At 61.7% G+C, this 57,671-nt stretch carries 38 protein-coding genes and 1 pseudogene (1 of these 39 running past the window's edge); 28 read left to right on the top strand and 11 right to left on the bottom strand.

Going from position 1 to position 57,671, the window contains the following annotated elements; genetic code table 11:
- A pseudogene (gene nusA / locus ACFE70_RS06705) lies at positions 1 to 205 on the top strand (transcription termination factor NusA); its annotated part reaches 1,028 nt to the left of the window's first position; the annotation flags it as partial.
- A gap of 347 nt (positions 206 to 552) precedes the next feature.
- Positions 553 to 3,666 (top strand): translation initiation factor IF-2, encoded by a 3,114-nt coding sequence (infB, locus tag ACFE70_RS06700; protein WP_375416953.1) that lies wholly within the window; start codon positions 553 to 555, stop codon positions 3,664 to 3,666.
- Positions 3,667 to 3,892: 226 nt separating this feature from the next.
- Here the strand turns inward: infB and ACFE70_RS06695 are convergent, their stop codons facing one another.
- On the bottom strand, positions 3,893 to 4,336 hold the full coding sequence (locus tag ACFE70_RS06695) for a hypothetical protein (RefSeq protein ID WP_375416952.1): 444 nt from the start codon (positions 4,334 to 4,336) through the stop codon (positions 3,893 to 3,895).
- A 112-nt stretch (positions 4,337 to 4,448) separates the two neighbouring features.
- Positions 4,449 to 4,655, bottom strand: a complete 207-nt coding sequence (locus tag ACFE70_RS06690) for a hypothetical protein (RefSeq protein WP_375416951.1) — start codon at positions 4,653 to 4,655, stop codon at positions 4,449 to 4,451.
- A gap of 223 nt (positions 4,656 to 4,878) precedes the next feature.
- Between ACFE70_RS06690 and ACFE70_RS06685 the strand changes: the two genes are divergently transcribed.
- From ACFE70_RS06685 to ACFE70_RS06650, 8 genes are all read left to right on the top strand, one after another.
- Positions 4,879 to 5,670, top strand: a complete 792-nt coding sequence (locus ACFE70_RS06685) for an enoyl-CoA hydratase/isomerase family protein (protein WP_375416950.1) — start codon at positions 4,879 to 4,881, stop codon at positions 5,668 to 5,670.
- A 193-nt stretch (positions 5,671 to 5,863) separates the two neighbouring features.
- The gene (locus tag ACFE70_RS06680) at positions 5,864 to 7,372 is read left to right on the top strand and encodes a polysaccharide biosynthesis C-terminal domain-containing protein (protein ID WP_375416949.1); all 1,509 of its coding nucleotides are present in this window, start codon (positions 5,864 to 5,866) and stop codon (positions 7,370 to 7,372) included.
- 61 nt (positions 7,373 to 7,433) lie between these two features.
- A complete protein-coding gene (gene dut / locus ACFE70_RS06675) occupies positions 7,434 to 7,868 on the top strand; it encodes a dUTP diphosphatase (RefSeq protein ID WP_375416948.1) in 435 nt (144 codons plus the stop codon).
- A gap of 137 nt (positions 7,869 to 8,005) precedes the next feature.
- Positions 8,006 to 9,013, top strand: coding sequence for a threonine/serine dehydratase (locus ACFE70_RS06670; protein ID WP_375416947.1), 1,008 nt, complete (start codon positions 8,006 to 8,008; stop codon positions 9,011 to 9,013).
- A 66-nt stretch (positions 9,014 to 9,079) separates the two neighbouring features.
- Positions 9,080 to 10,093 carry a sugar phosphate nucleotidyltransferase gene (locus tag ACFE70_RS06665; RefSeq protein WP_375416946.1) on the top strand — a complete coding sequence of 338 codons (1,014 nt, stop codon included), beginning with the start codon at positions 9,080 to 9,082 and terminating at the stop codon, positions 10,091 to 10,093.
- 190 nt (positions 10,094 to 10,283) lie between these two features.
- Entirely contained in the window at positions 10,284 to 12,056 is a 1,773-nt protein-coding gene (locus ACFE70_RS06660) for a tetratricopeptide repeat protein (RefSeq protein WP_375416945.1), read from the top strand.
- Positions 12,049 to 12,849 (top strand): DUF4292 domain-containing protein, encoded by an 801-nt coding sequence (locus ACFE70_RS06655; RefSeq protein WP_375416944.1) that lies wholly within the window; start codon positions 12,049 to 12,051, stop codon positions 12,847 to 12,849. The genes ACFE70_RS06660 and ACFE70_RS06655 overlap by 8 nt, the downstream gene beginning before the upstream one ends.
- Before the next feature lie 237 nt (positions 12,850 to 13,086).
- Positions 13,087 to 14,433 carry a murein hydrolase activator EnvC family protein gene (locus ACFE70_RS06650; protein WP_375416943.1) on the top strand — a complete coding sequence of 449 codons (1,347 nt, stop codon included), beginning with the start codon at positions 13,087 to 13,089 and terminating at the stop codon, positions 14,431 to 14,433.
- Positions 14,434 to 14,693: 260 nt separating this feature from the next.
- Here ACFE70_RS06650 and ACFE70_RS06645 read toward each other — a convergent pair whose 3' ends face one another.
- On the bottom strand, positions 14,694 to 15,677 hold the full coding sequence (locus ACFE70_RS06645) for a LytTR family transcriptional regulator DNA-binding domain-containing protein (protein ID WP_375416942.1): 984 nt from the start codon (positions 15,675 to 15,677) through the stop codon (positions 14,694 to 14,696).
- 339 nt (positions 15,678 to 16,016) lie between these two features.
- Here ACFE70_RS06645 and ACFE70_RS06640 point away from each other — a divergent pair, with 339 nt between their 5' ends.
- From ACFE70_RS06640 to ACFE70_RS06600, 9 genes are all read left to right on the top strand, one after another.
- Positions 16,017 to 16,265 (top strand): twin-arginine translocase TatA/TatE family subunit, encoded by a 249-nt coding sequence (locus ACFE70_RS06640; protein WP_375416941.1) that lies wholly within the window; start codon positions 16,017 to 16,019, stop codon positions 16,263 to 16,265.
- A 64-nt stretch (positions 16,266 to 16,329) separates the two neighbouring features.
- Positions 16,330 to 16,755, top strand: coding sequence for a twin-arginine translocase TatA/TatE family subunit (gene tatA / locus ACFE70_RS06635; RefSeq protein ID WP_375416940.1), 426 nt, complete (start codon positions 16,330 to 16,332; stop codon positions 16,753 to 16,755).
- Between the two features lie 131 nt (positions 16,756 to 16,886).
- Positions 16,887 to 18,317 carry an Asp-tRNA(Asn)/Glu-tRNA(Gln) amidotransferase subunit GatA gene (gatA, locus tag ACFE70_RS06630; protein WP_375416939.1) on the top strand — a complete coding sequence of 477 codons (1,431 nt, stop codon included), beginning with the start codon at positions 16,887 to 16,889 and terminating at the stop codon, positions 18,315 to 18,317.
- A 336-nt stretch (positions 18,318 to 18,653) separates the two neighbouring features.
- The gene (locus tag ACFE70_RS06625) at positions 18,654 to 20,909 is read left to right on the top strand and encodes a LysM peptidoglycan-binding domain-containing protein (protein ID WP_375416938.1); all 2,256 of its coding nucleotides are present in this window, start codon (positions 18,654 to 18,656) and stop codon (positions 20,907 to 20,909) included.
- A 76-nt stretch (positions 20,910 to 20,985) separates the two neighbouring features.
- Positions 20,986 to 23,259 carry an NADP-dependent malic enzyme gene (locus tag ACFE70_RS06620; protein WP_375416937.1) on the top strand — a complete coding sequence of 758 codons (2,274 nt, stop codon included), beginning with the start codon at positions 20,986 to 20,988 and terminating at the stop codon, positions 23,257 to 23,259.
- Between the two features lie 286 nt (positions 23,260 to 23,545).
- Entirely contained in the window at positions 23,546 to 24,151 is a 606-nt protein-coding gene (ruvA, locus tag ACFE70_RS06615) for a Holliday junction branch migration protein RuvA (protein ID WP_375416936.1), read from the top strand.
- A gap of 312 nt (positions 24,152 to 24,463) precedes the next feature.
- Entirely contained in the window at positions 24,464 to 31,909 is a 7,446-nt protein-coding gene (sprA, locus tag ACFE70_RS06610) for a cell surface protein SprA (protein WP_375416935.1), read from the top strand.
- Positions 31,910 to 31,998: 89 nt separating this feature from the next.
- A complete protein-coding gene (gene gcvH / locus ACFE70_RS06605; protein WP_375417023.1) occupies positions 31,999 to 32,379 on the top strand; it encodes a glycine cleavage system protein GcvH in 381 nt (126 codons plus the stop codon).
- A gap of 31 nt (positions 32,380 to 32,410) precedes the next feature.
- Positions 32,411 to 34,189, top strand: a complete 1,779-nt coding sequence (locus ACFE70_RS06600; RefSeq protein WP_375416934.1) for a M28 family peptidase — start codon at positions 32,411 to 32,413, stop codon at positions 34,187 to 34,189.
- Positions 34,190 to 34,351: 162 nt separating this feature from the next.
- On the opposite strand, the gene ACFE70_RS06595 is transcribed toward ACFE70_RS06600, so the two are convergent.
- On the bottom strand, positions 34,352 to 34,888 hold the full coding sequence (locus ACFE70_RS06595) for a hypothetical protein (protein ID WP_375416933.1): 537 nt from the start codon (positions 34,886 to 34,888) through the stop codon (positions 34,352 to 34,354).
- A 327-nt stretch (positions 34,889 to 35,215) separates the two neighbouring features.
- Complete coding sequence (locus ACFE70_RS06590; RefSeq protein WP_375416932.1) at positions 35,216 to 36,121, bottom strand: YicC/YloC family endoribonuclease; 906 nt, start codon at positions 36,119 to 36,121, stop codon at positions 35,216 to 35,218.
- Between the two features lie 260 nt (positions 36,122 to 36,381).
- On the opposite strand from ACFE70_RS06590, the gene ACFE70_RS06585 reads away from it, so the two are divergent.
- The 3 genes from ACFE70_RS06585 to ACFE70_RS06575 all read left to right on the top strand — a co-directional run bounded on the left by ACFE70_RS06585 (position 36,382) and on the right by ACFE70_RS06575 (position 42,516).
- On the top strand, positions 36,382 to 39,231 hold the full coding sequence (locus ACFE70_RS06585; protein ID WP_375416931.1) for a TonB-dependent receptor domain-containing protein: 2,850 nt from the start codon (positions 36,382 to 36,384) through the stop codon (positions 39,229 to 39,231).
- A 173-nt stretch (positions 39,232 to 39,404) separates the two neighbouring features.
- Positions 39,405 to 41,135 carry a T9SS type A sorting domain-containing protein gene (locus ACFE70_RS06580; RefSeq protein WP_375416930.1) on the top strand — a complete coding sequence of 577 codons (1,731 nt, stop codon included), beginning with the start codon at positions 39,405 to 39,407 and terminating at the stop codon, positions 41,133 to 41,135.
- Positions 41,136 to 41,292: 157 nt separating this feature from the next.
- A complete protein-coding gene (locus ACFE70_RS06575; RefSeq protein ID WP_375416929.1) occupies positions 41,293 to 42,516 on the top strand; it encodes a glycosyltransferase in 1,224 nt (407 codons plus the stop codon).
- Between the two features lie 176 nt (positions 42,517 to 42,692).
- On the opposite strand, the gene ACFE70_RS06570 is transcribed toward ACFE70_RS06575, so the two are convergent.
- The 3 genes from ACFE70_RS06570 to ACFE70_RS06560 all read right to left on the bottom strand — a co-directional run bounded on the left by ACFE70_RS06570 (position 42,693) and on the right by ACFE70_RS06560 (position 48,036).
- A complete protein-coding gene (locus tag ACFE70_RS06570) occupies positions 42,693 to 46,481 on the bottom strand; it encodes a LamG-like jellyroll fold domain-containing protein (RefSeq protein WP_375416928.1) in 3,789 nt (1,262 codons plus the stop codon).
- Positions 46,482 to 46,744: 263 nt separating this feature from the next.
- On the bottom strand, positions 46,745 to 47,371 hold the full coding sequence (locus ACFE70_RS06565; RefSeq protein WP_375416927.1) for a hypothetical protein: 627 nt from the start codon (positions 47,369 to 47,371) through the stop codon (positions 46,745 to 46,747).
- A 23-nt stretch (positions 47,372 to 47,394) separates the two neighbouring features.
- Entirely contained in the window at positions 47,395 to 48,036 is a 642-nt protein-coding gene (locus tag ACFE70_RS06560) for a hypothetical protein (RefSeq protein WP_375416926.1), read from the bottom strand.
- A gap of 962 nt (positions 48,037 to 48,998) precedes the next feature.
- Here ACFE70_RS06560 and ACFE70_RS06555 point away from each other — a divergent pair.
- From ACFE70_RS06555 to ACFE70_RS06540, 4 genes are all read left to right on the top strand, one after another.
- Positions 48,999 to 49,577 carry a hypothetical protein gene (locus tag ACFE70_RS06555; RefSeq protein WP_375416925.1) on the top strand — a complete coding sequence of 193 codons (579 nt, stop codon included), beginning with the start codon at positions 48,999 to 49,001 and terminating at the stop codon, positions 49,575 to 49,577.
- A gap of 111 nt (positions 49,578 to 49,688) precedes the next feature.
- Entirely contained in the window at positions 49,689 to 50,480 is a 792-nt protein-coding gene (locus tag ACFE70_RS06550; RefSeq protein ID WP_375416924.1) for an alpha/beta fold hydrolase, read from the top strand.
- Between the two features lie 199 nt (positions 50,481 to 50,679).
- Positions 50,680 to 51,390, top strand: a complete 711-nt coding sequence (locus tag ACFE70_RS06545; RefSeq protein ID WP_375416923.1) for an SAM-dependent methyltransferase — start codon at positions 50,680 to 50,682, stop codon at positions 51,388 to 51,390.
- Positions 51,391 to 51,509: 119 nt separating this feature from the next.
- A complete protein-coding gene (locus ACFE70_RS06540) occupies positions 51,510 to 51,776 on the top strand; it encodes a hypothetical protein (protein ID WP_375416922.1) in 267 nt (88 codons plus the stop codon).
- Positions 51,777 to 51,793: 17 nt separating this feature from the next.
- On the opposite strand, the gene feoB is transcribed toward ACFE70_RS06540, so the two are convergent.
- Together feoB and ACFE70_RS06530 are read right to left on the bottom strand one after the other, a co-directional pair.
- Positions 51,794 to 53,998: a ferrous iron transport protein B gene (gene feoB / locus ACFE70_RS06535; RefSeq protein ID WP_375417022.1), complete on the bottom strand. Its 2,205-nt coding sequence runs from the start codon at positions 53,996 to 53,998 to the stop codon at positions 51,794 to 51,796.
- Positions 53,999 to 54,141: 143 nt separating this feature from the next.
- Positions 54,142 to 54,420 carry a ferrous iron transport protein A gene (locus tag ACFE70_RS06530; RefSeq protein WP_375416921.1) on the bottom strand — a complete coding sequence of 93 codons (279 nt, stop codon included), beginning with the start codon at positions 54,418 to 54,420 and terminating at the stop codon, positions 54,142 to 54,144.
- A 212-nt stretch (positions 54,421 to 54,632) separates the two neighbouring features.
- Here ACFE70_RS06530 and ACFE70_RS06525 point away from each other — a divergent pair, with 212 nt between their 5' ends.
- A complete protein-coding gene (locus ACFE70_RS06525) occupies positions 54,633 to 55,529 on the top strand; it encodes a carboxypeptidase-like regulatory domain-containing protein (protein ID WP_375416920.1) in 897 nt (298 codons plus the stop codon).
- A 129-nt stretch (positions 55,530 to 55,658) separates the two neighbouring features.
- Here the strand turns inward: ACFE70_RS06525 and ACFE70_RS06520 are convergent, their stop codons facing one another.
- Complete coding sequence (locus ACFE70_RS06520; protein WP_375416919.1) at positions 55,659 to 56,303, bottom strand: OmpA family protein; 645 nt, start codon at positions 56,301 to 56,303, stop codon at positions 55,659 to 55,661.
- 279 nt (positions 56,304 to 56,582) lie between these two features.
- Between ACFE70_RS06520 and ACFE70_RS06515 the strand changes: the two genes are divergently transcribed.
- A complete protein-coding gene (locus ACFE70_RS06515; protein WP_375416918.1) occupies positions 56,583 to 57,476 on the top strand; it encodes a carboxypeptidase-like regulatory domain-containing protein in 894 nt (297 codons plus the stop codon).
- Positions 57,477 to 57,671 lie beyond the last annotated feature (195 nt).

Here is a 57,671-nt window from a genome sequence, read left to right as displayed (position 1 = left end):
CCGCGAAGCCATCGACTACGAGGAGGACATCGCCCTGGACGAGTTCCAGGATGAGATTGAGCCCTGGATTATTGCCGAGCTAAAGAAGATTGGCCTCGACACGGGCCGGGCAGTGCTGGCCGTGAAGAAAGACGACATTGTGCGCCGCACGGAGTTGGAAGAAGAGACGGTAGATGACCTCTACCGCGTCATTCGCAACGAGTTTGCCGACGACGACGACCTGCCCGACGCGGCGGCCCCTACCCCCCCGACTGCGGCTGATGCCACCGACCCGGCGCCTAACGAAGCCGGTGGAGCTGACGCCGCTTCCAGTGCTGACGCAGTTGCCGAAGCCGATGCTCCGACTGAGGCGGTGCCTACCCTGGCACCGGAAGACACTGCCGCCGACGCGGGCTCTGAAGCTCCCGCCGCCTCCGCCCAATGAGCGGGCGCGGACGGGCGCTTCGGGGGCAATGGTATTAAATCTGGCCTATAAGCTGGATTTAACTCCGGCGGGCCAAATTTTATGTAATACCTTTGTACTTAGAACGTATCGTTCGCGAAAAAGAAAGAATGGCGGAAGCAACCCCGAAACGGCTACAACAGGCGGCCAAAGACCTGAACATCGGCATGGACCGGGTGGTAGAAGCCCTGGCCAAGAAAGGAATTCAGGTTGACAATAAGCCCACGACCAAGCTCACGGGTGACCAAGTCGGCCTGCTGGAGAAAGAATTTGCCTCTTCCGCCCTCGACAAGCAGGAAGCCCAGAAGCTGAGCGACGCCAAGCGGCAAAGCGAATTGCTGGCTGCCCCGCGCCCGGCCAACGGTAACGGCGCCGTGTCCAATAGTGCTGTCAAGGCCCCCATAGCGCCGGCTCGCCCGGCCACGCCGGTTGCGACTCCTACCGCCGCACCCGTCGTTGCTCAAGCCCCAGCGGCGGCACCGGTAGCTGCGTCACCGGTTGCACCAGCGCCAGTCCCTACCCCCTCGCCCACTGCGGAAACCGACCGGTCCGCCGCGCCCGGCCTGAAAGTGCTGGGACGCCTGGAGTTGGATGCCAAAGGTCGTCCCGTGCCGGCTCGTGCTGCCGCGCCAGCCCCAGCTGCCGCTGAGGCACTGAAAGCCGCGCCAGCCGCTCCTGCTCCGGCGCCTACCCCTGCTCCGAGAGTTGAAGCGTCTGCGCCGGTCGTAGCGAAGCAGGAAGAGAAACCTGTTGCCGCTCCGGTCCCGGTCGTAGCTGCGGCTCCGGCTGCTCCCGCACCGCAAGCGGTTGCCCCGGCACCCGTAGCCGCATCGGCCCCAACTCCGGCGGCTCCAGTAGCTGTCGCTCCGGCGACGCCCGTTGCTGTGGCGCCCGCCGCCCTGGTGGCAGAAGCTCCTGCGGCACCCGTCGTCGATGAGAGCACAATAACAGCCAAGGCTGACCAGCTCAAGGGCCTCACGGTGCTGGGCAAGATTCAGCTGCCGGTGGACGCTTCGCGGCGCGGTCCCGGTGGGCGCGGCCCGCGGCCAGTGGCCTCGTCCGATGTCAGCAAGCGTGGTATCAACCCCGCCGATAAGAAGAAGCGGGTTCGTTTGCCGGGACCTCCCGGCGCAGGTGGCGGCACGGGCGGCGGTAGTGGCTATCAGGGCAACCGCCCGGCGGGTACACCCGGTCAACAAGGGCAGAACCGACCCGGTGGGCCTGGGCAGCGGCCCGGCGGTCCCGGCCAGGGACGGCCCGGCGCGCCGGGTCAGAATGTGCCCCGGCCGGCGCAGCCCGGTGCTTCGCCCGAGCAGAACGACAAGCAGATTCAGGAGCAAATCAAGGCCACGCTGGCCAAGCTCAGCGGCGGCAAAGGGCAGCAGGCAGCCAACCGCGCCAAGTATCGCCGCGACAAGCGCGGTATGGCAGCCGAGGAGCGCGAAGCCATGCGCGCTCAGAACGAGCTGGACGCCAAAATTCTGAAGCTTACCGAGTTCATCTCGGCCAACGACCTGGCTTCGCTGATGGACGTGAACGTGAACGAGGTAATCAAGGTGTGCTTGACGATGGGCATGTTTGTGTCCATCAACCAGCGCCTCGATGCCGAGGCCATCACGGTAATTGCCGACGAGTTTGGCTACGATGTTGAATTTCTCTCTGCTGAGGAAGAGGAAATTGACGTGGATGCCGACGATGTAGCAGAGGACTTGAAGCCCCGCGCGCCCATCGTGACCATTATGGGCCACGTTGACCACGGCAAAACCTCACTCCTCGACTACATCCGCGAGGCGAGCGTAGCCAAGGGCGAGGCTGGCGGCATCACGCAGCACATTGGTGCTTACGAAGTAAAAACCAAGTCGGGCGCGCCGATTACGTTTCTTGACACGCCGGGCCACGAAGCGTTTACCGCCATGCGGGCGCGTGGTGCCAAAGTCACCGATATTGCCATCATCGTGGTGGCGGCCGACGACTCGGTGATGCCGCAGACCAAGGAAGCCATTAACCACGCGCAGGCGGCCGGTGTACCGATTATCATCGCCCTCAACAAGATTGACAAGCCGGCCGCCAACGCCGAGAAAATCCGCGAGGAGCTGTCGCAAATCAACATTCTGGTCGAGGAGTGGGGCGGCAAGTATCAGAGTCAGGAGGTATCCGCCAAGTCTGGTATTGGCATCGAGGAGTTGCTGGAAAAGGTGCTGCTCGAAGCCGAACTCTTGGAACTGAAGGCTAACCCCGACCGCAACGCCATCGGCACCGTAATTGAAGCTTCGCTGGATAAAGGCCGCGGCTACGTGACGACGGTGCTCGTGCAGACGGGCACGCTGGAAGTAGGTGACATTGTGCTGGCCGGCCCGCACTACGGCCGCGTCCGCGCCATGACTGACTACCGCGGCAAGAAGATGAAGGTGGCTGGCCCGGCCACGCCCGTGCAGGTGCTTGGCCTCACCGGTGCCCCGCAGGCCGGCGACCGGATTCAGGTGATGGAAACCGAGCGCGAAGCCCGCGAAACGGCCACGCAGCGCCAGCAGCTGGCCCGCGAGCAGACCATCCGCACCAAGAAGCACATCACGCTCGATGAAATAGGTCGGCGTCTGGCCATCGGCTCTTTCAAGGAACTCAACATCCTGGTGAAAGGCGACGTGGACGGCTCGGTGGAAGCGCTGTCCGACTCCCTGCTCAAGCTGAGCACGCCGGAAGTGAAGGTGAACATCCTCAGCAAGGGGGTAGGCGCCATCTCTGAATCGGACGTGCTGCTGGCTTCGGCCTCGGACGCCATCATCATCGGCTTCCAGGTGCGGCCCTCGCAGAGTGCGCGCAAACTGGCTGAGCAAGAGCAGATTGACATCCGCCTCTACAGCATCATCTACAACGCCATCAATGAGGTGAAGGATGCGATGGAGGGAATGCTCGCCCCGACGGTGCAGGAAGTCGTCACGGCCAATGCCGAGGTGCGGCAGGTGTTCAACATCACTAAAGTCGGCTCTATCGCCGGCTGTATGGTAACCGAAGGTGTGTTCACGCGCAAAACTAAGGTGCGCGTAGTGCGCAACGGCATTGTGCAGCACACCGGCGAGATTCAGGACCTCAAGCGCTACAAGGACGACGTATCCGAAGTGCGCCAAGGCTACGAGTGCGGTATCTCCATCAAGAACTTCAACGAGTTGCAGGAAGGCGACAACATTGAGGGCTTCGAGGAGAAGGAAGTAAAGCGCACGCTGTAAATCCGTTGTCTGAACCACGGATTTATCGGATTAAAAGGATTAATCGGATTTCGGGGACGATTCGGTCATTGACTTACTTCTTCAGATAAGAACCAAAGAAGGCCACTCTCGCGAGTGGCCTTTTGCTTTTTTAGAGAGGGTAGGAATTTGAAATTAAGCTTGCGGAATCGTCCCCGAAATCCGATTAATCCTTTTAATCCGATAAATCCGTGGTTCAGACAACGGATTAGAAAAACAAAAACTTCTTACGCTTTTTATCAATTAGCCGCTGGCCTCTGGGGTTGATGCCGCCGGCCATATGAGTCTGACCGCGCTTCTGCTTTTTGGCGGTAGGGCGCTTGTCCTTAAATTTTCGGACCTTAAAGCCACCTCCCCGGCCCTCATACTGACGGGCCTGGCTGGCATCGCGGCTCAGGCTGGTGTTGCCGGTGCCACCAGCGCGGGCCTCCAGAATTTCAAGCTGCTGGTCGCGGCGGGCTTCGTCGGGGCTCATGCGCTGGCGGCGCTCATCGCGAGCTTTGGCGGCGGGGCTTTGGCGGGGGTTGGCAGCGGCAGGGGGGGTAGGGACTGCGGCGGGAGCTGGAAAGTCGGGAGCGCCGGCGGGAGTTTGCGCGTAGGCAACGGGCAAGAATGCCGTGAGGAGCACAGCAACAGCAATCAAACGCGTCATAAGCAAGACAGAATACGGCCACGCGGCCACTGGCAGATTACTTGCCAAAACTGTTTGGCGCCCCGCGAAGTTCAGCGGCAAGGCTACGCGGTAGAAGCAGCCAGGGCAGCAATCAGCGGGCCGGACGCCGCGAGCGGCGCCCGGCAAACGTGGCCCGGCGGCGGGCGTTACGTCCGGGGCTCTCGCCGACGAAAACCTGCCGCAAGCGGCCTGCCGCTTTCACGGCTAGCAGGGCGAGCAGGGTGAAGCTGAAGGCCAGGGCCAGGTTAGGCGCATTTTCCTCCTTAAGAAATTCTAGAAAAGTAGCGTAAAGAAGCATAAGCACAAGTAGTTGAGTGAAAGGTCCTAACCGGACAGCTTTGCAGGGAATGGAGGCCAGGGCAGGCCGTAAAAATGCGCTGCCAGATTGCGCTTCGCTGCTTATTTCGACCAACCCAACTCCGCTATCGTCTAATTGGCTATGGCTAGCGACCAGTCGGCTGACAGCGGCGCGGGCTTCTATCTTTGGCCCGGCGCCAACCTGACGTTCTTTTCTCTGCCTTATGACCTTGTCCTTTGAAAACCTGCTCTATGACCTCGACACCGAAAGCGGCGTCCTGACCTTGACCCTGAACCGCGCCAGCAAGCTCAACGCCTTGAACGCGGCCACTATGGAAGAGCTGGGCCAGGCCATGCAGCAGGCCTTGGCTGATGCGCAAGTGCGCGGCGTACTGCTGACGGGCAGCGGCGAAAAGGCGTTCGTGGCCGGCGCCGACATTGCCGAACTGGCCGCGCTGGATGGGGCCGGCGCGCAGCGCGCAGCGGAGCGGGGGCAGGAAGTGTTTGCCATGATTGAGCAGAGTCCCAAGCCGGTGGTAGCGGCCGTGAACGGCTTTGCCCTGGGCGGCGGCTGCGAGCTGGCGATGGCCTGCCACGTGCGCGTGGCCGCCGACAACGCCCGCTTTGGGATGCCCGAAGTGACATTGGGCCTGCTGCCTGGCTTCGGCGGCACCCAGCGCCTGACGCAGCTGGTGGGCAAGGCCAAAGCCCTGGAATTGATGCTTACCGCCGACCAGGTGAAAGCCGACGAAGCTCTGCGCCTGGGTTTGGTCAATCACACGGTGCCCGCCGCCGAGCTGCTCGACTTCAGCCGGCAGTTGCTGGGCCGGATGCTGAGCCGCGCGCCGCTGGCCCTGGGCTTGGTCATTAAGTGTGTAAACGCGGTGTTTGCGCCGGCTGAAAACGGCTACACCACCGAGGCGCAGGCATTTGGCCATGCCTTCGAGACGGAGGACTTCCGGGAGGGCACGCAGGCCTTTCTGGAGAAGCGGCCGGCGAAGTTTGTGGGGAAGTAAAGCGATTTAATACTCTGTCTTGGCGCGGAGCTTTGCCCCGCGCCGACTACTAGCAGGCCGCTGACCGACAGAACAAGCAGAACAATGTATTAGTAACGACACGCAAGCCTGCCCGAATGGCGTGGCCCGGCTAAAGGCCGATGACTAAACGGCACGGGGCCGGAACCCCGCGCCAAGGATGCGACACTAACTTATGAGCATTGCTAAAAAACTCGCCTCGCAAACGGCTATCTACGGCGTAAGCAGCATCGTGGGGCGCGTGCTGAGCTACCTGCTGGTGCCGGTGTATACCGGGGCCTTCGCGGCGGCCGAGTACGGCGTCGTGACAGGCTTGTATGCTTACGTCTCGTTTCTGAACGTGGTGTTTACCTATGGTATGGAAACTACGTTTTTCCGTTTCGCTAATCGGCCGGACACTGACCGGCGCGAGCTGTACGACCGGGTTTTGAGCTTGCTGCTGGTGAGCACGGCCAGCCTCACGCTGGCGCTGATGCTGCTGGCGCGGCCACTGCTGGGACTGCTCAATATTCCGCTTGGCCACGAGCGGTACGCGGAGTGGGTGGCCCTGATTCTGGGGCTGGATGCGCTCTCGGCCATCCCATTTGCGCGGCTGCGGCTAGAAAACAAAGCGCGCAGGTTTGCCAGCATCAAGCTGGCGGGCATCGTGCTGAACGTGGCCTTGAACCTGTTCTTTATCGTGTTCTGCCCGGCGGTGGCGAGCGGCAAGTACCTGACCTCGCTGCAGCCGCTAGTGGTGCAGACGTACGACCCCACGGTGGGCGTCGGCTACGTGTTTCTGTCGAACCTGGCAGCCAGCGCCCTCACGCTGCTGCTGCTCTGGCGCGAACTGCTGGATTTCAAATTTCGGCTAAACCTGGGCTTGCTAAAGCCGCTGCTCGCTTACGCCTACCCCCTGCTGCTGATGGGCCTGGCGGGCATGGTGAACGAGACGCTGGACCGCATTCTGCTGCCCAAGTGGCTGCCTAAGGGCTTCTACCCCGGTCAGAGCAGCCTGACGGCGGTAGGCATTTATGGGGCCTGCTACAAGCTGAGCATCTTCATGACCTTGGTTATTCAGGCGTTCCGCTACGCGGCCGAGCCTTTTTTCTTCGCTCAGAGCGCCGAAAAGAACTCGCCGGCCACGTTCGCGCTGGTGCTGAAGTGGTTTACACTCTGCTGCGCCGTTATTTTCGTAAGCATTAGCTTGAATGTAGAAGATTTTGGGAGACTATTTTTACAGCGTGATGAGTATTTGCAGGGCTTGATGGTGGTACCGATTTTACTACTGGCGAACTTGTTTCTGGGCGTGTACTATAACTTGTCGGTCTGGTTTAAGCTGACGGATAAAACCTACTACGGCACCTACATCGGAGCGGCCGGGGCGGTGCTGACTATCGCGCTCAACTTCCTGCTGATTCCGGTGCTGGGCTACATGGGCAGCGCCATTGCCACGCTGGCCTGCTATTTCCTGATGGCCGTGCTGTGCTGGCGGCTGGGCGAGCGGCACTTTCCAGTGCCCTACCCGGCCCGGCGATTGGGGCTGTGGCTGCTGGTTGCCACCGGCTTGGTAGCGCTGGGCTGGCTAGTACCCGTGGCTGGCTGGTGGGCGCGCCACGCCTGGCACGCGGGCCTGACTGCCAGCTTTTTGCTGGCCTTGTGGGTGGTGGAACGGCCGCGAGTTGTGAGGCCAGTAGCCGCCTGATAATGCCCCTATCGCCCTTCCCACCTGCCTATCTTTGGTCGCCCAATCAGTTCCGGCTTTCATGCGTATTCCCGTTCTCAACCACTCTGGTCATCCGCTGCCGGCCTACCAAACGGCCCACGCCGCCGGCCTCGATCTGCGCGCCCATCTGCCCGAAGCGCCCGTGACGCTGGCGCCGCTGGCGCGCGCCCTCATTCCCACGGGCCTGAGCCTGGAGATTCCGGTCGGCTACGAGGCGCAGGTGAGACCTCGCAGCGGGCTGGCCGTCAGGCACGGCATTGGCCTGGTCAATAGCCCCGGCACCATCGACGCCGACTACCGCGGCGAGGTGCAGGTGCTGCTGGTGAATCTATCCAACGAGCCCTTCGTGGTGCGCGACGGCGAGCGAATTGCGCAGCTTGTCGTCGCCAAACACGAGGTAGTAGAATGGCAGCCCGCCGAAACCCTCAACCCGACCGAGCGCGGCAGCGGCGGCTACGGCAGCACCGGCGTTTGATTTATTGAGCGAAAAGAACGTCATGCAGAGCGCAGCGAAGCATCTTGCTCGCTAACTAATCAAAATGACTGAGCAACGATTATGTTATTTCCCCACGCGAAATGCTTCGCTCTGCTCTGCATGACCGCCTCTCTCCCATGTCTACCCAACCTAACCTCGTAACCTTTACTGACATCGAGCAGGCCCAGGCCCGGCTGCGGGGCGTGGTGTTGCGCACGCCGCTGCTACCCTTCGGCGGGCCCGAAGCCGATGGCGCCCAGCTTTATCTGAAGCCCGAAAACCTGCAGGCTGTGGGCTCCTTCAAGATTCGGGGCGCCAGCAACCGGCTTTTGAGCTTGACGAGTGAGGAGCGGCAGCGCGGCGTCATTGCCTATTCCAGCGGCAACCACGCGCAGGGTGTGGCCCGCGCCGCGCAGCAGCTTGGCATCCAGGCCGTGATTGTGATGCCGACCAACTCGCCCGAGGTGAAAGTAGCCGGCACGCGCAGCTATGGGGCCGAAGTAGTGCTGTATGACCCGGCCGTGGAACGGCGCGAGGACGTGGCCGCCCGCCTCATGCAACGCTCGCCCTACGTGCTGGTGCCGCCCTTCAACGACTTTCACGTCATCGCCGGGCAGGGCACCGTGGGGCTGGAAATCTTACAGGATTTGCCCGCCGTAGACCTGGTGCTGGTGCCGGTGGGCGGCGGCGGCCTCATCAGCGGGCTGGCCGTGGCGCTGAAAACCCTGCGGCCGGAAGTGAAGATTATCGGCGTGGAGCCCGAGCTGGCCGCTGATGCGCAGGCCTCGCTGCGCAGCGGGCAAATCGTCGGCTGGCCCGCCGCCGACACCAACCGGACCCTGGCCGACGGTGTACGCACGCTGGAAGTCGGCGACCTAACCTTTGCCCATTTGCAGCGTTACGTCGACGATATTATCACAGTGAGCGAAGCTGAAATTCGCCGGGCGACCCGGTGCCTGCTCACCGAATCACGGCTGCTGGTAGAGCCCACCGCCGCTTTGCCCCTGGCCGCCTACCTCTACCACCGCGCCGAGCTGCCCGCCGCCCGCCAAACGGTGGCCGTCGTGACCGGCGGCAATATCGACCCGGCCGTGCTGCTGAGTCTGTTGCAAGAAGTCCCCGCTGCCGCGCCGGCTCTGGCCTGAATGCTACATCCTACAAGCTGACTTTTCCCAAATTCCTACCCCCCTCTTTTCCAACAACCCTCCTACATGAAAATCATCGTCCCGATGGCTGGCATGGGCAAGCGGATGCGCCCCCACACCCTCACCGTTCCCAAGCCCCTGATTCCGATTGCCGGCAAGCCCATCGTGCAACGGCTGGTCGAGGACATCGCCAAAGTCTGCGGCGATGACGTGGAGGAAGTGGCCTTCATCATCGGGCGCAGCTTCGGCGCGGCCGTCGAGAAAAGCCTGGTTGCCATCGCCGAGTCGGTCGGCGCGCGCGGCACCATCACCTATCAGGACGAGCCGCTGGGCACGGCCCACGCCATTTTGTGCGCCAAAGAATCGTTGAGCGGGCCGCTGGTGGTGGCCTTCGCTGACACGCTTTTTAAAGCTGACTTTCAGCTCGATAGCAGCGTGGCCGGCACCATCTGGGTGCAGAAAGTGGAAGACCCGCGCCCGTTCGGCGTCGTCAGTCTCAACGAGCAGGGCCAGATTACCGGCTTCGTGGAAAAGCCGGAGCAGTTCGTATCCGATTTGGCCATCATCGGCATCTACTACTTCCAGGACGGCGAGTACCTGCGCCGCGAGCTGCAATACCTGCTCGACAACGACATCAAGGACAAGGGCGAGTTTCAGCTTACTAATGCGCTGGAGAACATGAAAAATCAGGGCACCGTGTTCGTGCCCGGCCAAGTGACCGAGTGGCTGGACTGCGGCAACAAGGACGCCACAGTGTTCACCAATCAGCGCTATTTGGAGTATTTAAAGGAGCGCGGTGAGAAGCTGGTCGCCGAGTCGGCCATCATCACCAACTCGGTGCTGATTGAGCCGGTGTACGTGGGCGAAGGCGCCATCATCACCAACTCCGTGGTGGGGCCGCACGTGAGCCTGGGCGCCCACGCCAACGTGCGCGACGCCCGCCTGAGTAACTCCATCGTGCAGGAATCGGCCACGGTGCTCGACGTAAACGTGACCAACTCGATGGTCGGCAACCACGCCAGCGTGAGCGGCAACCCGCGCGATTTGAGCCTCGGCGACTACAACCAGCTGCGAGTCTGAGGCCGGTGAGTTAGGCCCGAAAATCACCAAAAGAGGGGGTAGGGAAAGTAGGCTCCGCACAGCGAGGTCTGCTTTCCCTACCCCCTCTTTTGGTGACAAAGCTCACTAAATGGAATGCCGGCTTAACTTTACACGTTAGGCCTGCATTTCTATATCTTATCCAGCGGGCCGCCTTCGGGGCCTTCTTGCCATGCGCCGTTTGCTCTTCACGTTGCTGATTTTGGGAGGGCTGACGACGTGCGCTTCGGCCCAGACGCCGGCCAAGCTCAGCCGCAAGGAGCGGCGCGAGCTGGCTCAGCGGCTGGCCACGCCGGGGCCGCTGGCCGGCGCCGCGCTCTCGGAGCGCGACCGTGAGCAGAGCGAGGCGCTGTTTGTAGAAGGCGTGAAATACGTGTTGCTCGAAGACTACCCCAAGGCGCTGGAAAAGCTGCTGCGGGCCTACCAGTTTGCGCCCACCAACGCCGCCATCAACTACAAGCTGGCCGAGGCCAACATGCTCAGCGGCAACCTGCGCGATGCCACCGGCTACGCCGAGGCCGCCGTGCGCCTTGACCCCAAAAACACGTACTACTACCTCTTGCTGGCCCAGGTGCAGGCCTCCCAGAAGCAATATGACGCCGCCACGCGCACCTACGCCACGCTGGTGCGCGAGGTGCCCGGCGCGGGCTCCTACTTGTTTAATCTGGCCGATTTGTACTTGGCCCAGAACAAGCTATCTGAGGCTTTGAGCACGCTGAATCAGGCTGAAAAGCAGTTCGGGGCCGTCGATGAAATTGCCTTCAAAAAGCAGCAGATTTATCTGCGCCAAAACAACCTGACGGCGGCCGTGCAGGAAGGCGAAAAGCTGATTCAGGCCAACCCCAGCGAGCCCCGCTACGTGCTGGCCCAGGCGGAATTGTACGCCAACAACAACCGCCTGCCCGACGCCATCCGGGTGGCCGAGCAGGCCCTGAAGCTCGACCCCGACAACCCCCAGGCCCACCTGATTCTGGCTGAAGCCTACCGCCAGCAGGGTCAGGCGCCGGCCAGCGCGCAGCAGCTCAGGCTGGCGTTCGCCAGTCCGGCGCTGGGCATTGATGAGCAGGTGCGCATCCTGGTCGGCTACCTCAAGCAGCTGCCCAGCGCCAGCCCGGCCGTGAACGAGACGGCCCGTGCGCTGGCCGCTACCACCATCAGCGCCCACCCCAAGGAAGCTAAGGCCTACGCCGTGGCCGGCGACGTGGAAGCCCTGACCGGCCGCCGCCGCGAAGCCCGTAACCTCTACCTCAAGGCGTTGCGCTTCGACAACTCGAAGTTTCAAATCTGGCAGCAGGTCGTACTCATCGACGCCGAGCTGAATCAGGCCGACTCGCTGCTGGCCCACACCGACCGGGCGCTGGAGCTGTTTCCGAATCAGGCCACGCTCTGGTTTTATAACGGGGTGGCGCAGGGGCAGCGCCGCCAGCCCGCCCGCGCCGTGAAGGCGCTGGAATACGGCCGCAAGCTGGCCACCGACAACGCCGAGCTGCGCACGCAGTTTGATGCGCAGCTCGGCGATGCCTACCACAGCCTCAAAGACTACGAGAAGTCGGATGCCGCCTACGAGGCCGCGCTGCTGGCCGACCCCGAAAATGCCCAGGCGGCTAACAATTACAGTTACTTTCTATCGTTACGCGGCCAGAAGCTGGACCGGGCCAAGCAGTTGATAGAAAAGCTGCTGAAGCGGTTTCCCGGCAATGACACCTACCTCGACACCTACGCCTGGGTACTGTATAAGCAGAAAGACTACGCCGGCGCCCGCCAAGCCCTGGAGCAGGCCCTGAAAACCACCACCGACGCCACCGTCATCGAACACTACGGCGACGTGCTCTGGCAGCTGCAACAGCCCGACCTGGCGCTAACGCAATGGCAGCGCGCCCGTAAAGCCGGGACCGGCTCCGAATTCTTGGAGCGCAAGCTGAAAGACCGCAAACTCTATGAATAGACTGATGAGCCGGCCGCTAGCCCTGGCCCTACCCCTGCTGGTGGGAGCAATGCTAAGCGGCTGCCACCGCAAGCTGGCCGCCACCAAACCAGCCACGACGGCTACCAGCGTGGCGGTGCGGCCCGTGGAGCCGGCCGTGCAAGCCAAAAACACTACTTTCCGCTACCTCAAGGCCAAGGGCAAGCTGCAAATCGATTTCAAGGGCCGCAAACAAGGAGCCAACATGAGCCTGCGCATCCGCCGCGACAGTGCCATCTGGCTGTCGGGCTCGCTGGTGGGGGTCGAGGGCGTGCGGGCGCTGCTCACCCCCGATTCGGTGCGGGTAGTGATGCCCTTGCAGCGTGAGTATTTCGCCGGCGGCTACCGCTACCTGAGCCAGCTGCTGGGCGTGCCCGTCACGTTTGGGCAGTTGCAGGCCCTGCTGCTCGGCGACTACTTTCCGGCGCCGGCCGGCACCGCGCCCACCGTGGTCAACGAGGCGGGCCGGCAGCGCGTGAGCTACCCCCAGACCACCTTATTGCTCGAACAGCTTATCGCCCTGAGCACCGGCCGCTTGCAGCAGCTCAAGGTAACGGATAGCAGCAAGCCTCGCGGCCTGACGGTCGATTATTCGGATTTCCGGCCCGTCGAGCCCAGCAACCTGCCCTTCGCCCACGCAACCTTCGTGCAGGCCCGGCAGGGCGCCGATGGCACCACCACGCTTTCTATCAACTACTCGAAGGTTGATTTAGACCGCGAAAGGCTTAATTTTCCGTTTTCAATTCCTGCCAAATACAAATCGGTGCGGCTGTAAGTCGGCATTTGCTTGTTGAGGCAGTTGGTCAGAACCGGGGGGGGTAGGGATTTCAGCCGAAAGTGCTTCCCGCCAGAATCCCTACCCCCTGCCGCCCGCCAAACCGCTTCCGCTTCGCGGGCGGTCAGCGCGGCGGGCGCGGCCTGGCCCGGAATAGCCTTCATAACTCAGTAAATCGTGGTTGGAATCAGGTTTTGGGGAAAGCGGAGTTGGCAACAACCAACGGGCGGCTGGCTCTTGCTGCTGTTTTTGGTGTGTCTGCTGGCGGCGCTGCCCGCCACCGCGCAGCGCGCTACCCGAAACCAGCGGCCCAAGAGCAAGGCTCAGCTGGAGCGGGAGCGCCGCCGCAACCTGCGCCAGATTCAGGAAACCAGCCGGGTGCTGACCCAAACTACCCAGAAAAAGCAGGCCTCGCTGGGCGAGCTGAACGTGATTAAGGAAAAGCTGACAGTTAAGAAAACCGTCATCCAAACCATCAACACCCAGCTGCAAGGCCTGGAAACCGGCGTGCGCCAGACTGTACGGCAGGTGCAGCAAACCCAGCAGACCCTGGCCGAGCTGCGCGCCGAATACGCCCGCCTGCTCTACGGCGCCTCGAAAACGGCCAACGGCTTCAACCGGCTCATGTTTCTGTTTGCGGCCGACTCGTTTAACGAGTTTGCCCGGCGCCTGCGCTACGTGCGCCAGTACACGGAAGAGCGGCAGGCCCAGGCCCAGCGCATCATCGGCGCTCAGCAGCAGCTCAACCAGCAGCTCAGCGGCCTGACGCGCCAGCAGCAGCGCAAGCAAACCCTGCTGGGCTCGCAGCTGGCCGAAAACCAGAACCTGCTCAGCCTCAAGACCCAGCAGGACGAGATGGTGCAGCAGCTCAGCCAGCGCGAGCAGGACCTGCGCCAGCAGCTGCAAGACCGCCAGCAGGCCGTGCGCCGCCTCGACAACCTGATTGCCGAGCGCGTGCGCGAGGAAATTGCCCGCGCCGCCCGGGCCGCCCGCCTCGCCGCCCGCCGCCGCGAGCAGGAACTGGCCGCCCGGCGCGCCGCTCGCGCCCCTACCCCCTCCGCCGGCCGCAACCGCCCGGCCGGCGGCGCCGACGCGCCCGAAACGGCGGCCGAAGCCGCCGCCGACCGCCGCGCCTCGCGCGTGGCCCTGACGCCCGAAACCTCGCTGCTCTCCTCCTCATTTGCTGGTAACCGCGGGCGCCTGCCCTGGCCCGTAGGGCGGGGCTTCATCAGCCAGCGGTTTGGGCGGCATCCGCACCCGGTGCTGCGGCACGTGGTGGTCGAAAACCGCGGCGTCGATATCCAAACTTACGCTGGTGAGGCCGTGCGGGCCTGCTTTAGCGGCACGGTGCTCACCGTGGCCAGCATCGCGGGCATGAACAACATCGTCATGATTCAGCACGGCGACTACTTCACCGTCTACGCCAAGCTGCGCTCGGTGAGCGTGCGCCAGGGCCAGCACGTGGACGCGCGTGATGCTATCGGCACGGTGGCCATCAACAGCGAGGGCGCGGCCGAGGTCCAGTTTCAGGTCTGGCACAACTCCTCAAACCTGAACCCCGAAAGCTGGCTGGGCCGGCGCTAGGGTTGGCTTGGCGCCGCGCCGGGGGGGTAGGCATAAAAAAACCGGCACTAGAAGCGCCGGTCTTTCTGAGCTATGAAAACAAACTTAGCCACCCCCTACAGCAAGCGGCGTATGCCGGGGCCTTGGCAGCTCCGGCTAGCGGCCCTTAATAGGCGATAACCAGGACAAATTTGAGCGTTGGCAAGGCAACCTGAAGCATTGCCTGGGCCAATTAAATCGGTTTCTCGATGAACAGCGTGCTTTGCCCCGCCAACGGCCAATTACACATGATTAAGGCGGCCCAGCAGCGCCGGCTTGTAGGAGCTGCCGATGGGCACGGACTGGGAGAGGCGGCTATTTTCCTGCGCTGAGTCGAGGAGCAGCAGGTCATTTTCGATGACCATGATGCGGTCGAGGCGCACGATGTACTTGCGGTGGACGCGGGCAAAGTCACGGGCCGGCAGCTTAGCTTCCAGCTCCTTCATGGTGGCATACACCGTGAACCGCTCGTGGGTAGTGTGCACGTTCACGTAGTCGCCCAGCGCCTCCACGTAGTGAATATCGGCCGTGAGCACGCGCACCAGCCGCTGTTCCTGCTTCACAAAAATCTCGTTGCGCCAGCCCCCCACCATCGCCGACTGGGCCGCCGAGTTAGCCAGCCGCAGGATCTTGTCGATTTTTTCCTTTTCCTCAGCCAGCTGCTGCCGGGCGCGGCCCAGCTCCAGGTGGGCCGCCACCTGCCGCCCCAGAATGCGCAGGGCCTCACGCTGCCCGTCGCTGAGCTGGTGGGGCGTCGTGTCGAGGGCGCAGAGCGTGCCCAGCGGCAGGCCCTCGGGCGTGAGCAGCGCGACTCCGGCGTAGAAGCGCAGGAAAGGGTCACCGGTGACGAAGGGACTCGCCCGGAAGTCCGCGTCCTGAAGCATGTCCGAAATTTCAAACACATCCTCGGCCCGCATAGCGTACTGGCAGAACAAAGTGATGTGGGACAGCTCGGTTGCGTCGAGCCCAAACCGGGCCTTGAGAAACTGCCGGTCGACACCGATGATAGACACCGCTGCCATAGACGTGCCGCAGATGAATGCCGCCAGCTGAGTTAGCTCGTCGAGGTGCTTTTCGGGGAGCGTATCGAGCAGCGGATAGTTGCCCAGCGCCTCCAAGCGGTCGGCCTCATTTACTTGGCGCAGGGCACTGAGCAGTGGCCGCCGGCCCGGAGTGGGCGTTGGGTCCGGAGGACCTGGCGGGGACATCAGCGAGCTGGAAGGCATAGAGGCGAATAAATTAAACCGGGCTGAGCGCCGATACAGCTGGGTAGTAGGGCGGATAAACTACTCAGTATGTAGTGCTAACAAAGCTAGCCCGCGATGGCCGCCACTTTGGTCCGTTCGTCGGCCAACAGTCCGTGCGCGGGGTTAAACGAGCTAAATTGCCCCTTCGGCGCGCATTTTTAATGTTCGGGCGCTGTTGCCAGCCGGCAGGCACTGACAGGCTCCGGCTGGGACAGGGGGGGTAGGAAACCGGCTTTTCGGTACCTTTACAATCCCAAAGCCGCGGCGCCCACGTATAACCGTTTTTCCATCCTTAACCGGGTTCCGGCCCACCCTTCCATGCTAGACTCCTTGTTTCTGATTGGCTCGTTCGGCACCTCCGAGATGCTGCTGATTGCCTTTGCACTGATTTTGCTCTTCGGCGCTAAAAAAATCCCTGAGCTGTTCCGGGGCATGGGTCAGGGCGTGCGCGAGTTCAAAGATGCCACCAAGCCCACCGACGAGCCCCGCTACCACGACCAGACGACGACTACGCCGCCGGCCCCTACCCCCCTCAACCCCAACGACCCGCTGCAACCCCGGCGCTAGACTAACTTACGGAACTAGCTCTCAGCTGCTTCTGAAAACGGATACTAACTTATCGATTTCTATTATGAACAGTCCTCTCTTATTTCTCGGTGACTTGGGCGGCGGTGAGATTATGCTCATCATGGTCGTCATTCTGATTTTCTTCGGCGCCAACAAGATTCCAGAGCTGGCGCGCGGTCTGGGCAAAGGCATCCGCGAGTTCAAGGACGCGAGCAGTGAAATTCGCAGCGAGTTTGAAAAAGTGGGGCAAACACCACCCCCATCTCAACAAGCCTACCAGCAGCCGGCCGCCTACGCTACGCCGCCCGCCTATGAGGCAACCCTGACCGACAACCCGCTGCCCGTGCAGCACCACGACACGCCTCTGCCCGGCAACCCGACAGTAATCGGTACGCCGCTCGCCGATGGCAGCTCAACTGCCGCCCCGGCCTACGGCACGCCCGATACGGCCCGGCCGCGCCTCGACCAAACTCATTCTTCGGAAGCCTAAGCCAGCAAGTTGCCGGTTTTTGGTTGTCAGTTGTTAGTTTGGGGCCAGCATAATTTAAACTGGTAATGCCAAGCCGACGACAACCAACTGACAGCGAACAACCAGCAACTGACAACTAACTCCTGATTCTTTTGCGTCGTTTTCATTCTCTTTCGGAAGTGCAGAGCAAGCTGGCGGTGGGCAATCTGTCCTGCCGCCAGCTCGTTGATTATTACCTCGATAACATCGAGCGGCAGGCTCATCTGAACGCCTTTCTGGAAGTGTGGGCTGATGAGGCCCGCGCCCAGGCCGCCGCCGTCGATGCCAAGCTCGCAGCCGGCACGGCTGGCCCTCTGGCCGGCATGGTGCTGGGGCTGAAGGACGTGCTGGCCTACGCTGGCCACCGGCTGCAAAGCAGCTCGCGGATGCTCGACGGGTTTCGCTCGCTCTTCACCGGCACGGCCGTGCAGCGCCTGCTCGACGCCGACGCCATTCTGATTGGCCGCCAGAACTGTGATGAGTTTGCGATGGGCGGCTCAAACGAAACCTCGTTTTTCGGCCCCGCCCGCAATGCCCAGGACCCGGAGCGGGTGCCGGGCGGCTCGTCGGGTGGCTCAGCGGTGGCGGTGCAGGCTGATATGTGCCTGGCCTCAATTGGCTCCGACACCGGCGGCTCGGTGCGGCAGCCGGCGGCTTTTTGCGGCGTGATTGGCTTTAAGCCCACGTATTCGCGTGTCTCGCGCTACGGGCTGGTGGCGTTTGCCTCGTCGTTCGACCAGATTGGGCCCCTCACCCGCTCGGTGGAAGACGCGGCGCGGCTGCTGGAAGTTATGGCCGGACCCGATGGCCTGGACAGCACCGCCAGCCAGCGCGAAGTACCCGCCTACAGCCAGCAGCTCGCGCCCGCCCCGCACTACCGCATCGGCTACATCGCCGACGCTGTGAACCGGCCGGGCTTGCAGCCGGAAATCAAAGCTGCCCTGGATGAGACGCTGAACACCTTACGCGCTCAAGGCCACGTAGTCGAGCCAGTCGATTTTCCCTACCTCGACTACATGATTCCGACTTATTACATCCTCACCACCGCCGAGGCCAGCTCCAACCTGGGCCGCTTCGACGGGGTGAAGTACGGCTACCGCGCCCCGGATGCCACGGACCTGGAATCGCTCTACAAGAAGAGCCGCGCCCAAGGCTTTGGCGCCGAGGTGCAGCGGCGTATCCTGCTGGGCACCTTCGTGTTGAGTGCCGACTACTACGACGCGTATTACACCAAGGCCCAGCAGGTCCGGCGCCTCATTAAGGACAAAACTGACGAGCTGCTGCGGCAGTATGACTTCCTGCTGCTGCCCACCACCCCTACGACAGCTTTCAGGCTGGCCGAAAAGCAGGACCCGTTGAGCATGTACCTAGCCGATATTTTCACCGTGCAGGCCTCGCTGGCGGGCGTGCCGGCCATCTCGGTGCCGGCCGGCGAGGATGCGGCGGGTTTGCCCATCGGTTTGCAGGTTATGGCTGGTGCCTTCCGTGAGGCCGATTTGCTGGCTTTCTCGACCTTGCTCACGGCGGAAACAGTGACGGCTTAAAAGCTACCTGCCTATTTAACTAACCAACCTGCGATTAGCAGCGCCAAGGCGTAAAAAGTTTGAACCTCTGCGAGACGACAGCCATCGGTGAACCGATGCTGCTGCTTCGCGGAGGTTTTGCTGTTTTCCTACCCCCTCTTTTACTGGTAAGTCAACTAGCGCCAGTCGGTCCTTTGCGTCAGCTATAAACATCAGAATTTTGCTCCGAAGAAAACAAAATTTCGGCTGCGACGACACGTTGCGGGACTGTGAGGGAGTAGGGAATCCTCGCGCCTATTCTAATAGATGAAGCAGGAAGATGCGGCGCGTTCGTTATCTGTCACTTAACTTGCTGGCATGAAGCACTGGCATCTTCCTTCGCGCGCGTTTTCGCGCCGCCTGCGGCGGGCTCTGCCCGCCTTGCTGGCCCCGTTTGCCCTACCCGCGCTGGCTCAGCAGGTGCCGGCCGGTGGCGATATCCGCAACCCCAACGTCATCCGCGAAGACACAATCCGGCAGGTGCAGCTGCTCTTGCCGGACTCGCTGACGGCGGTACCGGTGGCGCCGGAGGTCGATTCGGTGCGGCTGGTCTGGTTGCGCACCCCACCCACGCAGCGCGACCTGATTGGCGACCGGATGAGCTGCTTCGAAACGGCCGTGCCGCACCAGTTCAACAATGCCGTGCTGGCTTATGTGAACCTGTTTACCCAGCGCCAGCGCGGCTACACCCAGCGCGTGCTGGAGCGGGAGCAGTTTTACTTCCCGATTTTCGAGAAGTATCTGGCCCAGTATAATTTACCAACTGATTTGAAGTACCTAGCGGTGGTGGAATCGGCCCTGATTCCGACCGCCAAGTCGCCGGTGGGCGCCACCGGTTTATGGCAGTTTATGGGACCGACGGCCGGTGATTTGCGGTTGAAGAAAGATGAGTGGGTGGACGAGCGAATGCACCCGGAAAAAGCCACAGAGGCCGCCTGCAAGCACCTGAAATACCTCTACGGCATGTTTCACGACTGGGAGTTGGTGCTGGCCGCCTACAACTGGGGCGGCGGCAGCATGAAGCGGGTGATGCGGCGCACCGGCAAGACCACGTTCTGGGACCTCTACCCCCACCTGCCGGCCGAGACGCGCAACTACGTGCCCACGTTCACGGCCATCATGTACACGATGAAGTATGCCGAGCAGCACCAGCTGCGCGCCCCGGAGCTGCGCTACCAGGTGGCCGAAGCGCTCGACACGCTTACTATTAACGGCCAGCCGATTGATTTGCGCCGCCTGAGCCGCGCGCTGGGCTACGCCGATTCAATGGCCTTGCAGCGCTTCAACCCCGAGCTGCGGCGCGGCGCGCTGCCGGCCGGCTACCGCAGCTACGTGCTGCGCTACCCCAGCGCCGCCCGCCCCAATCTTGGCGACGCCGACCGGGCCACGCTGCTGGAGTATTGCCGCCCCGCCGCCGAGCTGCCGCTGGCCCTGGCGCCCCTACCCCCCCGCATTGAGGGCGTCGAGCCATTCCCGACCCGCGACCTGCTGGCCGCGGCCAGTGGCCCGCGGGCTCGCACTGAGGAAGCCCGGCCCCGCTCCCGCCGCGTGCGCCACATGGTGCGCCGGGGCGAAACCGTGGCCAGGCTGGCCGAGCGGTTTGAGGTGAGTCCGGCCCAGCTGCGCCGCTGGAACGAGTTGAAGAAAGGTCAGGCCCTGCGGCCGGGCCGGCAACTGGTCGTGTTCATGCCCCTACCCCCCGCCTTGCCCGCCACCGAGGTAATAGCTGCCGCGCCGGCGGTAGCGCCCACGCCGATAGTGCTGCCAACCGTGCGGCCAGTGGTGGATGAAGCTACCCAGCGCCTAGCCGCCGCGAATGCCCGCTACACCCGCGAAGCCGCCGAAGCAGCAGCCCGCGAGAAAGCCCAGGCTCAGCAGCTGGCCCGCCTCCAAAAAGCTGAGGCCGCCCGCCTGGCTGCCCGCGCCACCGCCGAGCGGCAGCACCTGGCCATTGCCCGCACCGTGGCCGCCGCGCAGACCGTGGCTGAAGCCAAAGCCGCCCGCCAGAAGCAGCGTGAAGCAGAGGCAATAACAGCAGTTGAGGATTCGACCCAAGAAACTTCAACCGAGGAAACCCTGGCGGTGGCCACGTCAGCGCCGGAATCGGCGCCCGCAGCCGCCAGCCAGCCGGCGGTGCGCAAGCAGTCAATTTCCCTACCCCCCCCCGCGAAAGCAAGCCCTCCCGAGGAGATTGTCGCGGCTCGCCTCTACATCGTGCGGCGCGGCGACAACCTCACGCGCCTGGCCCACGAGCGCGGCCTGAGCGTGGCGCAGGTGGTAGCTTGGAATAACCTGAAATCAGGCAGTGTGGAGGCGGGGCAGCGGCTGGTTTTCGTGGCGCCAGCGGCGGAAAACACCGCGCCGGCCCGCGGCGCCCGCAGCCACCCGACCGTCAGCCGGATGAACGCGGCGAAAGCGGACCTGGAAACCCGCTTCCATCAGGTGCAGCCCGGCGACACGCTCTACAACATCTCGCGGCGCTTCGGCATCTCGGTGCAGCAGCTGCGCAAGCTCAACCGCCTGACCAGCGACGAGGTGAAGCTGGGCCAGAAGCTGGTGGTGCAGGCGGGATAGGCGGCGGGTAGCAGGCAGCGAAACTGGACGAAGCGGGCAAATCAACGCTACTTTCGTTTTCGCTTTCGCTCTGCTCATGCTTAAAATCAACAAACAGGACGCCCTCAACTACCACTCGCAGGAGCCGGCCGGCAAGATTGAGGTTGTGCCGACCAAGCCCGTCAGCACCCAGCTGGATTTGGCGCTGGCTTACTCCCCTGGTGTGGCCGAGCCCTGCCTCGAAATCGCGGCCAACCCCGACGACGTGTACAAGTACACCGCCAAGGGCAACTTGGTGGCCGTCATCAGCAACGGCACGGCGGTGCTGGGGCTGGGCAACATCGGGCCGGCTGCCTCCAAGCCGGTGATGGAAGGCAAGGGCGTGCTGTTCAAGAAGTTCGCGGGTATCGATGTGTTCGATATTGAAATCGACTGCCAGGACCCGGACGAGTTTATCCGCATCGTCAAGAGTTTGGAGCCCACGTTTGGCGGCATCAACCTGGAAGACATCAAGGCGCCGGAGTGCTTCCGGATTGAGACGGCCCTGCGCGAGCAGATGAACATTCCGCTCATGCACGACGACCAGCACGGCACGGCCATCATCACATCGGCGGCGCTGCTCAACAGCCTGGAGATTGTCGGCAAGCGCATCGAGGAAATTAAGCTGGTGGTCAGCGGCGCGGGCGCAGCGGCGGTGTCGTGTTTGCGGTTGTACCTGGCCCTGGGGCTGAAGCGCGAAAACGTAGTCGTCTTTGATAAAGACGGCATTATCAACGCCAGACGCACCGATTTGGCCGACATTCAGCTGCAATTCGCCACGAGCCGCAACGTCACGACGCTGGCCGAGGCAATGGCCGGCGCCGATGTGTTTCTGGGCCTCTCGGCGGCCAACGTGCTGCCGGCCGAGCTGCTGCTACTAATGGCCGCCAACCCCATCGTGTTCGCGCTGGCCAATCCCGACCCGGAAATCGGCTACGAGCTGGCCATGAGCACCCGGCCGGACCTGATTATGGCTACCGGCCGCTCCGACCACCCCAATCAGGTCAACAACGTGCTGGGCTTTCCCTACATCTTCCGCGGCGCGCTGGATGTGCGGGCCACCGAGATAAACGAGGCCATGAAGCTGGCCGCCGTACGGGCCCTGGCCGAGCTGAGCCGCGAGCCGGTGCCCGACATGGTGAACAAAGCCTACGGCGACAATACGCTCAGCTTCGGCCGCACCTACTTGATTCCCAAGCCTCTGGACCCGCGCCTGATAACCAGCATCTCACCGGCCGTGGCGCGGGCCGCAATGGAATCGGGCGTGGCCCGCCTGCCCATCGAAGACTGGGCCGCATACGAGGACCAGCTCCGCGCCCGCCTCGGCGTCAATCAGAAGCTGATGAACCGCATCACGTCGGCGGCCCGCAACAACCCTAAGCGCGTCGTTTTCGCCGAAGCCGACAACTACAAAACCCTCAAGGCGGCCCAGATTGTGCGCGATGAGGGCATCTGCACGCCTATTCTGCTGGGCCCGCCCGAAAAGCTTCAGGCCATTGCCAGGGCCAACAGCCTGGACTTGGAAGGCTGCGAAATCATTGATATTCTGAACGATGACGCCCGCCGGACCCGCTACGCCGAGCTGCTGTTTCAGAAGCGGCAGCGCCGGGGCATCACGCTTTATGAGGGCCGGCGCCTGTTGCGCGAGCGCAACTATTTCGCGGCCATGATGGTCGAAACCGGCGAGGCCGACGCCTGCATCACCGGCCTCACCAAAGACTACGGGCAGAGCATCGTGCCGGCGTTGCGGGTGCTGGGCGTGGAAGAGGGGGTAGGGCGCGTGGCCGGCATGTACATCATTCAGCACCGCCGCGGCCCCTATTTCTTCGCTGACACCACGGTCAATATCAACCCCACGGCCGAGGAAATGGCGGAAATTATCGGCCTCACGGCCCGCGCGGTGCGTTTTTTCGATGCCGAGCCGCGCATCGCCGTCATCTCCTATTCCAACTTCGGCTCCAATCAGGGTGAGCTACCCGCCAAAACTCGCCGCGCCACCGAGCTGGCCAAGGCTCGCTACCCCGACCTGCTGCTCGACGGCGAGATGCAAGCCAACGTAGCCCTGAACCCGCAGCTTTTGCAGGAGCAATACGGCTTCTCGCCCCTGGCCGAAAAAGGCGCTAATACGCTGATTTTTCCCAATGTCGAGTCGGGCAACATTGCCTACAAGGTGCTCCAGGAAATCGGTGGCGCCGAGGTCATCGGGCCGGTGCTGATGGGCCTGCGCAAGCCGGTACACATCCTGCAACTAGGCGCCTCAGTGCGCGATATCGTGAATATGACGGCCATTGCCGTGGTCGATGCGCAGGTGAAAGCGAAGGCTGGCCAGTAGCTGGCACTAGCTGGCGTGGGGCTCTGCCCGGTGCCGACTTGTAGTGGGCCTCTGGCCCCCAGAACGACTCGCAGCCGCACGATATCGAAGCAACCTCGGCGGCACTACTGGCGCGGCCTAGCCGGAGGCCGGGTACCAGCCGGCACGAGGCAGAGCCCCGCGCCAGTTCGTGCAAACAGCCCCCCTTGCCGGCGTCCAACTTTTTTAGCCCAGAAGCCAGTAGTTTTGGGAGATAATCCGGGCTCAGCCGTGTTGGCCCGAAACACCCAAGCTCTTCCGCGCCCGCATGATTGCTTACCTCGACGGTACTCTCGCTTATAAAGACCCCGCCCAAGCCATTATCGACATTGCGGGCGTGGGCTACGAAGTCAAAATTTCACTCACCACGTTCGGCAAGCTGCCGGCCGAGGGCCAGAAAGCCAAGGTCTATACCTACCAGCACATCAAGGAAGACGCCAACACGCTCTACGGCTTCCTCGACCCCAGTGAAAAGGCCCTGTTCATGCTGCTGATTGGCGTGTCGGGCATCGGGCCGGGCACAGGCATCGTGATGGTGAGCAGCATGGGCGTAGGCGAAATCCGCGAGGCCATTGTCAATGAGAATGTGCGCGCCATCCAGAGCATCAAGGGCGTCGGGCCCAAGACGGCCCAGCGTGTGATTCTGGAGTTGCGCGACAAGCTGCGCAAAGATGAGCTGCTGGCCAAGGCCGGCGTCGATACCGTGCCCCTAGCTCGGCAGCACAATACCCGCCGCACCGAGGCGTTACAGGCGCTGGTAACGCTGGGCTTCGCCCGCGCCGCCGCCGAGAAAACCCTGGACCAAATATCGCAAAAGCACGGTGGTGAGCTGAGCGTGGAAGAATTGATTAAATTTGCTTTGAAGTCTAATTAGGTAGGTTTTAATTTTTAAGGGGTGAAGGGTTGACCTGACCGCTCAAAGAGGCCGCCACGCCGGGCATAGCGCGGCTTCCAGGCACTTTGGCAGCTGGCGAGGGGGTAGGGAACGCCGCTGGTTGGGTGGCTTCCTGGGCCAGGCGGCGCCGGCTCTGCCCGGCAGGGCAGCCTTTCAACCCCGCAGTCAGCCCTTAAAATGCAACCCTTCCCTACCCCCCTCCTATCCTGTTAGCCTGCGGTTTTTTATTCACGCCGCCTCCTTTTCTTCTGCTTGAAACCCGGTACTAAGCTTCTCCCCGCGTCGGTTCTCATGGTCGCGTCGCTGCTGACGTGGTGGGCGCAGGCGGGCGCGCACGGCTTGGCCGCCCACCGCCCGCGCTTCCAAACCGCGCCCGCGCAGGGCCGGCCCGCCCGGCCCGGCCAGCGGCCAGCCCCTACCCCCGCCGTGGGCTCGCAACCCGGCGACACCGGCCGCTACCGCCCCAGCCGCCGGCCCCGCGTGCGCGCCCAGGACCGGCCGGGCTCGCCGTTTGGGCCGCAGCGCCGCCGCTCGCCGCTGGTCTTGCCCCTGCCCGCCAACGTCAAGCTCCAGGTCACGCCCGATGACAGCCTCAAGACCTTCGACGTGCGCGAAAAGGTGGGCGCCGACATCGACTACCGCGACCCCAGCCAGCTCACGTTTGAGGAGTACGCCCGGTTTCAGCAGCGGCAGGCCATCAGCGACTACTTCCGCGAGAAGGCCAAGGGCGGCGTGGTGGGGGCGCCGGCCGCGCCCGGCTCGCCGCAGGCCCAGCGCCTGATTCCCAAAATCTACCTCGGGCCCATTGCCAACCGCATTTTCGGCGGCTCCTTTGTCGATATCCGGCCCGCCGGCTCGCTCACGGTGCGGGCCGGCGCGCGCTTCAACCGCAACGCCAACCCGGCCCTGACCTTGCGCCAGCAGAGCGTGGGCGACTTCATCTTCGAGCAGAACATGAACGTGAACCTGACCGGGCAGATTGGCACCCGGCTCAAGCTCGTGTTCAACTACGATACCAAGGCTTCGTTTGATTTTGATAATCAGATGAAGTTCGACTTCGCGGGTGAGGAAACCGACATCGTGCGCAAGGTCGATTTGGGCAACGTTTCTCTACCCCTCAACAACTCCCTGGTGCAGGGCGGGCAGAACCTGTTCGGGGCGAAAGTGGCCCTGCAGTTCGGCCGCCTGGGCGTGACGGCGGTGGGCGCCACCGTGCGCGGCACCGCCGACGAAGTGCGCATCCAGAACGGCTCGCAGAGCCGGCAGTACGAGCTGAAAGCCAGCCAGTACGAGCGCGACCGGCACTTTTTCCTGACCCAGTTTTTCCGCGACCGCTACGACCAGGCCCTGCGCAACCTGCCCACGGTGCAGAGCGGCGTCGAAATCCGCAACCTGGAGGTGTACGTCACCAACGACAACCGCACGACCGAAAATCTGCGCAACGTAGTGGCCCTCCAGGACCTAGCCGAGCCGGTCCGGCTCTACCGCGATGATTTCCGCCAGGGTACGCCCACGGCGCGCACCCCGGCTGCCAATAGCGCCAACTCACTGCTGAGCAGCATCCTGGCGGTGCCCAACTCCCGCGACAACCTCGCTGTGGAGCAGGTACTCGGCAGCCTCGGCGGCGGCTTGGCCAAGAACATCGACTACGAGCGGGTGCGCGCCCGCAAGCTCGACCCGCGCGAGTACACGTTTAACGCCCAGCTCGGCTACTTGAGTCTGAATACCAGCTTGTTGCCCGACCAGGTGCTAGGCGTCAGCTTCCAGTATCTGTACAATGGCCAGACGTATGCGGTGGGCGAGATTCAGACCGACTACGCCCAGGTGCGGCAGGACCAGGTGATTTTCCTGAAGATGCTCAAGGCCACCAACCCCGGCGTGGGCTTGGCCGACCCGGCGCAGAACCCGCTGAATGAGAACCTGCGGCTGACGCGCAACCTGCCGACCTGGGACTTGATGATGAAAAACATCTATCCCCTGAACGCCTCTCAGCTCAGCCGCGACAACTTCCAGCTCCAACTCATCTACAAGGACGACGTGACGGGCGTGGATTTGATTTCGCTCAAGGAAGGCGCCCGCACGCAGAATGTGCCCTTGATTCAGGTGCTCGGACTCGATAGGGTGAACCCCAACAACGACCGCAACGCCGACGGCAACTTCGACTTTTTCCCCGGCATCACCATCGACCCGGAGCTGGGCAAGATTATTTTTCCCAACGTGCAGCCCTTTGGCTCCTACCTGCGCGCGCAGTTCGACCCCACGGAGACGGCGCTGATTGACAAATACGTTTACCAGGAGCTGTACGACCAGACCCAGAGCGACGCCCAGCAGGTGCAGGTCAAGGACAAGTTTTTCCTGCGCGGGCGCTACCAGGGCGGCGCCGGCACCGACGAAATCAACCTGCCCGGCATCGGCATCGCGCAGGGCTCGGTGCGGGTGCGCTCGGGCTCGACCTTGCTCACGGAGGGCGTGGATTACCAGGTGTTCTACGACCAGGCCAAGGTCAAGATTCTTAATCCCAGCTATTTAAACTCAGCCAACGAGTTGCGGGTGGAGTTCGAGAAAAACGCTTTGGTGCAGGTGCAGCCGCGCCGCCTGCTGGGCGCCCGCTTCGACTACCGGGTGAGCGAAGATGCCAGCCTGGGCGGCACAGTGCTGAGCTTGCTGGAAAATCAGGCGCCGGGCATCAACCGCGTGAACGTGGGCGACGAGCCGGGCAACAACACCATCATCGGCCTCGACGGCTCGTTCCGCAAGGAAAGCCGCGTGATTACCAAGTACCTCGACAAGCTGCCCTTTCTCTCGACCAAGGAGCCGTCGAGCATTGCTTTCACCGGCGAGTTTGCCAAGCTCCTTGCCGGCCGCTCGCAGCTGGGGCGCGGCGAGAACGGGGTGAGCTACATCGATGACTTCGAGAACGCGCGCACGCCCTACACGTTGGGCGGGCTGGCGGCGATACCGGCCTGGCGGCTGGCGGCCACGCCAGCGGCCATCAGCACGGCCGCGGGCCTGGCGAACAGCAACTTGCGCGCCCGCCTGGCCTGGTACACCGTGGACCAGAGCTACTATAACAATGGCAGCGATGCGCCCGACAACATTCGCAGTGACCTCAATAATCACTACGTGCGCGGCATTCAGCGCGACGAGATTTTCCCCAACCGAGACCTGGGCTCGCAGGGCAATGGCTACGAGTACAGCTTTGACCTGGCATATTTTCCCAGTGAGCGGGGGACTTATAACTACTCGCCCGGCGTGAGCGGCGACGGCAAGTTTCTGACGGGCCTGCCGGAGCAGAACTACGGTGGCATCAGCCGGGGTATCACCTTCGATACCGACTTCGACAACGCCAACATCGAGTACCTGGAGTTCTGGCTGATGGACCCGTTTCTGGGTGGTGAGCGGGGGCAGGTTAACGATAGCGAGAACCCGCCCACCAACAACACGACCGGCGGTGAGCTGCACCTGAACCTGGGCAACGTGAGCGAAGACGTGCTCAAGGACGGCAACCAGCACGAATTCGAGAACGGCCTGCCCACGACCGACGACGAGCAGGACGTTAGAGAGACGCCCTATGGCCGCGTCACGACCCAGCAATTTCTAACCGATGCCTTTTCGGCCGCGCCAGGGGCCCGCGCCCGCCAGGACATTGGCCTCGACGGCGTCGACGACGCCGGGGAGCAGGCACAGGCGGGGCGGGCCGATTCCTACCCCGCCATTTATGGCAGCGTGCCCGACCCCAGCAACGACAATTTTCGCCACCACCTCGACCCGGCGTATAACGACAGCGACACCAAAATTTTGGGCCGCTACAAGCGCTACAATGGCTACCAGGGCAACTCGGAAGAGGACGCCCAGCGCTCCTCGACGCCCTACCCCGACAAGGAAGACCTGAACCGCGACAACGTGGTGCAGGATGTGGAGCGCTACTACGACTACCGCCTCAACCTGCGCCCCGGCCAACTGGAAGTGGGCCGGAACTACATTATCGACAAGGTCACGAATTCGATTGGCAAGGGCAGCACTAAAGATGAGGTGACGTGGTATCAGTTCCGGATTCCGGTGCGCGAGTACTCGGCCGTGGTGGGCAACGACAACCGCGAGTTCGGCTTCAAGAGCATCCGCTTCATGCGGATGTACATGACGGGCTGGCGCGAGCCGGTGGTATTGCGCCTGGTGCAGCCGCAGTTCGTGGCCAATCAGTGGCGCCGGTTTTTGTCGCGCATCTCGGAAGGCAACCTGACGAGCGAAGTAACCGATGCCGACGCGTTCAGCATCTCGACGGTGAGCGTGGAGGAAAACGGCCTGGCCCGCACCGACCCGAACCAGCGGCCGGTCATTCCTTACCTGGCGCCGCCTGGCATTCAGCGCGACCGGGAGTACGGCTCCAGCAGCACCTCGCGCCTGCAAAACGAGCAGAGCCTGCGCCTGAGCGTCACGAACCTGCGCAACGGCTACGCCAAGGCCGCTTATAAAAACATCACCATCAACCTGCTGCGCTACAAGCGGCTGAAGCTGTTTCTGCACGGCGAAAGCGACGACCCCACTACCAAGGATGACGACATCCGGGCCTTCATTCGCATCGGCACCGACTATACCCAGAACTACTACCAGTATTCCCTACCCCTTAAGTTGACGTTGGCCAATGAAACAGCCCCGGATAGAGTATGGCGGTCGGACAACGAAATCGACCTGGCCTTTCAGGATTTTATTGACCTGAAAGCCGCCCGCAACCGCGTCCCCAATCCCAATTTCATCCAACCCTATTCGCGGACGCTGGATAATGGCGCCACGATTACGGTGGTCGGCAACCCCGATTTTTCGGCCGTGCAGGGCTGCATGATTGGGATGCTGAACCCGGCCACCACCGACGGCCGCCGCAACGACAAGTCGGCTACGCTCTGGGCCGATGAGTTCCGGGTGTTCGATTTCGAGCGGCAGGACGGCTACGCGGCTACGGCCAGCTTTAACGCCAAGCTGGCCGACGTGGCGAATATCATTGCCACGGGCTCGTTCACGTCGGTCGGCTTCGGCGGCTTGCAGGACAAGGCCCAGCAGCGCTCGCTGGATGACATCCTTCGCGGCGACGTGAACGTGACCGTCGCGGCCGAGAAGTTCCTACCCCCCCAGTTCAACCTGAAGGTGCCGGTGCTGCTGCAAGTGGGCCACGAAAGCCGCACCCCCCAGTACGACCCGCTCGACCCCGATACCAAGCTCAGCCAGAGCCTGCAAAAGTTCAGAAACGCCGATGACGAGGTGGACAACGCCGCCCGCGCCGCCTACCGCAACGAGGTCATCGACCAGACCACGAGCAAGAGCATCTCGCTACTGAACGTGCGCAAGGAGCGCAACCCCGAAAGCAAGACCCTGCCCAAGCCCTGGGACGTGGAAAACCTGGCCCTGAGCTACTCGCTCACCGAGCGCCTGCACACCGACATCCGCACCGACCGCGACTTCACCCGCGCCTACACCGGCGCGCTGGCCTACGTCTACCAGACCACGCCCAAAAACTACACGCCCCTGGCCGGCATCAAGGCTCTGGACAATCCATACCTCAAGATTTTCCAGCAAGTCAACTTCACGCCCCTGCCCTCGCGCTTCTCATTTCGGGCCGACATCGACCGGCGCTACAATGAGCGGCTCTTGCAGCGGGTGCTGGAGCCGGGCCAGGTGCCCAGCACGCAGGGCTTCGACTATCTGGTGCAGAAGGTCTTCTTCTTCAATCGGATTTATGATTTGAAGTGGGACCTTACCAAAGCCCTGATTCTGGACTACACGGCCACGAACCGCGGCGTGGTAGACGAAGGGCCGGGCCGCACCATTGGCGACGAAGATATTGCCGTGCGCAACCGCGACCAGCTGATGACCAACCTGCGCCGCGGCGGGCGCACCACCAACTTCAACCAGACCATCGCCGCCACCTACCGGCTGCCGCTGGACAAGTTTCCGCTCACCGACTGGCTCAGCGCCGATGCGCGCTACGCCGCCACCTACAGCTGGCAGGCGGCTTCGACGGCCCTGATAGACCCCTCCGACAGCACCGCCCTGGCCCTGGGCAATACCATTCAGAACAACGCCGAGCTGAGCGCCAACGGCCGCATTGACTTGGTGAAGCTCTACAACAAGGTGCGGTTTCTCAACATCATCAACAATGCCCCGCCGCCCCCGCCGCGCCCCCGCCCGGCCCCGCGCAACGCCGACGGCACCCGCCCTACCCCCCCTCCCGCTGCCAATGTGCCCACGGACACCACCAGCGCCGGCCTGCGCGTGGTGAAAGCCGTGCTCCGCTCCCTGATGACGGCCCGCTCGCTCAACTTCACTTACACCCGCTCCAACGGTACGCTGCTGCCCGGCTACCTGCCCAAAACCCGCTTCTTTGGCTTTAATGATGGCTTCACCGCGCCGGGCCTGGGCTTCATTCTGGGCGAGCAGCAAAGGTTAGATAGTGCATTCTTGAGGAGTGTGTATAACCGCAACTGGTATACTGAGCGCAGCGATTTGCTTAACACGCCCTTCTCTACACTCTACACTGATAACCTGACTTTGCGCACCACGCTGGAGCCCATCCGGGATTTCAATATCCAGCTTGATGCCCGCAAGCAGCAAGTGCGTAACCGCGAGGTGTTTTACCGCCGTCGCTTTAATGAGCAGACTGGCGAGATTTATAAGATGGGCCCCGACTCCCTGGTGCTGCCCCAGGCCAGCAACGCGCTCGGCAGCGGTTCGTTCAGCATCAGCACCATCACGATTCGTACTTTGTTTGGCGACCTCGGCGCCAACGGCGAAAGGTCCAAGGCCTTTAACCGCTTCGTGACCAACCGCCAAGCGGTGCGGGACCAATTGCAACGCGCCAACCCCACGAAGCAGGACGCGAATGGGCGGGATATTTTCTACAGCTACAACTCCTCGGAGGTGCTGATTCAGAGCTTCCGCGATGCGTATAGCGGCAAGACCTCGGACGGCTACAAGGCGGAGCGCAAGGCTAATCCATTCGTCAACATCCCGCTGCCCAACTGGAACGTGCAGTACAATGGGTTGTCGCAGGTGCCGCTGTTCCAGAACGTGTTTAGCTCGTTCACGCTCAACCACGCTTACACTTCGCTCTACAACGTGGGCGCCTACTCCACCTCGACGACCTACAACGATGAGCCAGAGTTTCCGAACCAGGCCAACCAGTCGGGGCAGTACATTCCCTACTACATCGTCGGTCAGGTCAGCATCATCGAGGGTTTGACACCGCTTATCGGCATCAACTTTCAGACCCTGAACAAGATAACCGGCCGCGCCGAGTACCGCACTAGCCGCGGTCTGCTCCTGAACACGACCAACGCCCAAGTCACCGAGCAGCACACCACTGAGCTGATTATCGGCGCCGGCTACGCCACCAACCGCCTCAAGCTGCCCTTCCGCGTCGGCGGCGAGCAGCGCGTGCTCACCAACACGCTCACCGCCCGCCTGGATTTGAGCCTGCGCGACAACACGACCGTTCAGCGCGTCATCGAAGGCGTAGTGGACCCCGGCAGCACCGGCCCTGACCCGGTTAGCATCGGCCGCGGCCGGAGCACGATTACCAACGGCGCCTTGCAAGTGCAGCTGCGCCCCACGGTAGATTACCTGCTCAACACCCGCCTGAACTTGCAATTCTATTTCAGCCAGAACATCACCAGGCCCAATGTTGAAAACGCCTTTCGCAACGCCACCACCGAGGGCGGCATTCAGCTGCGCTACAGCTTGCAGTAGGCCGCGCCGAAAGGAGGGGGTAGGGACTTTGCCCAGCCACCCCCGTACTTTTGCCCCAACCCCTCATTTCCCTACCCCCCTCCCGCCGCATGACCCTGCCCGCCACCCTCAAATACACCAAAGACCACGAGTGGATTCGCCTGGAAGGCGACGTGGCCTACATCGGCGTCACCGACCACGCCCAGAAAGAGCTAGGCGACATCGTGTACGTTGATATCGACACGCTCGACAAGGAAGTGGCCCAGCACGAGGTGTTCGGCACGGTGGAGGCGGTGAAGACGGTTTCGGACCTGTTCAGCCCCATTTCCGGCACCGTGCTCGAAATCAACGCCGTGCTCGATGGCGCCCCCGAAACCGTGAATTCCGACCCCTACGGCGAGGGCTGGATGGTGAAGATGTCGATTAAGAATCCCGCTGAGATTGAAGGCCTGCTCTCGGCCGAAGCCTACGGCGAGCTAATCGGCGCCTGAGCCGTGAGGTAAGCGCCAGCTTGCCGTATGTATGTCCGGCCATTCCGTGTCGAATCAACTTCCCACCGGCAGCAAGCTAAAGCTTACCTCCCGCTCCTTCCTGGCCCTGACCTTGGTCTGGGCGGTGCTGCTGCTGTGCCTCACCCTGGCCCCGGCCGAGCGCCTACCCCCCACGCCGCAGTGGAGGCTGCTGAGCTTCGACACGTTTGCCCACGCCGCTTTTTTCGCTGTGCAAGCTGCTCTGACGTGGCTCAGCCTGCGCCGACAAACGCGCTGGCCCCGCCTGGCGCGCCACGCCACGCCGGTCGTGCTGCTCGGCTGTATCACCTTCGGCGCCCTGATTGAAGCGCTACAAATGGCCTTGCCCTTTAACCGCCACGGCGAATGGAGCGACCTGATTAGTGATGGCCTGGGCGCGGCGGTGGCGCTGGGTTTGCTAACGCTGGCCGCCGCGCCCCTACGCCGCCGCGGCTGGGTTATCGGCCTGCTGCTTATTTCCCTACCCCCCTTCGCCGCCCGAAGCCAGGACCTGCCCCGCGCGCGGGCCACCATCGCCAAACTCGCTTCGCGCGAAATGCACGGCCGCGGCTACGTGAGGCAGGGCGAGCGCAAAGCCGCTGCCTACCTGCGCGGCCGGCTACGGCAGCTGAAGTTGCAGCCTTTGGCGCCGGACTATATCCAGCCGTTTGAGCTGGACGTGAACACGTTTCCGGGAAAAGCTACGCTGGTTTTAAGCCACGGCTTTTTTCCTCTGCTGGGTCCGCATTGGCGGTTGAAGGCAGGGCGCGACTTTATTGTCACAGCTTCGTCAGGGTCGGGCAAGTTGTCGAGCGGGCGTCGGCTGCTGTATCTGGACAGCACAATGCTCAATCAGCCTGAAGAAATACAGACTTATCTGCGTAACAGCCGCCGGCCATCCACAACCGTTCTGCTTGACCAATACGCACAACGGCCGGCTAACTTACCAGTGAGTGTCGCCCAACGCCTCGACTCAGCTGCCGCCGTGCTTCGCGTCGTTACTAAGCTCACGGCTACGTTGGCTTCTGAGCAAAGTCATCAGATGCAACTCGAAGCGCTGCCGCACCCCATGCTTCACCAGTTTAAGCCTTCCACTGGCTCACCGGCTTGGACAGCGAATATGCGAATAGCCGCCCAGCTCCAGCGCCACTACCCCACCCAAAACCTCTGCGCGCTCATCCCTGGCCGCAGCCAGCCGGATTCCTTCCTGGTCGTCACGGCGCACTACGACCACCTGGGCATGATGGGCCGCAAAGCCTATTTTCCCGGCGCTAATGACAATGCCAGCGGCGTGGCCCTGCTGCTGGAGCTGGCCACCCACTATGCCCGGCCCGAAAATCAGCCGGCCTGCTCCATCGCCTTTCTACTCTTCGGCGCCGAGGAAGCCGGCCTGGTCGGCTCGCGCTACTTCGTGCAGCATCCGCTGGTGCCACTCCAGCAGATTAAGTTTCTGGTGAACCTCGATTTGCTCGGCACCGGCGAAGACGGCGCCACCGTCGTGAACGGCCGAGTGCACGAGGCCGCATTTCAGCAGTTGCTCCGGCTCAACGAGGCGGGCCGCTACCTACCCAGCCTCGCCGCCCGCGGCCGGGCCGCCAACTCCGACCACTATCCGTTTTCCGAGGCCGGCGTACCCGCATTTTTCATGTACACCCGCGGCGGCAGCCCCGCCTACCACGACGTACACGACACCCCGGACAAGCTCTCCCTGGCCGGCTTCGCGGGCGCGTTCAAGCTGGTGCGCGACTTTCTGAATGCGCGGCAAGCTGTCAATTCCCTACCCCCGCGCTAGCCGGCAAGGTGGCCCCAGCACCGCGCACCAGTCAGTGGCTCTCAAATAAAAACGCCTGACCGTTGAGGGTCAGGCGTGCATAACGTGCATAAATAACAGATACCTTATAGCTAACGAATAAACCGCCTGATTATAGTTTAGAAGCTGATAGCTGCCGGGCGCTTAGCCGTTGGCTTTGAGCGAGCCCATAATTTTCTTGGCCACCACCTCCCACTCCGCCTTTTGCTGGGGCGAGCAGTTGAAGGTGACGATGAGCAGCTTGCCTTCCACGTCGGTGAAGAAGGTGAGGGTGTAAACCTCGTGGCCCAGCTCCGGGCGCATGAACTCCAGGAAGCCGACTTTGCGGCCGTTGATTTCCTTCACGCCGTCGCCAATCCAGGTCGCGTTCTTGAACTGCTTCTGGTAAGTTTTGGTGAACGAGCCGGCGTACACGCCGACCATATCCTGGTCGGCTTCGTTGTCGCTGTAGTTGAAGGCGAGCGTAATCAGGTTGTTGTTGGTGAACATCACGCTGGGCCGGCTCTGCGCCTTGGCATAAGCAAAGTCCATTTGCTGCTCGCTCATCACCTCGAAGCCTTTGGGAATGAGTATCTCTACCCGCTCGCTTAAAACGCGCTTTTTAACCAGCTCGATTTCAGAGGCCGGACGGGCGGCCATCAGCAGCCCAGACAGTAGAAAGAAGAGAAAAAATGATTTCATATGAATAGGATGCTAACGGGTGAAGAAAATTTACAACGCAGCGGACTTGCTTTTACTAAGGTAGTTACAATAATCGTGACTGCAAGGTTTATGAAAAAATTTAACTAAGATTTAAGCTGCCTGCTTGCTTCTTACAGCGAATTAATGAGTCGTACTATCCGGTTTTAGCTAAAAGTATAACAGCAGCTCATCCCAAACGTAGTTAAAATTTAATATTTCGGATAAACAAAATATTTCTGGCGCTTATGTTTTGTTAAAAGTTGAATAAGTACAAACGCCTGCTGGCTAGTAGAACTGATTCAATTAGAGTGCCATACTATACTCAATCTATAAGATGTTATTAAGCTGCTCCTTGATTTTCTCCAGCTCTTCCTTCATGCCCACCACCAGGTGCTGCACGGTAGCATCGTTGGCTTTCGAGCCGATAGTGTTGATTTCGCGGCCGATTTCCTGGGCTAAAAAAGCGAGCTTCTTGCCCGCCGCCTCATCAGGCTGACTAGCAGCCTGCTCGAAATAAGCCAGATGGGCCGCCAGGCGCACCTTTTCCTCAGCGATGTCGAGCTTCTCGATATAGTAAAGCACTTCCTGCTCGAAGCGGGTGGCGTTGAACTGCTCGTGGCTGGTCAGCTCGGCCAGGTGGGCCGTCAGGCGCTGACGCACGTGCTCGATGCGGGCCGGGTCGTGCTGCTCGACTTGGGCAAGCTGCTGGCGGATAGTAGCCACGTAGCTCAGAATCTCGGCCGTGAGGGTGCGGCCCTCGTCCTCGCGGAACTGCTGCATGGCCGCCACCGCCTCGTGGAGCAGCGGCAGCAGCTCGGGCCAGGCTACTTCTTCGGCTACGGGCTCGGCTTCGCGGGCTTCGGCGGGACTTGGAATAACGCCGGGCAGGCGCAGGGCGGCCAGCAGAGTGTCTTCGCCGGTGAGCAGGCCTAGGCTTTCGGCGATTTCGCGCAGCTCGTAATAAGTAGTCAGCAGCGCCTCGCGATTGATGGAAGCCGTGACTCTGGCAGTCGCAGCTTGTGGCCGCGTGAAGTCGATGGCAAGATTCACCTTGCCGCGCAGTAAGCTCTTAGCCAACAGATTGCGAATTTCTAATTCCTGGGCTTGCAGGAAGCGTGGTAGCCGCAAGGTTAGGTCGAAAGTTTTGGAATTTAGTGACTTCAGCTCGACGGTGGCGGTGTAAGCGTCGGTTTCGCGGTGGGCCTGGCCGAAGCCGGTCATGGAAGTAAGCATGGAAAGTAGAGGGGGGGTAGGGAAATGAAAACCAGGAAGCGGCCGGCTGCGAATGTAGGTCGGCGGACGAGCGCGCCGGCGGCGGCGCCGACTGGAATAAGCGATAGCCGGGGTGGCTAGGCTAAAAAATTCGCAAAAGTACGGGGTGATAACCGGCTCAGGTGATGGCAGGATGGGACGTAACATAACGGTAATGTGCCGGGCATCCTGACGTAATGGGAGGCGCGGACCTTTGCACCGTGAAACCAACTTTTCCCTTCATGCGCGCATTTTTCCTTGGTATTTTCTGGTTTTTGACGAGTGCGCTGGCCTTTGCGCAACAAGGCAGCCTCACCGGCAAAGTGACCGACAAGAAGACCGGCGAGGGCGTTATCGGCGCGACGGTGCTCGTGACTGGCACCACGCAGGCCGCGCCCGTGGACGTGCAGGGCAGCTACGAGCTGGCCCTCGACCCCGGCACCTACAACATCACCATTACCTACGTGGGTTACAAGCCGCTCACGTTTCCCGGCATCGTGATTACGAGTGGCGCCAAAACAACCCTCGACGCCGTGATGGCCGAAGACGCGACTTCGCTCAGCGAAGTGACCGTGACCGGCGTCAAGCAGACCGGCACCGAAGTAGCCCTGATTCAAGACTTGAAACAGAGCGAAGTCGTGGTAAGCGGCGTCAGCAACGACCAGATTGTGCGGACGCTGGACCGCGACGCGGCTGAGGTCGTGAAGCGCATTCCGGGCGTGACGGTGCAGAGCAACAACTTTATCGTGATTCGGGGTTTGGCGGAACGTTATAATACAGTGCTGCTTAACGATGCTCTAACGCCCTCGGCCGAAGTAGACACCCGCTCGTTTTCGTTTGACATTCTGCCCAGCTCGGTCATTGACCGAATCCTGATTTTTAAATCGGGTGCGCCGGAGTTACAGGGCGAATTTGGTGGCGGCATCGTGAAGGTGTTTACCCGGAACTCCGTGCTGGAAAACTCAACCTCGCTCACGGTTTCGGGCTGGGCCCGCTCGACCAATACGTTCAAGAATGGCTTTTTGCAGTCGAATCACAGCTCAACTGATTTCTTAGGCTTTGACAACGGGCAGCGTGAGCTGCCAGGCATCCTGGGTAATCTAAGCCCGCAGACTAATTCAACGGAGCAGCAGCTCGCGGGCCTGCGCGGCAGCTTGCGCAACGAGTTCGTGCCTCGCAGCATCACCTCGCGGCCGGATTTGCGCATCTCGCTGGGCGTGAACCGCAAGTTCGAAATCGGCAAGGTGTACGTGAGCAACGTCACCTCGATTTCCTACGCCAATACGCAGGAGCAGAATACCTCGCTGCGCCAGCGCTTCACGACCTACGACGCCAGCAACCCCGGCCAGCTGCCGGGCAAAGTGTTTGACTACCAGGACACGCGCAGTCTGTCGGCGGTGCGCCTAGGCATCATCCATAACTACCAGGTGCGTCTGAACGACCGTAACCGGGTGGAATTTCGCAACTTCTTCAACCAGTATGGTACTGACGAAGTGGTGCGCCGTCAGGGCCTAAACTTGGAAAACTCGGACCCGCAGGAGCGCAATGACTATGCTCTGCACTACCAGAGCCGCAGCATCTACTCCGGACAGCTCGGCGGCAACCACGAGGTGGGGCCTGCGGGCCGCACCACCGTTACCTGGGCGGCAGGCTACAACTATGTGAACCGCGATGAGCCCGATTACCGCCAGAACCAGCAGACCCGTAACTACGTCCAGGGCCAGCCCGGCGAGTTAAACCCGCTGCCGTTTCGGGTGGAAATCAACAGCGTGCCCACTACTAGCTCGCGCTTTTATGCCACGCTGACGGAAAATACCTACATGGGCAGCGGGCAGTTGGAGTACCGCTTTGCGGGCCGCGATACGCTGAGCGCCAACCAGTATAAGGTTCGGCTAGGCTTTTATGCCGAAGAGAAGGAGCGCAACTATAACAGCCGCTATTTTAACTATGCTCGTGGCACTAGCTTCGACGAGGCCGGCATCGGTAGCCAGCCCTTGGAAACGATTTTCAGTCCCACCAACCTCAACCCTACCACCGGCCTCGTGCTACGCGAATCGACCCAGGCCCAAGACCGCTACAATGGCCAGAACCGCCTCGTGGCTGGCTACCTGAGCGGCGTGGCCCCGCTTTCGGAGCGCCTGAATCTGAGCGGCGGCGTACGCGTCGAATATAATCGTAAATACTTGGCCTCCCCGGAGGCGCAGACCGCACCCTATGAGGAAGTGCGCACGTTCATGCTGCCCTCGCTGAACGCGACTTACAACTTCAACGACCGCAGTGTGCTGCGTGCCGGCGTGAGTGAGTCGGTGAATCGTCCGGAGTTTCGGGAAGTAGCCGAGTATCAGTACTATGACTTCGGCAACAACTTTTCGGTGCGCGGCTCCAACAATTTAAAAACTGCCCGGATTTATAACGCCGATTTGCGCTACGAGTTCTACCCCACCCGCTCGGAGCTGCTCTCAATTGGCGTGTTCGGCAAGCGATTTTACGATGCTATCGAGCAGGTTACGCTTTCCACTACGGGTTCCGATTTGGTGCTGACATACCAGAATGCCGACCGGGCCTACGATGTAGGCGTGGAGGTGGAAGCGCGCAAGTCGCTGATTGACTTGAGCGAAAACCGCTTTTTGCAGCGCATCTCGTTTGTGCTCAACGCCTCACTCATCCGCAGCCGAGTGGACCTGGACACGACCTTGCTTGACAACCGCAAGTTTGCTCTCTCCAACCGCCCGCTGCAAGGCCAGTCACCCTATGTGGTGAACCTAGGTGTGTTTTATCAGGACGACGAGGCCCACTGGCAGGTATCGGCCCAGTACAACATCATTGGGCCGCGCATTGCCTTTGTCGGCGACCTGAACCAGAACTTCTCCGTGATTGAGCTGCCCCGCCACGTCGTGGACCTGGGCTTGACCAAGGGTATCGGCAGTCACTTTGAAGTGCGGGCCGGCATCCAGAACATGCTCAACCAGGAAGTGCGGCAGTATTACGACTTCGACCGCAACGGCAAAATCAACGGCGTGGAAAACGGTGCCGCCTTCGCCCGCTACAAGCGCGGCACTTACTCCACGCTGGGCGCCACGTTCCGCTTCTAATAAATATTCTCTACCCCCCTTCACGCGGGTTAGCGGTACAAGGGGGGTAGGGAACGCAACAATTTCTTAACCGAAAGCCGCTCAAAGGATAATATCGCGCTGACTTGGCTCGCGTACTCCCCAGCAGACCTTTACTCAACCATTTTCCCTACCCCCTCACTTACACCTTACTCATGAAAAAGATTGTACTCCCGGCCCTGCTCGCCCTGCTAAGCCTTGGGGCAACGGCCCAAACGGTTTGCCCGGCTACGCCCGCACCCATTTCAGTCGGCACGGGCACGCCGGCCAAAGCGGGCTTTGAAATCACTCAGAACACCACCTGGACCCGCAATAATATCTACCTGCTCAACGGCACGGTGTACGTTAACGATGGCGTGACCTTGACCATTGAGGCGGGCACCATCATCAAAGGTGACAAAACCAACCAGGGCACGCTCGTCGTTCGGCAGGGTGGCAAGCTGATTGCCATCGGCACCCCCACCCAGCCCATCGTATTTACCTCGAACCAGCTGGCTGGCTCACGTCAGCCAGGCGACTGGGGCGGCGTGATTCTGTGCGGTCGCGCGCCGGTGAACAACCCCGGCAATCCGTCCATTGAAGGAGGGGTAGTGGCCACGTTTGGCGGCACCAATGCGGCGGACAATTCCGGTACGCTGCAATACGTACGCATCGAATATCCCGGCGTCAACTTCGGCACTAATAACGAAATTAATGGCCTCACGCTGGGCGGCGTGGGCTCCGGCACCACGATTGACCACATCCAGGTAACGGCCTCGAACGATGACTCCTACGAATGGTTTGGCGGCACTGTAAACGCTAAGTATCTCATTGCCCTGGCTGGGACGGATGATGATTTTGACACTGACAATGGCTATTCAGGGCGGGTGCAGTTCGGCTTAGCCGTGCGCGACCCGCGTCGGGGCGATACGCAGTCAGGTGGCGTTTCCAATGGTTTCGAGAGCGACAACGACGCCACCGGCACGGCTAATACGCCGCAGACCTCGGCCGTGTTTTCGAATGTGACCGTGCTGCTGCCTACCACGCCCGCGCCCTTTACGGCCTACACTAATTCGGCCGGCGCCCTGATTCGCCGCAACTCGGCCCTGAGCATCGTCAACTCGGTGTTTGCCGGCCGGCCATACGGCTTGGAACTGAACAGTAACTCCGGCGCTCTGACCACCGCCAACGCTCAGAGTGGCGCCCTGCTCTTCGCTAACAACGTACTGGCCGGCTATACTGCCCCCAGCCGCGTGGGCCGCGTGACCAGCAACCAGACTACCACCACGGCGGGCTTCAATTTCAGAACCTTTGTTGGCAGCACCAATGACACTACCAGCACCGTGGCCGCCCTGGGCTTGAACGCCGACAGCTTCAGTTTTGAAGGCAACTGCGGCGCTAATGCTCAGTGCGCCCCAAACTTGGCACTGGCTACGGGTTCTGTGCTGGCTACCGGCGCGGCTTTCACCAACGCCAAGCTAACCGGCACCGGCAACGGCGGGCCGAACAGCACCTTCGAGGTCGTCACGCACCGCGGCGCCTTCGGTGCTACCAACTGGGCCACCGGCTGGACCAACTTTAACCCCCAAATTACCTGCTACAACGTGGCCGGCCAGACCTTGGCTAACCGCGAAGTAGCCAATGCCCCGCTCGAAACTCTGGCGGTGTCGCCGAACCCCACGGAGGGCGCCGCCACCCTGAGCTTCCGCGTGAAGCGCAGCACCACGGCCACCGTGCGGGTGGTCGACGTGATGGGCCGCGAAGTAGCCACCGTGCTTAAGGCCGGCAAATTGGCCGCCGGCCCGCAGCGCCTGGCCCTACCTTCCTCGCTGGCGCCGGGCGTCTACATCGCCACCGTCGCCACCGCCGAGGCCGTGCAGTCGGTGCGCTTCGTAGTCTCGAAGTAGCAACGCCTCCGCCTTAGCCGAAAAAGCCTACCTCCTTCGCTGGGGGTAGGCTTTTTCGGCTAAGGCGGAGGCGTGATGAAAAATGAGGAATTACTCGGACGACCTTTGTCGCAATTCCTCACTTCTCATTCTTCATTCCTCATCAAGCGAAGCGTCCATGCGCATTCTGCACCTGCCCAAGTGGTATCCGCACCGCTACGACGACCAGGACGGCGACTTCGTGGCCCGGCACGTGGCGGCCATTGCTGCCGGTGGCGGGCCAGCAGGTGAGCCTTTGCGAATGGCCGTGGTGTTTGCCGCCGTAGCCCGCGGGCCGCTGCCGCAGCTTATCGACGAAGAAATTGACCTGAACGGCCCCGTGCCTACCTGGCGCTACTACTACCGCGCCCACCTCACCGGCCTGGGTCCGCTCGACCGGCTGCTGAAGCTGTTCTTGTGGCTGCGGTGTATGGGGCGCGGGCTGCGGGCCGTGCGCCGCCACTGGCGGGGCCGGCGGCCCGACCTAGTGCACGCCCACATCATGCTGCGGCCGGCCGTGCTGGCGTGGTGGCTGCGGCGCCGCCACGGCATCCCCTACCTGATTACCGAGCATTGGACCCTCTTTCTGTCCCTCAACGACAGGCGCCGGGGCTGGCTGCGCGGCTGGCTGGCCGGACAGCTGGTGCGCCGCGCCGATGCCTTTACGCCGGTCTCGCAGGATTTGCGGGCGGCCTTGGCTCGGCTGGGGGGGGTAGGGAAGCGCACCGTAGTTATTCCCAACGTCGTGGATACCAACCTGTTTCACTTGCCGACCATGCCGGTGCCGCGCCGCGGGCTGCTGAACGTGGCCGCCTTCAACGAGCAGGCCAAAAACCTGAGTGGCCTGCTGCGCACCGTGGCCCGGCTGCGCGCCGCCTACCCCCTCCTGGGCGGGCAGCTGCGCGTGGCCGGCTACGGACCAGCCGAAAAGCAGGTGCGGCAGCTGGCCGCGGAGCTGGGCCTGCTGGCCGATGGCACGGTCACGTTCCTGGGCAAGCTCACCCCGGCCGAAGTGGCGGCGGAGATGCGCCGCGCGGCCTGCTTCGTGCTCTTTTCCAACTACGAAAACCTGCCCTGCGTGCTCATCGAAGCCCAGGCCAGCGGCCTACCCGCCGTGGCCACGCGCGTGAACGGCGTGCCCGAGCTGCTGCCCGACGACGGCACCCGCGGCCTGCTCGTGCCCCCCGGCGACGAAGCCGCCCTGGCCAAGGCGGTGGTGCGGGTTTTGGAAAACCCCGCGCAATTCGACTCGGCCGCCCTACGCCGCCACGCCGAAGCGCATTTCAGCATCGGGGCCGTCGGGCAGCAGTTCCGCACGCTGTATAAGGAGGTTCTCTTAGGAACGGAGAATATAGCACGTTAACGAAGTAAGCCGAAAACTTAGCCTAAAATCAACTAGTTACTGTCGTAATTATAAAGAAAAAGCCGCCCTCCGGAAAGAAGGCGGCTTCTCTATAAAATGGATTAAAGACCTGAGGCAACGGCTACGTTCGTCCGGTATGAGAAGAACCGGTGTGACTCTTCTGCCGCAACACTTTGTTATTTAATTTCCAAGCGAATGTGCTCCCGTTCGCCTCGGCTCTCTATCATGACCAGATACAGTCCCGGCTGCAGCTGTTGAATGGGTAGGGTCAGATTTTGCGGACCTACTGCCAAGGGCGTTTCCTTCAGCACGGCCGCCCGCTCGGCGCCCATCAGGTCCTGTACCCACACGCGGACGCTGGCTGCCTGAGTTTGCTCAAAGTGCAGGGTAGCCGAGCCGGTGGCCGGGTTAGGCGACACGCTTAGCGCCGTGATGGACTTGTCGCTATCCTTGGCTTTCGGTTTGGGATACTTGCTCAGCGGGCCGGCGGTCGAGTCGCCGGGAGTAAGCACCAGGGGCCCCATGCGAAAGTTGCCCTGCGCCGTGCAGGTCAGCGCGCACTGGGATACCCAGGTAGGGTCATCACTACCGGCCTCTACTCTGGCGCCCAGCACGCCGGGCACTGCGCCTCCGGCGGCCGTGCTGATGCCGGACAGGTCGCTGAGCCGGCTGCTGGTCGTGCCATCCTGCATGTCATAGTATACTACCAGCCCGGCTTGCGGCGTGGTGAGCTTGCTGGTGCTGTTCTGCCGAATCTGCTCGGCGCTGCGCCAGACGTTCCACACGCGCACTTCCCCCAGCAGGCCCTGAAAGTGCTCGGTGTAGGAGCCGGGATAATTGTCGGCACCCAGGTTGAGAATGCCGGCGGACTGGGCGCTGATGGTAGTGGTGGGCGAGTAGGCGGTTTCCTGGCCGTCGATGTAGAAGCGCACCCGGCCGGTGTTGTCGCGCGTGACGGCTACGTGGTGACAGCCCTTGTCGTCGGGCAGCCGGTTGGCGTCGTCCACGTAGTTCTGCCGGTTGAGTTGAAGCAGCAGGCGGCTGCCGTGCAGCGTGAACAGCAGGCCATCGGTGCCGCCGCTGGGGGTGGTGTGCCGGCTGGAGAAGATGGTTTGCGCCCGCCCGATGCTTAAGTCGTTGGTGGCACTCAGGTTATCGGCCCGGATGTAGGCCTCCACGGCAAAGGTCTGGGTCAGGCTCGTGTTGACCTGGGAGTTGGTGTTGGGCACGGATACGACGTCGTTGCCGTCGAACTGCAGCGCCTCGTTGCGCGAAACATTGCGGTAGGCGGTGGAGGCAGTCGTAAACTGACCGCACACGCTCACCTCATCCGAGCAGTTTAAATTGCCAGGATTGTAGGCTGACTCCGCGATGGGACGCACTTGCTGGATAGTTAGCGCGGAGGAAGGCGAGAAGCTTAGGTTGGCGCCGCGCTCCAGGCAGAGAAAAGCCCCGTCCTCTACTATCACCTGGCCATCGACTTTCAGGGAAGACCCGTTGCGCACAAGGAGGGTCGCGCCGCGCTGCAGGCGTAAGGTGGAGCCGGCGGCCACGACCACCTGCCCGCCCAGTTGAACATCCAGCAGGCCTTTGCTGCTCATGCGCACCTCCGCGGTGTGGGTGTTGCCCGGCTGTCCGAGCACGAGCTGCCCGCCTTGGGCCACCACTACCTGGCTCCCGCAGCTGGACGTGTACATCTCGAAGCGGCCGGCCGTTGGGGCGGTCTGCGTGGCGGCCGTGCCACCGCTGGCTGGCAGAGTGCCGTTGTTGACGTACAGCACGCCTTGATTTGCTATGCGTACCGAAGGCAGATACTGCCGGTAGCGGCTGCCGAAGTTGTAGCTGGTGCTCAGCACGGCTGGCAGCAGGTGCGCCGACTCGCGCAGCTCGTTCTGAATCCAGGCCGCGTTGTTGGTGGAATAATTCGTGTTGCCCGGCCGCGAGGCTTGCGCGTTGGTAATCTGCACGTGCGGCTCATTGATGCCGCCTGCTGCGAAGTAGGCATCGAAAGCATACTTAGCGCGGTTTGGTGCTTCAGGGGATATATTTCGCCGAACATCATACCCAAAATTGGGCCGGTCGAAAGTGCCGGCGTCCTTCACGTCCAGGGCGCTGATAGTGGGCATGAAGGTATTGGTTGGATGACCGGCTACTAACGAATTGCCATCATCGTCTGCGTCGCCGGCCACGCGGGAAGTGGAGCCCGGCGAGGAGTCGAAGTGGCTCCAGTTGGGGTCGGCGTAAGAGTAGTTCCAGTTAGAGCTATAAGGCCTTTGGTACCTAAATACCACGTTGCTTTTCCCGCCAGCATCAGCTCCTGGTAGTGCGTAGGCATAGTTGCGTCCGGCTATTGCCTGCGTTTTATTAAGGAACCCCTCGGCTGAGCGCAGCATCAGCATCTTCGGCTGCATGTTCGGCTGAAGTACGGCCTGTCCGCTACCGTTGGCTACGGCCACCTTGCGCAACAGTGATGGATAGCTGTTGGGTGAGTTCTGCCAGGCCTGCCAGTCGCGGCGGTAGCCCGGCGCAAGATTGCTGAAGTGGAAGTTCACCATCTGCATGGCGGCCTCCCGCTTCAACTTGTTTTTAACGGCGTTTTCGGCCGAGCCGTCGCCAATCCAGACGTGTTGCAGCCGCTCAAACATATACTGGATGCCCAGCGGGATGTTGGCGCCGCGGTGGGGCGAGTCGAAGGAGACGTAGAGCTTGCTGTTGTGGCAGAGGTTCTGCTGCTCCATCCAGGCCAGGGCGAAGCGCGCTACCTGCCCGCCCATGCTCGTGCCGATAACCATCGTTTCCTCGGCATTGGCGGTACGGTTTTCGGGCTTGTTAATCCAGTTCAGCAGTTCGACCAGCACCATTGCGTTGTGCTGAATCAGGCTGGCGCCGTCGGAGAAGTCAAGATAGATAACGTCATAGTCGCCGCCGGGAGTGCCATCCGGAAACGTCTGCGTGGCCGACGCTTGCAGCTGCGCCCGCAGCACCGGAAATTTTTCCAGGCTTTTATACTCCTCGTTGTAATCTACCATCTCATTCCAACCCGCCGCCCCGTTGCGGTATCCGCCAAGGCGTAAGTAATTACTGCCATCAAAGTCGCTCAATGGAATTGGACCTGTCTGGGTGATGTAGCGGTTATCAGGAAAGTAGGCAAATGGCCCGTTGCGTTTTCGTTCAAAGTCGATTCCTTCCACAAACACGAGTGGCCGACGCAGCTTCCGGGTGCTGTTGCTGGAAGCATATCTTATCCAGGCAATGGCCGAGGGACGGCCATCGGGGCCATTAATGCCTTTGGTCGGCCGGAAAGTTGACCAGTGTGCCCCCACTAAGCCCAGCGCCACATGGGGCGGGGTGCTGGCGGCATTTAAATAGTGTACGCCGGTCCGGGCCATCTTCCCGGTGGTGGGCTCGTAGGCATACACGGTTTGCGTGGTCACGCCACTCGTGCCGCGCAAGGACGTGCCGCCCGGCGCGGGCGGCACCACCTGCACCTGCACGGTGCTGCCCATCGTGACTTGCCGGTACCCCAGTCCGTCACCGAAATCAAGCGAGATGTAGCCGGGATTCGGTTGATTGCCGAGCCAAAACTCTGCACCCACGTAAACGCTCATTGTGGTTTCGGTGGTGGGTGCGGACAGCACGACCGAGAAAAACTGCCCACTCGTGTAGGGGCTGCGACTCAGGTCGGGACCATCGTATACCCGCTCATTGGTCGAGTCGATGGTAATCAAACGGTCCTGGGCAGCCGTGGCAGCCAGGGCATTATAGTCGTAGCGCAGCATGAGCAGCGGCACGGTGCCCTGCTGCACCCGCTGTCCGATGCTGGCCCGGAGCGCTTCAAGGGTCGGCAACCGACTAGTGTCGAGCGCGGCGTGGTAGAACTCCCAGTACTGCTGCTCAAAGCCGTTGTAGCTCGCCGCCGTGTCGCCCTGCCCGGCGAAGCGCTGCGGGTTCGTTATGAGCATCATGCGGTCAAGTAGCACCCCCGTCGCAATGCGATTGGGGTCTAGCGTCCCGAGTGACTCCCGTAATTCCCGCAACGGGTCTCCCGGCCCATCGGAAGTAGGCATCGAGGGAGGCATCGAGGGAGCGATATTTTGGGTAGTGGCTGAGTTAACCTGCCCCCACCCACGTATACTACTCAGCAGTCCTAAAACCATGAATAGACCAAGTATTTTGTTTTTCATGCAGAAAAAAGAAAAGAGGTGAGAGAAAAGAGAATTGGTTTAAATTAGAAAGCAATGCGCACCGTCACGGTGTCTAAAGGCGCCAGCTTTACATCTTGAGAGTACTGTTGAATAATTCCAGTCTCATTAATTCCCCAGATTATCTTTCTCGGGAAATCCGCAAGTGCAGGTCTAATCAAAATAGTGTCGCGTGGATAAGACAAAACATCTCCAGGCCCATCATACCCTGATAAATACACCGTAGCCCTACTTTTGGGCAGCTCGTCGACGAGCACAAGCCGCACCCAGGCCGGGGCGAGCACGGGCACGAGGACGTCCTTGTTCTGGCGCCCTGCCGTTAGCTGCGGGGCCAAGGCCCAATCGGTGATATAGCCAGGGGGCGCCTCGGCCGTGAGCAGGTAGCCATTCTGCTGCTCGGCGTCGAAGTCAAAGCTGAACTTGCCCTGCGCGTCGCAGGGGTAGGGACTGCCCACGGGCCGGTAGCCCCCGCCGCGGCTGGCCAGGTACACCTGCACCGAGCCCGCGCCCACGGGCTGCCGGCTCTGCTGCTGCACCACCTGCCCCGCGACGCTCGTGCGGCCCGTTGTCGGGTCGTCATTACAGGCACCAAGTAAAAACAGACTGCCCAGGGTCAGGAGCCGGGTCAGGATAGTATGCAAAGGGCGCATCATGGATTCAATAGGAACTAAATGAATTAGAAAGGGATGCGCACGGTCACGGTATCTAAAGCTGTTGTTTGAATTTCTTGATAAGACTGTTTATCTTGCCCCTGGTCATTAATAAACCAAGCTATACTCGGCGTCAGGCCCGCCAAAATTGGCCGCACCAAGATGGTATCTTTTGGGTAGCGCAGGGTTTCGCCTGAGCCAGAATAGCCAGTTATAGTCATTGTAACCCGGCTTTTGGGTGGCTCATCCACCAGCACGAGCCGCACCCAGGCTGGGGCAAGCACGGGCACGGTAACGTCCTTGTTCTGGCGCCCTGCCGTTAGCTGCGGGGCCACAGCCCAGTCGGTGATATAGCCGGGGGGCGCCTCGGCCGTGAGCAGGTAGCCGTTCTCCTGCTCGGCCTCAAAGTCAAAGGCGAACTGGCCCTGCGCGTCGCAGGGGTAGGGGTCGCCCACGGGCCGGTAGCCCCCGCCGCGGCTGGCCAGGTACACCTGCACCGAGCCCGCGCCCACGGGCTGCCGGCTCTGCTGCTGCACTACCTGCCCCTGCACTCTGGTGCGGCCCGTCGTCGGGTCGTCATTACAGGCGCCGAGCAGGGTTAGGCAGATGAGCCAGAGCCAGCGAGGAGTAGCAATGGAGGAAATACTAGAAGAACGATTGCGTTTCATGATTTTTAAGAAGAAGAAATAGGGTTTCGAGTATTGCTGAGCAAACCTACCCTTATGATAGACTGATAGCAAATGAATATTTTAATTTATTAGACATTTGTTTTGGCTTTTATCAACTCATAAACTTATGATTATAAACATTTTGTGATTGTATTTAAGGACTTTGAAAGTTTTAATTAGTGACCTGTTTCATGGAAAGATTCTGAGGTGACAACGGGCTTCACCTAGCTTTCTAAAGCAGCGCGTGAGTTGTGGCTGGCGCAGTTTTCAGGTTAGCGTACTGGCTGACCGAGGCAGCAGCGCGAAGCTTTCGCTTCGCGTCTCGTTGGGGCATTGTGGGGCGCTCGTTCCACGATGCGCGAAGCAGGAGCTTCGCGCTACGGTCTGTACCCTGAGTTGAGAATTACTCTAGGTGGGGTTAGAAAACTGGTCTCAAACAATGGTGAATCGGCCCCGCCCGCCTTTTGCGTTTGCCAGGCAGCACTTCAAACGTACCTCGAAGGTTTCATTAAATCAAGAATAATACACCAACGGGCTTTTTCGAAGGACAAACGCCCTATTTAGAGCAATTATCCTTCCTCAGCGGCTGGGCGGACGTTGGAGCGCGACTGCCCTGAGTAGGTGTCGGTTTAATCAGCTAACCCTGTTGTCTATCTGGCAAGAGCTATGCTCCGCGGCCACCTGAATCTTCCGGTGCTTTCCGTGCTTATAGTAGGGCTACCTGATGTTGCTACGCTGCCTGCAACGCGCCATAGCAGGCAGGTGACGGCTTACCGCAGTACTTGTGCTTCAGCTAAACCCTAGTTCTGCCAGTCAATAGCGGGCATCCGGTACGCAAGCTTGCCGGAGCAGCTTGCTGGGAGAAGCAATTCCCTGACTCGAATTCCCTACCCCCCTCAATTTCAGCCAAGCCGCACAGGCTGTGCCCGGCATGACGTTCTTTGCGCCTTGCTTGCTACCATTTGAAATCCTACCGTCTTCTGCTCGAGGTGGCCGTGGCCCTGGGCCTGCTGCTGGGCGCGGCCCGGCTGCTGACGGGCCTGTTTCAGCGCCGCCCGCACCGCTACCGCCTCGGGGCGGCGCGGCAGCTGCGGCTGGCCACCTGGCCGCTGCTGGCCCTGAGCGTGGCCCTGAGCGTGCTGCCGATGCTGGCCGGCGTCCGCTCCGGGCTGGAGCTGGGGCTGGTGCTGGGCCTGCTGCTGCTGGTAGCCGCGCTAGCCGGGCCGGCGCTGCTGCTGCACGCCCGCTACTACGTGCTCAATAGGGGCACCGAGCTGGTGTTCAACCCCGAAGCCAACTTGCTTGAAGTCTGGGAGCACGGCCAGCGAATTACGTTCGCCCCGCGCGATTTGCAGGCCGTGGAGCGCGTCGCGTGCCGCGCCCGCCGCAGCTTCTGGCACCGCTACGACTACCTGCGCCTGCACCTGGCGGGGGGGCGCACTGTCGTGCTGACGTCGCTTCTAACTGATTTAGAGCCGCTCACCCGCTTCCTGAGCAGCGCCCCGCTTACCCGGCGCAGCGCCGCTTGGTGCTGGATTTGAGAAGGCAGTTATTAGTGAGCAGTTATCAGTAAACAGTTAGAGTACTTACCTGCCCACGGTTCATTAGTCAACTCACTGCTCATTGTTAACTGCTAACTGCTAACTGAATTTATGCTGCATTACCTCGACCAGGGCGCCGGCCCGGCCACGCTCGTTATTCTGCACGGCCTGTTCGGAACCTTGGATAACTGGCAGACCCTGGCCCGGCGCTGGGCCGAGGAAGCGGGCCTGCGCGTGGTGAGCGTCGATTTGCGCAACCACGGCCGCTCGTTTCACGCGCCCGAGCACTCGTATGAGCTGATGGCGCAGGACGTGCTGGCCCTGTTCGACCACCTCGCCCTACCCCCCGAAAGCCTGAGCTTGCTCGGCCACAGCATGGGCGGCAAGGTGGCCATGCGCCTGGCCCTCGATGCGCCCGGCCGCCTGGCCCGGCTGCTGGTGCTCGACATTGCGCCCCGCGCCTCCGACATGCTGCACCAGGCGCCCATCATCGCCGGCCTGCAAGCGGTGGATTTAACTGAAGTTCAAACCCGCGGCGACGCCGATGCCGCCCTGGCCCGGCACATCCGGCAGCCCACGGTGCGGCAGTTTTTGCTGAAAAACCTCTACCGCGACGCCGACAACCGTTTTGCCTGGCGCATCAACCTGCCCGTGCTGGCCGCCGAAGTAGCCGCCATCGGCGCCGAAACCAGCGGCCCGCCGTTTCTCAAGCCCGCGCTCTTCATTCGCGGCGGGCTGTCCGACTACGTTTCGCCCGATGATAAGCTCACCGGCATCCCGGCGCTGTTTCCCAACTCCGAGGTTGTGACGATACCCAACGCCGGCCACTGGGTGCACGCCGAAAAGCCGGACGAGGTGTTTGGGCTGGTGCGAAATTTTGTGCTGGGCCGGCAGGAAAGCTAAAGGCGGCCAAGCTTCATCTAGCGTCCGCGCCGGGCAGTCGGAGCACCTTGGCGGGTTCGGCGCAAGCAAGGGGGGTAGGGAATTAAATCGTTGCAGCTGATTACTTTCCCCGCCAGGATGCTTTGCCCCGGCCCGGCTGCGCGGACGCTGGATGAAGCATGACAGTCTCAATCCCTTTTTCTTCCTTGCTAAGTATTCATTGCCAACTCTCTACTTAATCCCTACCCCCCTCGCCGAGGCCACGGCCGCGCAGGTGCTGCCGCCGCAGGTGGCGGCGGCCGTGGCGCGGCTGCCGTATTTTCTGGTCGAGAATGTCCGCACCGCCCGCCGCTTCGTGAAGGAAATCGCCCCGGCGCGGGTGATTGAAGAAATCCGCTTTGCGGTTATAGACAAAGATTCCTCGGAGCCGGACGTGCGGCAGGCGCTGGCGCCGCTGCTGGCCGGGGAAGTTGCGGAGGCGGGCATCCTGAGCGAGGCGGGCTGCCCCGGCATTGCCGACCCCGGCGCGGCGCTGGCCCGCGAGGCGCACCGGCTGGGGCTACGCGTGGTGCCGCTGGTCGGCCCGTCGTCGCTGCTGCTGGCGCTCATGGCGTCGGGGCTGGAAGGGCAGCGGTTCGCGTTTCACGGCTACCTGCCCATCGAGAAGGCGCCGCGCGCGGCGGCCCTCAAGGCGCTGGAGCGCGAGGCCCAGCAGCGCCGCCAGACCCAGCTCTTCATCGAAACGCCCTACCGCAATGAGGCGCTCCTGACCGATTTGCTGGCTCATTTGCAGCCCGGCACCCGCCTCTGCGTAGCCGCTGATTTAACGGGGGCGGGCGAGTTCATCCGCACCCTGACCATTGCCGAGTGGCGCCGGGCGCCGAAGCCGGCCCTGCACAAGGTGCCGGCCGTGTTTCTGGTCGGAATGTAGCGCCGCTCTAGCGGGCGCTCAGGGCCAGTTGCTCGGTAATGATGCTCTCGCCGTGCTGACTGGCGTCGAGACCATCATCCTCGTTTTCGGCGTTTACCCGCATAATTACCAGACGATTAGTGAATTTATACAAAGCCCACGAGCCGCCAAACGTGAAGCCGCCCACCACCAGCCCGACCACGCAGGCGCCCAGTGCCGAGGGTCACTTCCCGCGTGCCACCTCCACCAAGAGCCAGGTGACCAGCGCCATCGCCGACGCCAGGTGGGTGTTGAAATACCTCCCCGAACGGCCGAACTCAGCGCTGATTATGCCAGGAGTTCGGCCGCTCAGGGAGGGCTTTCATAAGATAAGGGGGGTAGGGAATGCGCCGAAGCGCATCGGCTGACCGCAAGAGCCTTACCCCTATTTCCAGATTTGGTAGACCAGCAGCGCCGCCACCCAGGCCAGGCCGGTCATGTAGATGAGCTGGGCCAGCGGCCAGCGCCAGCTTTTGGTTTCGCGGTACACCACGGCCAGCGTGCTCATGCACTGCATGGCAAACACGTAGAACACCAGCAGCGCCGCCGCCCGCGCCGGCGTATAAAATGGCTGACCGTTGAGGTCTTTTTCAGCGCGCAGCTTTTGCTGCACCGTGCCCAAATCGGCGTCCTGCCCCACGCTGTAAATCGTGCTCATCGTGCCCACAAACACCTCGCGGGCGGCAAACGAGGTGAGCAGGGCAATGCCAATTTTCCAGTCGAAGCCCAGCGGGCGAATGGCCGGCTCCAGGGCGCGGCCGAACACACCAGCGTAGGAGTTTTCGAGGCGGGCGGCGGCCACCTGGCGCGCCAGCGCGTCAGCCGCCGCCACTGGCTCGGCGCGCACGGGCGAGAGCACCGCGCGCGGGTCGGTGGCCGCTGCGAGGTTTGGGGCGGGCAGGCTCGCTGCGGGCGCGGCCTGGGCCCGCACCTGCGCCTCGGCGCGGTCCTGCCCGTCGCCGGGGCCGTAGGTGGCCAGCACCCAGAGCAAGACTGAAATGGCCACAATCACCTTGCCCGCTTGCCAGACGAAGGCTTTTACCTTTTCGATAATGGTCAGGCCCACATTCTTCCAGCGCGGCCAGCGGTACACCGGAAATTCCATGATGAAGTAGCTGCGCTCACGGGGCTTGAGAATTTTCTTGAGCGCCCAGGCTGAGCCCAGCGCCGAAAACAAGCCCAGTAGGTAAAGGCCCATCAGGGCCACGCCGCGCAGGTTGAAGACGCCGCCTACCCCCTCATCGGGCACGACCAGCGCCACGAGCACGGTATAAACCGGAATGCGCGCCGAGCACGACATGAGCGGCGTGACGAAGATGGTTATCATCCGGTCTTTCCAACTCTCAATATTGCGGGCGCCCATGATGGCCGGTACGGCGCAGGCCAGCCCCGAAATCAGGGGCACCACGCTCTTGCCGCTCAGCCCAAAGGGCCGCATGAGCTTGTCCATCAGGAAGGTGACGCGGGCCATGTAGCCGGTTTCTTCCAGCACGGCCAGGAACGCAAAGAGCAGGGCAATCTGCGGAATGAAGATGAGCACCCCGCCCAGCCCGGCCAGCACGCCCTCGGTGAGCAGGCGCACCAGCGGCCCGTCGAAGTTGGCTTGAATGGTCGCGCTCAGCCCGGCAATGCCCTGGTCAATCCAGTCCATCGGGTACTGCGCCCAGGCGAAGATGGCCTGGAACAGCATGAACAGGATGCTCAGAAAAATGAGGTAGCCGCCCACGCGGTGAGTCAGCACGCGGTCGATTTTATTGGAAAACGGCTCCTGCTGCTCGGTGCGGGTCACGGTCACCGTTTCCAGCAGCAGCTCGTTGATGCGGGCGTAGCGGGCAATGGTTTCCTGCGCTTGCTGCGCCATTGGCTCAAACTTATACTTGTTGGTCAGTTCCTGCAAGTATGCCTTATCATCGGCCGAGAGAAAGCTGATGTGCCGGAACTGGTGCGCGTAGTGCAGCGCCAGGTAATCGTTGTGCAGGTTGAAATAGTAGCGAATCTGGCGCACGAGTGGCAGTAGGGTCTCCTCGGGCATCCAGAACCGGGCGCCGCTGGGCGCGTCGAGGCGCTGGGCCATCACGATTTTCAGCGCCGCCACGCCTACCCCCTGCCGGGCGTTCATCGGGATGACGGGCACGCCCAACTCGCGCTGCAACGCCTCGATGTCGATGCCGACACCGTGGCGGGCGGCCATATCGGTCATGTTCAGAGCCAGCACGGCGGGCAGCTGCAAGTCGGCCAACTGCGAGAAAAGCAGCAGGCTGCGCCGCAGGTTGCTCGCATCCACGGTCACGACCACAAAATCCGGGTACTCATCGGATGCCTGGTCGTAGAGCAAATCGGTAATAACCTGCTCATCGAGGCTCTTGGGGTAGAGCGAGTAGGTACCGGGCAGGTCGATGATTTCGGCGCGCTGCTGGGAAGTGAGCTGGGCCACGCCGGTTTTGCGGTCCACGGTCACGCCCGGAAAGTTGCCCACCTTCTGGTTGAGGCCCGTGAGCTGGTTGAAGAGCGAAGTCTTGCCGGAGTTGGGGTTGCCAATCAGGGCAATGCGCAGCGGCCGGGCCGGGCGGGCGGGCCGCGCCGAGGCCATTGGGGGCGCGGCGGGCGTTACCGAAGCCGAGGAAACCGCTGTTGGCATACTATTTATAAAGCTGAGGTATGGGCCGCTGGCGACCCGCCGCCCGCTGCTTCTATTCTAAACAAAGCTTGCTCGTCATCGTGCCCGCGCCCGGCTTATTTCAGCAAAATGTTGGCCGCCTCGCTCACCCGCAGCGAGAGCGTGTACTCCTCGTTGCCGAGCACGAGCATCAGCGGGTCGCCGAGCGGGGCCCGGCCGCTCAGGCGCACCGTCTGGCCCGGCACGCAGCCCATTTCGAGCAGCTTGAGCGCCATCTCGGGGTCTTGCAGGCAGCAGATGGTGCCCGTCTCATCGAGGCGCAGGTCGTTGGCGCTGCGGGGGGGGGTAGGGCCGGCCAGAGCCGAAACAGAGCGGGAACGACGGAACAGAGTCACGAGCAAACGTTATTTAGACTGATTTTAAACAAAGCTACGACGAACGAAGGTTTCCGGCCGCGGGGCCGACGCTGAATGCTTCAGTCGTCTCCTTGAAATTATACTATTCGACCCTTTAATTGCATTGCGTAAAAATACTTTTACCTTGGCGTCTTATCATTTCAAGATTCCTATTAAATTTGTCAGCCTTACCACAATTACCCTTACAACTTATGTTCAAACGCTACTTATTATTTGCACTTTTCGCCCTTTTAGGACCCGCTCAGGGCTGGGCGCAGGACGGCCGCATCACCGGCCGCGTCGTGGATGAGAAATCCAAAGACCCCATCCCGTTCGCCTCCATCAGCCTGCGCGACGAACAAACCGGCGCCCTGACCAACGAGTACGGCTTCTTCCAGCTCGCTACGCCCGTCAAGGCGATGGACGACTCCATCATCGTGATGGCGCTCGGCTACCGGCGCACGGCGCTGCTCGTCAAGCGCGGCGCCACGATGGAAGACCTCATCATCGAGATGCCCAAGCAGAGCATCGAGCTGGCCAACGTGCAGGTCGAAGCCAGCAAGGTGAAGGCCCTGATGCTGGGTTGCCGCTCGAACTCGCCGGGCACGGGCATGATTCAGGGCGTGCCGGGCCAGCAGTACGCGCTCATGGTCAAGAATGAGAAGGGCAAGAAGCTGGGCTTTATCCGCTCAGTGGCCTTTTATATCGGCGAAAACGGCTACCCCCGCGAGCCCTTCCGCGTGCGCCTCTACAAGGCCGACGGCAACTACAGCGCCCCCAACTCCGACATGCTGATTGACAACGTGGTGGTGTCGGCGGTGCGCGGCGGCGAGTGGTTCACGGTCGATTTATCCTCCTATAATATCCCGGCGCCCGAGGAGGGCTTCTACGTGGGCATGGAGTGGATTGTGAGCGGCGACAAGTTCTACACCACCAACTTCATGGACAACTACACGCCCTACGGCCAGATTCTGCGCCCCACGTTCGAGATTAAAGAGTCGCGCACCTGGAGCTACAACATCGGCCGCGGCTGGAGCCTGATTACGCTGGCCAACGGCAACAACCGCTACAACGCCATGATTCGGGCCGAGGTTGACGCGTATAAGTAATGATTAATGGGTTAGTGAGTAGTGGTTAGTGCTGAACGCAAAAAAGCCGGCGCATCGGCGCCGGCCTTTTAAAGTTGGTTAGAGCGATTAGCGATATGACCTGCGAACAATCATTCGCTAATCACTAGCCTACGCTTTGGTGCGGACGGCGATTTCGACGCGGCGGTTTTCCTTGCGGCCGGCGGCCGTAGCGTTGGAGGCGGCGGGCATGGCCTCGCCCATTGGCTCGACGCTTAGGCGGCTGGCGTCCATCTTGCCGTTGGTCACGAGCCAGTTTCTCACGGCTTCGGCGCGCTTCTCGCTCAGCTCCTTGTTGTAGTCCTTGTCGCCGCGCGAGTCGGCAAAGCCCATCACCTGAATCTGGTTGCTGCCGTAGCGCTGGCCGATGGAAGCCACCACCTGGTTCAGGGCGTTGGCGGCGCCGGGCTTGATTTCGGCCTTGTCGGTATCAAACAAGACCTTTTCTTCCAGGCCATACACGCTGTAGTCGTCGTTGCCGCGCACCGAAATGTCGGGCAGGTTTACTTCCTCAAACTTGATGTCCTTGAGCTTATCCTTAGCTACATCGAAAGCACCGGCCACGGCATTGCCCGCCGTGGCGGCAGCACTAGCGGTAGCGTCGCCAGCTGTCTGGCCGTCACGGTACACCACGGCGGTGTCCTGGGTGGCTTCCTGAGGCTCGTCTTTGGTTTTAGCTTCCTGCTTGTTGAGGTTGTCGCAGGCGGCGGTGAGCAGGGTCAGGGCCGCCAACAGGGAAAGAAAGGGCTTACGCATGGCAAAGGGTTAAGAAAGAAGGGGTGAATGTGTAGGGCGCTTACGGCAAAGGCGCCGCTTGTGTTGAGTTGCCGCCCGGCCGGCCGCCGGGCCCAAGCTCAGCGGGCGGCCGGGCAAGCGGCCGATTTGCAGCCGATTGCCGCCGACGCCAAAGGCTTCGGCCGGCCCATCCCCTACCCCCCTGCCGGGCCGGCAACCCCTCCTCAGGAGCGGAGCCCGCGCGGTCCCAGCTGCTGTTTTATTTATTGATTCCAACTCCTTTTTACTCTTACTTAAACTATGATGCTACGTTTACTGCTGGGCGCGCTGCTGGCGGCGCCACTGCTGAGCCAGGGCCAGGACAATAAGATTACGGGCCACGTCGTGGACGCCAAAACCAAGGAGCCGGTGCCGTTTGCCTCCATTGGCCTGCGCAACGACGGCACCGGCGCCCTCACCAATGAATTCGGCGTCTTTCAGCTGCCGGGCTTCGAGAAAGGCCCCACTGACTCGCTGATTGTGATGACGCTGGGCTACGACCGCAACACGAAGTTTGTCAAGAAAGGCAGCAGCACCGACCTGACCATCGAGCTGAAAAAGCGCGTCATCGAGCTGCAGGGCGTGACCGTGAAGGGCGGCAAGGTCAAGAACCTGGCCCTGGGCACCCGCGCCGACCGCCCCGACGAGGGCATACTGCAAGGGCAGGCCGGCAGCCAGTACGCCTTTTTGATTAAGAATGACAAGCAGAAGAAGCTCGGCAATGTGCGCTCGGTCTCGTTCTACATCGGCGAGAACGGCTTTCCGCGCGAGCCCTTCCGCGTGCGCCTCTACAAGGCCGATGGCAACTACAACGCCCCGAACACCGATTTGCTGACCGAGAACGTGGTCGTGTCGGCGCCGCAGGGCGGGCAGTGGTACACCATTGATTTAACCCAATATAACGTGCCGGCGCCCGAGGAGGGCTTCTACGTGGCGATGGAATGGATTGTGGGCGGCGACAAGTTCTACACCGCCAACTTCATGGACAACTACACCGCCTACGGGCAGGTGATGAGCCCCACGTTCGAGTTCAAGGAATCGCGCACCTGGAGCTACTCCATCGCCAAAGGCTGGAACCAGCTCACGCTGGCCAACGGCCAGGGCAAGCGCTGGAACGCCATGATTCGGGCCGAGGTGGATATGATTAAGGACTAAGCGGTGAGCTGGTGAGATGGTGAGGTGATAGGTCCTTTCCGCCGCCGCCGGGAGCTTCACCGGTGGAAATCCCTACCCCCTCTGTGCACGCCAAAGCCCCAGGGGAGTGAGAGCAACGTTTGCAAACGTTGCTCTCACTTCCCTGGGGCTTTGCTGTTTTCCCTACCCCCCTCGGCAACAGGCCGCCCTTTAAGG

Source organism: uncultured Hymenobacter sp., from assembly GCF_964243305.1.
GTDB lineage: Bacteria > Bacteroidota > Bacteroidia > Cytophagales > Hymenobacteraceae > Hymenobacter.
The sequence above is the reverse complement of the archived record's forward strand: the minus strand, read 5'-3'. Positions and strand labels throughout refer to the sequence as shown.

Bases quoted from the DNA above. Each gene is read 5' to 3' on its own strand.
- infB (WP_375416953.1), top strand. From the start codon at position 553: ATGGCGGAAGCAACCCCGAAACGGCTACAACAGGCGGCCAAAGACCTG.
- ACFE70_RS06695 (WP_375416952.1), bottom strand. From the start codon at position 4,336: ATGACGCGTTTGATTGCTGTTGCTGTGCTCCTCACGGCATTCTTGCCC.
- ACFE70_RS06690 (WP_375416951.1), bottom strand. From the start codon at position 4,655: ATGCTTCTTTACGCTACTTTTCTAGAATTTCTTAAGGAGGAAAATGCG.
- ACFE70_RS06685 (WP_375416950.1), top strand. From the start codon at position 4,879: ATGACCTTGTCCTTTGAAAACCTGCTCTATGACCTCGACACCGAAAGC.
- ACFE70_RS06680 (WP_375416949.1), top strand. From the start codon at position 5,864: ATGAGCATTGCTAAAAAACTCGCCTCGCAAACGGCTATCTACGGCGTA.
- dut (WP_375416948.1), top strand. From the start codon at position 7,434: ATGCGTATTCCCGTTCTCAACCACTCTGGTCATCCGCTGCCGGCCTAC.
- ACFE70_RS06670 (WP_375416947.1), top strand. From the start codon at position 8,006: ATGTCTACCCAACCTAACCTCGTAACCTTTACTGACATCGAGCAGGCC.
- ACFE70_RS06665 (WP_375416946.1), top strand. From the start codon at position 9,080: ATGAAAATCATCGTCCCGATGGCTGGCATGGGCAAGCGGATGCGCCCC.
- ACFE70_RS06660 (WP_375416945.1), top strand. From the start codon at position 10,284: ATGCGCCGTTTGCTCTTCACGTTGCTGATTTTGGGAGGGCTGACGACG.
- ACFE70_RS06655 (WP_375416944.1), top strand. From the start codon at position 12,049: ATGAATAGACTGATGAGCCGGCCGCTAGCCCTGGCCCTACCCCTGCTG.
- ACFE70_RS06645 (WP_375416942.1), bottom strand. From the start codon at position 15,677: ATGCCTTCCAGCTCGCTGATGTCCCCGCCAGGTCCTCCGGACCCAACG.
- ACFE70_RS06640 (WP_375416941.1), top strand. From the start codon at position 16,017: ATGCTAGACTCCTTGTTTCTGATTGGCTCGTTCGGCACCTCCGAGATG.
- tatA (WP_375416940.1), top strand. From the start codon at position 16,330: ATGAACAGTCCTCTCTTATTTCTCGGTGACTTGGGCGGCGGTGAGATT.
- ACFE70_RS06625 (WP_375416938.1), top strand. From the start codon at position 18,654: ATGAAGCACTGGCATCTTCCTTCGCGCGCGTTTTCGCGCCGCCTGCGG.
- ACFE70_RS06620 (WP_375416937.1), top strand. From the start codon at position 20,986: ATGCTTAAAATCAACAAACAGGACGCCCTCAACTACCACTCGCAGGAG.
- ruvA (WP_375416936.1), top strand. From the start codon at position 23,546: ATGATTGCTTACCTCGACGGTACTCTCGCTTATAAAGACCCCGCCCAA.
- sprA (WP_375416935.1), top strand. From the start codon at position 24,464: ATGGTCGCGTCGCTGCTGACGTGGTGGGCGCAGGCGGGCGCGCACGGC.
- gcvH (WP_375417023.1), top strand. From the start codon at position 31,999: ATGACCCTGCCCGCCACCCTCAAATACACCAAAGACCACGAGTGGATT.
- ACFE70_RS06600 (WP_375416934.1), top strand. From the start codon at position 32,411: ATGTCCGGCCATTCCGTGTCGAATCAACTTCCCACCGGCAGCAAGCTA.
- ACFE70_RS06595 (WP_375416933.1), bottom strand. From the start codon at position 34,888: ATGAAATCATTTTTTCTCTTCTTTCTACTGTCTGGGCTGCTGATGGCC.
- ACFE70_RS06590 (WP_375416932.1), bottom strand. From the start codon at position 36,121: ATGCTTACTTCCATGACCGGCTTCGGCCAGGCCCACCGCGAAACCGAC.
- ACFE70_RS06585 (WP_375416931.1), top strand. From the start codon at position 36,382: ATGCGCGCATTTTTCCTTGGTATTTTCTGGTTTTTGACGAGTGCGCTG.
- ACFE70_RS06580 (WP_375416930.1), top strand. From the start codon at position 39,405: ATGAAAAAGATTGTACTCCCGGCCCTGCTCGCCCTGCTAAGCCTTGGG.
- ACFE70_RS06575 (WP_375416929.1), top strand. From the start codon at position 41,293: ATGCGCATTCTGCACCTGCCCAAGTGGTATCCGCACCGCTACGACGAC.
- ACFE70_RS06570 (WP_375416928.1), bottom strand. From the start codon at position 46,481: ATGATGCTCATAACGAACCCGCAGCGCTTCGCCGGGCAGGGCGACACG.
- ACFE70_RS06565 (WP_375416927.1), bottom strand. From the start codon at position 47,371: ATGATGCGCCCTTTGCATACTATCCTGACCCGGCTCCTGACCCTGGGC.
- ACFE70_RS06560 (WP_375416926.1), bottom strand. From the start codon at position 48,036: ATGAAACGCAATCGTTCTTCTAGTATTTCCTCCATTGCTACTCCTCGC.
- ACFE70_RS06550 (WP_375416924.1), top strand. From the start codon at position 49,689: ATGCTGCATTACCTCGACCAGGGCGCCGGCCCGGCCACGCTCGTTATT.
- feoB (WP_375417022.1), bottom strand. From the start codon at position 53,998: ATGGCCTCGGCGCGGCCCGCCCGCCCGGCCCGGCCGCTGCGCATTGCC.
- ACFE70_RS06525 (WP_375416920.1), top strand. From the start codon at position 54,633: ATGTTCAAACGCTACTTATTATTTGCACTTTTCGCCCTTTTAGGACCC.
- ACFE70_RS06520 (WP_375416919.1), bottom strand. From the start codon at position 56,303: ATGCGTAAGCCCTTTCTTTCCCTGTTGGCGGCCCTGACCCTGCTCACC.
- ACFE70_RS06515 (WP_375416918.1), top strand. From the start codon at position 56,583: ATGATGCTACGTTTACTGCTGGGCGCGCTGCTGGCGGCGCCACTGCTG.